Origin of the sequence: Desulfonatronum thiodismutans (assembly GCF_000717475.1) — a bacterium.
Classification (GTDB): Bacteria; Desulfobacterota; Desulfovibrionia; order Desulfovibrionales; family Desulfonatronaceae; genus Desulfonatronum; species Desulfonatronum thiodismutans.
This window is the reverse complement of record NZ_JPIK01000013.1, coordinates 229,577-287,247: the sequence shown is the minus strand read 5'-3', so window position 1 is coordinate 287,247 and position 57,671 is coordinate 229,577. Positions and strand designations below refer to the sequence as shown.

Annotated in this window: 42 protein-coding genes (2 of these 42 running past the window's edge); 36 read left to right on the top strand and 6 right to left on the bottom strand. The window is 57.7% G+C overall.

The window, feature by feature from the left end; translation table 11 throughout:
- The 24 genes from GY33_RS0111350 to GY33_RS0111225 form a co-directional block, all read left to right on the top strand.
- Positions 1 to 296: the 3' portion of an NADH-quinone oxidoreductase subunit J family protein gene (locus GY33_RS0111350; RefSeq protein WP_031387444.1), read on the top strand. Its footprint begins 214 nt before the window's first position; 296 of the gene's 510 nt are visible here — the last part of the coding sequence; its start codon lies beyond the left edge, outside the window; it ends in the stop codon at positions 294 to 296.
- Positions 293 to 601, top strand: coding sequence for an NADH-quinone oxidoreductase subunit NuoK (gene nuoK / locus GY33_RS0111345; protein ID WP_031387443.1), 309 nt, complete (start codon positions 293 to 295; stop codon positions 599 to 601). The genes GY33_RS0111350 and nuoK overlap by 4 nt, the downstream gene beginning before the upstream one ends.
- A 3-nt stretch (positions 602 to 604) precedes the next feature.
- The gene (locus GY33_RS0111340) at positions 605 to 2,089 is read left to right on the top strand and encodes a monovalent cation/H+ antiporter subunit D family protein (RefSeq protein WP_031387442.1); all 1,485 of its coding nucleotides are present in this window, start codon (positions 605 to 607) and stop codon (positions 2,087 to 2,089) included.
- Between the two features lie 9 nt (positions 2,090 to 2,098).
- Positions 2,099 to 2,365: a hypothetical protein gene (locus GY33_RS0111335; RefSeq protein WP_031387441.1), complete on the top strand. Its 267-nt coding sequence runs from the start codon at positions 2,099 to 2,101 to the stop codon at positions 2,363 to 2,365.
- Complete coding sequence (locus GY33_RS0111330; protein WP_031387440.1) at positions 2,358 to 4,145, top strand: Na(+)/H(+) antiporter subunit D; 1,788 nt, start codon at positions 2,358 to 2,360, stop codon at positions 4,143 to 4,145. Before GY33_RS0111335 ends, GY33_RS0111330 begins: the two co-directional genes overlap by 8 nt.
- Before the next feature lie 54 nt (positions 4,146 to 4,199).
- Positions 4,200 to 5,744, top strand: coding sequence for a complex I subunit 4 family protein (locus GY33_RS0111325; RefSeq protein WP_031387439.1), 1,545 nt, complete (start codon positions 4,200 to 4,202; stop codon positions 5,742 to 5,744).
- Positions 5,741 to 7,168, top strand: a complete 1,428-nt coding sequence (locus GY33_RS0111320; RefSeq protein ID WP_031387438.1) for an NADH-quinone oxidoreductase subunit N — start codon at positions 5,741 to 5,743, stop codon at positions 7,166 to 7,168. The genes GY33_RS0111325 and GY33_RS0111320 overlap by 4 nt, the downstream gene beginning before the upstream one ends.
- 77 nt (positions 7,169 to 7,245) lie before the next feature.
- Positions 7,246 to 7,761 (top strand): 4Fe-4S dicluster domain-containing protein, encoded by a 516-nt coding sequence (locus GY33_RS0111315; RefSeq protein WP_031387437.1) that lies wholly within the window; start codon positions 7,246 to 7,248, stop codon positions 7,759 to 7,761.
- A 69-nt stretch (positions 7,762 to 7,830) separates the two neighbouring features.
- The gene (locus GY33_RS0111310; RefSeq protein ID WP_031387436.1) at positions 7,831 to 9,000 is read left to right on the top strand and encodes a sulfite exporter TauE/SafE family protein; all 1,170 of its coding nucleotides are present in this window, start codon (positions 7,831 to 7,833) and stop codon (positions 8,998 to 9,000) included.
- An 82-nt stretch (positions 9,001 to 9,082) separates the two neighbouring features.
- Positions 9,083 to 9,703, top strand: a complete 621-nt coding sequence (locus GY33_RS19225) for a hypothetical protein (RefSeq protein ID WP_051822539.1) — start codon at positions 9,083 to 9,085, stop codon at positions 9,701 to 9,703.
- An 82-nt stretch (positions 9,704 to 9,785) separates the two neighbouring features.
- The gene (locus GY33_RS0111300; protein WP_031387434.1) at positions 9,786 to 10,709 is read left to right on the top strand and encodes a phosphate/phosphite/phosphonate ABC transporter substrate-binding protein; all 924 of its coding nucleotides are present in this window, start codon (positions 9,786 to 9,788) and stop codon (positions 10,707 to 10,709) included.
- Between the two features lie 21 nt (positions 10,710 to 10,730).
- Positions 10,731 to 12,824: an ATP-binding protein gene (locus GY33_RS0111295; RefSeq protein ID WP_031387433.1), complete on the top strand. Its 2,094-nt coding sequence runs from the start codon at positions 10,731 to 10,733 to the stop codon at positions 12,822 to 12,824.
- A complete protein-coding gene (locus tag GY33_RS0111290; protein ID WP_031387432.1) occupies positions 12,824 to 13,186 on the top strand; it encodes a response regulator in 363 nt (120 codons plus the stop codon). The genes GY33_RS0111295 and GY33_RS0111290 overlap by 1 nt, the downstream gene beginning before the upstream one ends.
- A gap of 16 nt (positions 13,187 to 13,202) precedes the next feature.
- The gene (locus GY33_RS0111285) at positions 13,203 to 15,794 is read left to right on the top strand and encodes a PEP/pyruvate-binding domain-containing protein (RefSeq protein WP_051822538.1); all 2,592 of its coding nucleotides are present in this window, start codon (positions 13,203 to 13,205) and stop codon (positions 15,792 to 15,794) included.
- Positions 15,791 to 16,909 (top strand): protein-tyrosine phosphatase family protein, encoded by a 1,119-nt coding sequence (locus GY33_RS0111280; protein WP_051822537.1) that lies wholly within the window; start codon positions 15,791 to 15,793, stop codon positions 16,907 to 16,909. Before GY33_RS0111285 ends, GY33_RS0111280 begins: the two co-directional genes overlap by 4 nt.
- A gap of 26 nt (positions 16,910 to 16,935) precedes the next feature.
- A complete protein-coding gene (locus GY33_RS0111275; protein ID WP_031387429.1) occupies positions 16,936 to 17,484 on the top strand; it encodes a type I restriction enzyme HsdR N-terminal domain-containing protein in 549 nt (182 codons plus the stop codon).
- 322 nt (positions 17,485 to 17,806) lie between these two features.
- Positions 17,807 to 19,912, top strand: a complete 2,106-nt coding sequence (locus GY33_RS0111270; protein ID WP_161788470.1) for a PAS domain-containing sensor histidine kinase — start codon at positions 17,807 to 17,809, stop codon at positions 19,910 to 19,912.
- A 118-nt stretch (positions 19,913 to 20,030) separates the two neighbouring features.
- On the top strand, positions 20,031 to 21,575 hold the full coding sequence (locus tag GY33_RS0111265; RefSeq protein ID WP_031387427.1) for a sigma-54-dependent transcriptional regulator: 1,545 nt from the start codon (positions 20,031 to 20,033) through the stop codon (positions 21,573 to 21,575).
- Between the two features lie 397 nt (positions 21,576 to 21,972).
- Complete coding sequence (locus GY33_RS0111260; protein WP_084185111.1) at positions 21,973 to 23,790, top strand: putative bifunctional diguanylate cyclase/phosphodiesterase; 1,818 nt, start codon at positions 21,973 to 21,975, stop codon at positions 23,788 to 23,790.
- Positions 23,791 to 23,830: 40 nt separating this feature from the next.
- Positions 23,831 to 24,868 carry an SDR family oxidoreductase gene (locus tag GY33_RS0111255; protein ID WP_031387425.1) on the top strand — a complete coding sequence of 346 codons (1,038 nt, stop codon included), beginning with the start codon at positions 23,831 to 23,833 and terminating at the stop codon, positions 24,866 to 24,868.
- A gap of 111 nt (positions 24,869 to 24,979) precedes the next feature.
- Positions 24,980 to 25,777, top strand: coding sequence for an outer membrane lipoprotein-sorting protein (locus GY33_RS0111250; RefSeq protein WP_051822536.1), 798 nt, complete (start codon positions 24,980 to 24,982; stop codon positions 25,775 to 25,777).
- 103 nt (positions 25,778 to 25,880) lie between these two features.
- On the top strand, positions 25,881 to 27,719 hold the full coding sequence (locus GY33_RS19875) for an AMIN domain-containing protein (protein ID WP_051822535.1): 1,839 nt from the start codon (positions 25,881 to 25,883) through the stop codon (positions 27,717 to 27,719).
- A gap of 215 nt (positions 27,720 to 27,934) precedes the next feature.
- The gene (locus tag GY33_RS0111230) at positions 27,935 to 28,801 is read left to right on the top strand and encodes an N-acyl amino acid synthase FeeM domain-containing protein (protein ID WP_051822534.1); all 867 of its coding nucleotides are present in this window, start codon (positions 27,935 to 27,937) and stop codon (positions 28,799 to 28,801) included.
- A gap of 166 nt (positions 28,802 to 28,967) precedes the next feature.
- Positions 28,968 to 29,843: an N-acyl amino acid synthase FeeM domain-containing protein gene (locus GY33_RS0111225; protein WP_031387420.1), complete on the top strand. Its 876-nt coding sequence runs from the start codon at positions 28,968 to 28,970 to the stop codon at positions 29,841 to 29,843.
- A 96-nt stretch (positions 29,844 to 29,939) separates the two neighbouring features.
- Here the strand turns inward: GY33_RS0111225 and GY33_RS0111220 are convergent, their stop codons facing one another.
- From GY33_RS0111220 to GY33_RS0111195, 5 genes are all read right to left on the bottom strand, one after another.
- Positions 29,940 to 32,237 (bottom strand): efflux RND transporter permease subunit, encoded by a 2,298-nt coding sequence (locus GY33_RS0111220; RefSeq protein ID WP_152555173.1) that lies wholly within the window; start codon positions 32,235 to 32,237, stop codon positions 29,940 to 29,942.
- 2 nt (positions 32,238 to 32,239) lie between these two features.
- Positions 32,240 to 33,880 carry an FAD-binding oxidoreductase gene (locus GY33_RS0111215; protein WP_051822533.1) on the bottom strand — a complete coding sequence of 547 codons (1,641 nt, stop codon included), beginning with the start codon at positions 33,878 to 33,880 and terminating at the stop codon, positions 32,240 to 32,242.
- Entirely contained in the window at positions 33,877 to 35,091 is a 1,215-nt protein-coding gene (locus GY33_RS0111210; RefSeq protein WP_031387417.1) for a glycosyltransferase, read from the bottom strand. Before GY33_RS0111210 ends, GY33_RS0111215 begins: the two co-directional genes overlap by 4 nt.
- Positions 35,092 to 35,125: 34 nt before the next feature.
- The gene (locus GY33_RS19215; RefSeq protein ID WP_161788469.1) at positions 35,126 to 35,617 is read right to left on the bottom strand and encodes an acyltransferase; all 492 of its coding nucleotides are present in this window, start codon (positions 35,615 to 35,617) and stop codon (positions 35,126 to 35,128) included.
- A 358-nt stretch (positions 35,618 to 35,975) separates the two neighbouring features.
- On the bottom strand, positions 35,976 to 36,806 hold the full coding sequence (locus tag GY33_RS0111195; RefSeq protein ID WP_031387415.1) for a PEP-CTERM sorting domain-containing protein: 831 nt from the start codon (positions 36,804 to 36,806) through the stop codon (positions 35,976 to 35,978).
- 584 nt (positions 36,807 to 37,390) lie between these two features.
- Between GY33_RS0111195 and GY33_RS0111190 the strand changes: the two genes are divergently transcribed.
- The 10 genes from GY33_RS0111190 to xrtA all read left to right on the top strand — a co-directional run bounded on the left by GY33_RS0111190 (position 37,391) and on the right by xrtA (position 52,425).
- Entirely contained in the window at positions 37,391 to 38,077 is a 687-nt protein-coding gene (locus tag GY33_RS0111190; protein ID WP_031387414.1) for a CAAX prenyl protease-related protein, read from the top strand.
- Between the two features lie 549 nt (positions 38,078 to 38,626).
- The gene (gene prsT, locus GY33_RS0111180; RefSeq protein WP_031387413.1) at positions 38,627 to 41,278 is read left to right on the top strand and encodes an XrtA/PEP-CTERM system TPR-repeat protein PrsT; all 2,652 of its coding nucleotides are present in this window, start codon (positions 38,627 to 38,629) and stop codon (positions 41,276 to 41,278) included.
- Positions 41,279 to 41,321: 43 nt separating this feature from the next.
- Entirely contained in the window at positions 41,322 to 42,674 is a 1,353-nt protein-coding gene (locus tag GY33_RS0111175; protein WP_031387412.1) for a TIGR03013 family XrtA/PEP-CTERM system glycosyltransferase, read from the top strand.
- A 235-nt stretch (positions 42,675 to 42,909) separates the two neighbouring features.
- Positions 42,910 to 43,713: an XrtA/PEP-CTERM system exopolysaccharide export protein gene (locus GY33_RS0111170; RefSeq protein WP_031387411.1), complete on the top strand. Its 804-nt coding sequence runs from the start codon at positions 42,910 to 42,912 to the stop codon at positions 43,711 to 43,713.
- 138 nt (positions 43,714 to 43,851) lie between these two features.
- A complete protein-coding gene (locus GY33_RS0111165; RefSeq protein WP_035271894.1) occupies positions 43,852 to 45,414 on the top strand; it encodes an XrtA system polysaccharide chain length determinant in 1,563 nt (520 codons plus the stop codon).
- Between the two features lie 57 nt (positions 45,415 to 45,471).
- A complete protein-coding gene (locus GY33_RS0111160) occupies positions 45,472 to 46,332 on the top strand; it encodes an XrtA-associated tyrosine autokinase (RefSeq protein WP_031387409.1) in 861 nt (286 codons plus the stop codon).
- A gap of 189 nt (positions 46,333 to 46,521) precedes the next feature.
- Entirely contained in the window at positions 46,522 to 47,754 is a 1,233-nt protein-coding gene (locus GY33_RS0111155) for an XrtA/PEP-CTERM system-associated ATPase (protein WP_051822530.1), read from the top strand.
- Positions 47,755 to 47,919: 165 nt separating this feature from the next.
- Positions 47,920 to 49,347 (top strand): outer membrane beta-barrel protein, encoded by a 1,428-nt coding sequence (locus GY33_RS0111150; RefSeq protein ID WP_031387407.1) that lies wholly within the window; start codon positions 47,920 to 47,922, stop codon positions 49,345 to 49,347.
- Positions 49,348 to 49,374: 27 nt separating this feature from the next.
- The gene (prsK, locus tag GY33_RS0111145; protein WP_031387406.1) at positions 49,375 to 51,435 is read left to right on the top strand and encodes an XrtA/PEP-CTERM system histidine kinase PrsK; all 2,061 of its coding nucleotides are present in this window, start codon (positions 49,375 to 49,377) and stop codon (positions 51,433 to 51,435) included.
- Positions 51,436 to 51,564: 129 nt separating this feature from the next.
- On the top strand, positions 51,565 to 52,425 hold the full coding sequence (xrtA, locus tag GY33_RS0111140; RefSeq protein WP_031387405.1) for an exosortase A: 861 nt from the start codon (positions 51,565 to 51,567) through the stop codon (positions 52,423 to 52,425).
- A gap of 60 nt (positions 52,426 to 52,485) precedes the next feature.
- Here the strand turns inward: xrtA and GY33_RS0111135 are convergent, their stop codons facing one another.
- Entirely contained in the window at positions 52,486 to 54,549 is a 2,064-nt protein-coding gene (locus tag GY33_RS0111135; protein ID WP_031387404.1) for a SpoIIE family protein phosphatase, read from the bottom strand.
- A gap of 111 nt (positions 54,550 to 54,660) precedes the next feature.
- Between GY33_RS0111135 and alr the strand changes: the two genes are divergently transcribed.
- Positions 54,661 to 55,800 (top strand): alanine racemase, encoded by a 1,140-nt coding sequence (gene alr, locus GY33_RS0111130; protein WP_031387403.1) that lies wholly within the window; start codon positions 54,661 to 54,663, stop codon positions 55,798 to 55,800.
- Between the two features lie 7 nt (positions 55,801 to 55,807).
- On the top strand, positions 55,808 to 57,671 hold the 5' portion of the coding sequence (locus tag GY33_RS0111125) for an MFS transporter (RefSeq protein WP_031387402.1). The gene runs 596 nt beyond the window's last position; only the first 1,864 of its 2,460 coding nucleotides appear in the window; the start codon lies at positions 55,808 to 55,810; its stop codon lies beyond the right edge, outside the window.

Genomic DNA, 57,671 nt, shown 5'->3' with positions numbered 1-57,671 from the left:
TTTTCGCGATCATGCTCACCAAGCCGCCGGTAGGCGGGGAGGAGCAGTCGGGTCGGCCCTGGTGGGTGGGCGCTGGATGCGTGGTCGCGGCCCTGGCTCCGACCATGCTCATCGCCCGGGTGCTACGCTGGCAGCCTCTGGCTTCCCATGAACATCCCACGGAGATCGTGCTCATAGACCTGGGCCGGACGTTCATCGAACCCTACTTCCTGGCCTTTGAATTGATTTCCGTGGTCCTGACCGTAGCCATGGCCGGAGCGGTGCTCCTGGCTTTTGAAAGGAGACAAGGCCAATGACGGCGCTTACCATGTTTCAACTGGTCAGTTTGCTTTTGCTGGCCTTGGGCCTGTTCGGCGTGATCTGGCGGCGCAGCCTGGTGGGCATGCTGATCAGCGTGGAGCTGATGCTCAACGGTGCGGGCCTAAGCATCGTGGCCTCGGGCCAGCTCACCGACGCCTCGGGCACCGTGGGCCATGCCGCGGCCCTGTTCGTGATGGGTCTGGCCGCGGCCGAAGCGGCCCTGGTTCTGGCGATCATCATTGTCGTGGCCAAGCGCTACGGCCACATTGAAAGCGCGCGCCTGCGCACCCTGCGAGGCTAAGCCATGCCCGAGATATTGGTCAGCGCCAAAATCCTCATTCCCCTGCTCATCACCCTGATCGCGCCCCTGGGCATCGTCCTGGCCCGACACAACCCCAACAACCGGGAGGCGGTGTCCTTTGCCGCGGGCATTCTGACCTTCGCCACGGTGCTGTCCTTTGTGCCGGACGTACTTGACGGCAAGATATGGACCTACACCCTGTTCACCCTGATCCCCGGGGTCACGGTCAAGTTCGGCGTGGACGGCCTGTCCCTGATCTTCGCCCTGGTGGCCTCGTTTCTCTGGATCTTGGCCACCAGCTACAACATCGGGTACATGCGTTCGCTGAACGAACACGCCCAGACCCGCTACTACTTCTGCTTCGCGGTAGCCATCTTCGGAGCCTTGGGCGTGGCCTTCAGCGCGAACATCTTTACGCTGTACCTGTTCTACGAAGTCATCACCCTGTTCACCTACCCGCTGGTGGCCCACCACCAGGACGACACCTCCTTTGCCGGAGCCCGCAAGTACCTGGTCTACCTGATGGGTACCTCCAAGCTGTTCCTGCTCCCGGCCATGATCATGACCTACGTGCTGGCCGGCAGCCTGGACTTCAACCTGACCGACGTGGTCCACGGCATCTTCCCCGCGGACGCCAACCCCGTCGCGGTGACCGTGACCTACGTGCTGTTCATCGCCGGTCTGGCCAAGGCCGCGATCATGCCGCTGCACAACTGGCTGCCCTCGGCCATGGTCGCGCCCACCCCGGTCTCGGCCCTGCTGCACGCCGTGGCCGTGGTCAAGGCCGGGGTGTTCTGCGTCTGTCGGATCATCCTTTCGGCCTTTGGCCTGGAAACCATGGACGTGCTCTACCTGGGCATTCCCACGGCCTACCTGGCCGCGTTCACCATTGTCGTGGCCTCGTGCATCGCCCTGACCAAGGACGACCTCAAGGCCCGGCTGGCCTATTCCACGGTCAGCCAGCTGTCCTACGTGATCCTGGGCGTGGCCCTGCTCACGCCCATGGCCGTGATGGGCGGCACCACGCACATCGCCCACCACGCCTTTGCCAAGATTACGCTATTTTTCGGCGCCGGCGCGATCTATGTGGCCACGCACGTCAAGAAGATCAGCCTGCTTTCCGGCATGGGCCGACGGATGCCCTGGACCTTCGGGGCCTTTTCCCTGGCTGCCCTGAGCATGATCGGCGCGCCTCCGGTCAGCGGCTTCGTGACCAAATGGTACCTGGCCAACGGGGCCCTGGACGCCGGGCAGATCGTGATCCTGATCGCCCTGATGGCCAGCACCGTGCTCAATGCCAGCTATTTCGGCCCGATCATCTACAAGGCCTTTTTCGAGGCCCCGGCCCCGGGCGTCCGGCTGGAAGACTACAAGGAAGCCCCCCTGACCATGGTCGTGCCCCTGTTCCTCACCGCCCTGATCTCCATCTTCCTGGGTTTGTACCCGGATACCTTCATGGGCTTCATCAAGGCCATGGCCCAGTTCTAGGAGTCGCTTATGCAAGACCAGACCACCCTTCACGAAAACAAACAGATCGCGACCCTGCGCTCCCTGTCCGGGCTGTTCAAATTAGCTTTCTTCGCGGTCCTCGCGGTTCTTGTCGGTTTGAACTTCTTCATCGGCCCCTATGACCCGCATGTGGCCTGGGAAGTGTACCCGGGCTTCTGGGCCGGGTTCGGGTTCGTTCTGGCCGTGGCCATGGCTTTTGTGATGAAACGCATCGTCGCTCCGCTGATCGGCGCTCCCGAGGACATCCATGACTAGTTTTTTTCATCCAACCATCGCCTTCTTCGGCCTGGGACTGGTCCTTTTGCTCCTGGCCCGGACCACCGTGACCTGGTGGCGCTGGCTGCTGCCTTTGGCCCCGATCCTGGCCATCATCGCCGTGTTCTCGGCCACTCCGGGCGATCATCTGCACCTGCGCTACCTGGGGCTGGAGCTCTCCCTGGGCCGCCTGGACGGGCTGTCCCTGATCTTTGCCAACGTCTTCGCCATCCAGGCCCTGATCGGCTTTATCTACGCCTTTCACCTCAAGGAGATTCGTCACCACGTGGCCGCCGCGGTGTACGTGGGCGGGGCCTTTGGCTGCGTCTTTGCCGGGGACTACGTGACGCTGTTCATCTTCTGGGAAATCATGAGCGTGGCCTCGACCCTGCTGATCTGGTTCAACTCCAAGGAGAACCCCAGAGCCGTGGGCGCGGGCATCCGCTACTTCGTGATCCACACCATCGGCGGATTGATGATGCTGGCCGGAATCCTTTTGCGCTACCAGGTCGTGGGCGACTTCACCTTTACCGGGATCATCCCGGTGGACGCCCAGTACTACGACTGGCTGATCATGCTCGGCTTCGGCGTCAACGCGGCCTTTGTCATCGCCCACGCCTGGCTGCCGGACGCCTACCCCGAGGCGACCATCCCCGGCGCGGTGTTCATGAGCGCCTTCACCACCAAGACCGCTGTCTACGTCCTGGCCCGGGGCTTCGCCGGGTGGGAATTCCTGGCCTGGATGGGCGTGGCCATGGCCCTGTGGGGCGTCTTCTACGCGACAATGGAAAACAACGCCCGCCGCATCCTCTCCTACCATATTATGTCCCAGGTGGGGTACATGGTCGCGGGCATCGGCATCGGTACGGCCATGACGCTCAACGGCACCTGCGCCCATGCCTACGCCCACATTCTCTATAAGGGACTGCTGTTCATGAGCGTGGGCGCGGTGCTCTACTCCGCCGGAACGGCCAAGCTCAACGAACTTGGCGGACTGGCCGGCCGACTGCCCCTGGTCATGCTGGCCTACGTGGTCGCGGGTCTGTCCATCTCTGGGATGCCCATCTTCAACGGCTTTGTCTCCAAGACCATGACCATCACCGGGGCTTTCAACGACCACCAAGTCCTCCTGGGCATGCTCATGGAAGTGGCCGCGGTGGGCACATTCCTGTCCGTGGGTCTGAAACTGCCCTACTTCGCCTTCTGGGGCGGCAAGCCGACGTACACCAAACCCCTCAAGCCCATTCCGGTGAACATGTACATCGCCATGGGCGCGGCGGCCGTGCTCTGCATCGCCCAGGGCCTGTACCCGGACCTGCTGTACCGCTTCCTGCCCTATCCCGGCGCGTACGACTTCCAGCCCTGGTCGGCCTGGAAGGTGCTGATGACCCTGATGCTGCTGGGCTTCACCGGCCTGGGCTTCCTGCTGATGCGCGGGGTGCTCAAGCCCCATGCCCAGCGCAACCTGGACTTCGAAACCCTGTACATCTACCTGGGCCGCGCCTTCCTGGCCCTGGTCAGTTGGCCCCTGGCCAAGATCGACGCCATCTGGAGCGAAGTCTATGAACGTATCGGCCTGGTGGGCCTGCTGTTCCTAGGCCGAATCACTTCCTGGTTCGACAAGATGGGCATCGATTTCGTCCTGGACAACAGCGCCCAAGGCACCCGGGACACCGGCGGCATCCTGACCGCGGTCCAAACCGGCCGCCTCCAGGACTACCTGGCTCTGGCCATCGCCCTGGCCTCGGGCATCGCCCTGCTGGTCTGGTATCTCTCCTAAAGGACACGTACTTCCCATGCTTCCCATGAATCCCATAAACCAAGGTGCCGCGACATGACCGAATCCGGGTTCCCCGTTCTCAGCGCCCTGATCTTCTTCCCCCTGCTGGCCGCTGTCGGACTGTTCTTTCTGCGCGACGAGCGCACAATCCGCCTGTACACCCTGGTCGTGGGTCTGATCGAGATGGGCTTGGCCGCGCCGCTGTTCCAGTTTGATCTTTCCACCGCGAACTTCCAGTTCGTGGAGATCATGCCCTGGGTACCGGCCTGGAACATGAACTACCATGTGGGCGTGGACGGGATCAGCATCCTGATGATCTTTTTGACCGTGCTGCTCCTGCCCCTGTGCGTGCTCTGCTCCTGGACCTACATCGGCAAGCGGATCAAGGAGTTTCACTTCTGCCTGCTGCTGATGATCGGGGCCTGCGTGGGCATCTTCTCGGCCCTGGACTTCGTCCTGTTCTACATCTTCTGGGAAGCCATGCTCATCCCCATGTTCCTGCTCATCGCGGTCTGGGGCGGGCCGAACAAGCGTTACGCATCCTTGAAGTTCTTCATCTACACCCTGGCCGGCAGCACGCTGTTTCTGGCGGCCATCGTTGCCTTTTTCGTGAACACCGGGACCTTTTCCATCCCGGAACTGATGACCCATGAGTACGCCTTCAACTTCCAGTTCTGGACCTTCCTGGCCATGGCCCTGGCCTTTGCCATCAAGGTGCCGATGTTTCCTTTCCACACCTGGCTTCCAGCGGCCCACGTGGAAGCGCCCACAGCCGGCTCGGTGCTCCTGGCTTCCATCCTGCTCAAAATGGGCACCTACGGATTCCTACGCTTCTGCCTGCCCCTGACCCCGGCGGCCAGCGAGTACTTCGCGCCGTTGATGATCACCATCTCCATCGTCTCCATCCTCTACGGAGGAGTCATTGCTTTGGGCCAGAAGGACATGAAGAAACTGATCGCCTATTCCTCCGTAGCCCACATGGGTTTCGTGACCCTGGGCATCTTTGTCTTCACCATGCGCGGGGTGGAAGGGGCGATCATGCAGATGATCAACCACGGGATCACCACCGGGGCGCTGTTCATGCTCGTGGGCGCGATCTACGAACGCAGCCACAGCCGGGAAATCGCGGACAACATGGGCCTGGGCAAATACCTGCCGGCCTACATGTTCTTCTTCGGCCTGTTCGCCATAGCGTCCTTCGGCTTCCCCGGCACCAACGGCTTCGTCTCCGAGGCCCTGGTGCTTATCGGCGTGTTCGAGGCCAATTACCTCCTGGGCGCGTTGACCATTCCCGGGGTGATGCTGGCCGCGGCCTACATGCTCCGCCTGGGCCTGAAACTGGCCTGGGGCCAGCCGTCCCAGGCGGCGAACTGGAAGGACTTGAACACTCGGGAGTGGGTCTACTTGGCCCCCCTGGCCGTGCTGGTCCTGTACCTGGGGCTGATGCCCACCCTGGCTCTCAAAACCATCAATCCCTCGGTGGTCCACCTCCTGAACCAATACGAAACCCGCAAGACCCTGCACCTGGAGTCGTCCCTCCAGCCCGAACCACCGGCCCAGGTTGTTCAACTCCCCGCAACACGAGGTACTGACCAGTGATCTTCCAAATAGAGCTGTTCATCCCGGAACTGTACCTGCTGACCCTGATCGGCGGCCTCTTTGTTCTGACCGTGGGGCCCCAGTCCTGGTGGCGATTTTTGCGCTACCTGCCCCTGGCCGCGGGCGTGGGCATCGGCGTGGCTGCGGTATCCTTCCAGTTTTCTGGACTGATGTTCTACGGCGCCTATCAGGTGGACGCCTTGTCCCAGTTCTTCAAGCTGGCCATCTTCCTGGGCTTGGCCGTGACCTGCCTGAACGCCATGAACCAGCCTACGTTGTCCGAGGAGAAGCGACCGGACTACTTCCTGTTTCTCTGTCTCAGCGCCCTGGGGCTGATGCTGCTCTCCAGCGCCGTGGAACTGGTGACCATCTTCCTGGCCCTGGAACTGGCCTCCTACAGCCTCTACGCCCTGATCCCCCTGCGCTCCAAGGAACCCGCCGCGGCCGAGGCCGGGATCAAGTACATCCTGTTCGGCGCGGTGGTCACGGCCCTGGCCATGTACGGACTGTCCTACATCCTGGGGGTTCACCACACCACGTACCTCTCCGAACTGGCGACCAAGACCTGGTCCTGGTCCGAAACCCCGGCGGCCCTGATCGGCATCGCCCTGTTCCTGGGGGCCCTGTTCTACAAGCTGGCCCTGTTCCCGCTGCACTTCTGGTGCCCGGACGTCTATGAAGGTGCGTCCAACGAGACCGCGGCCTTTGTGGCCACCCTGCCCAAGCTGGGCGCGGTGGTGGTTCTGGTGCGCCTGTCCTCGCTCTTGGACCCGAGCATGGAAGTGACCATGCTCCTGGCCGTGCTGGCCGCGGTGTCCATGACCTTCGGCAACCTCTGCGCCCTGGTTCAGACCGACCTGAAACGCCTTCTGGGCTACTCCTCGGTTTCCCACGCCGGATACGTGATGCTGGGCATCGTGGCCGGGACGCCGGCCGGGCTGTCCGCCGCCGCGTTCTACGCCGTGGTCTACCTGCTGATGAACCTGGCCTGCTTCTGGGTGATCTGTCGCCTGTCCACGGACGGTCGCAACCTTAAATTGGATGACCTAAACGGTCTGTACCAGCGCTCCCCGGGCCTAGCCCTGGTCCTGGCCGTGTCCGCCTTCGCCCTGGTGGGCCTGCCGCCCACCGCCGGATTCATGGGCAAGCTCTTTCTGCTCAACTCCGCCTGGATGGAAGGCTACCACTGGCTGGTGATCATCGCGGTGCTCAATTCGGCCATCGCCATCTACTACTACCTGAACCTGGTCCGCCACGCCTACACCCGTGACGCGCCCGTCAACGCATCGGGCGACGTTCAGGCCGTGCCCAACCCAGGCTTGCTCTGGGGCGGACTGCTCGCCGCCGCCGTGCTCTGGCTCGGCGTCGCGCCGGGGACAATCTTCACCATGGCCCAAGTGGCTGGGGCTGCTCTTCTGCCGTAGTTTTTTGGCGTAGTTTTTTGGCGTAGCTTTCCGGGCTGATCTTGTAATGACTCTTAACCCTTGAAGGAGGTGTCCTTGTGAGCAAATATTTTATCAAGACGAACCAAAATCGCTGTATTGGGTGCAAGGCCTGTGAGGTCCATTGCCAGGCCAAAAACCGACTTACGCCGGACATGAAATTCGGCCAGCTTATCTCCGTCGGGCCAATACGACGCAAAGGACTGCCGAAGATTCTGAGCATGTTCATGCCTTGTTTTCACTGTGAAAAACCCTGGTGCGTGGCCTCCTGCCCCACTGGGGCCATGACTCGCCGCGACGAGGACGGGATTATCTATGTGCAGGAAGAACTCTGCGTCGGTTGCAAGGCCTGTATCATCGCCTGCCCGTGGAAAGTTCCGCAGTGGGACGATGCCAGCGGACGGGCCTTCAAGTGCGACTTCTGCATGGACCGTGTGGACCAGGGTCTGAATCCCGCCTGTGTTACCGGATGCACGGCCCACGCCCTGGACTTCAAGCGCCCCAACGTGGCTTCCCGTGAGACCAGGGAAGAGTATGGTAAAGGGGTTTTGATGAACAGGCTGAAGGACCGATAGGCTTTTCAGGTCTTTAAGGCGATTCAATAATCAGCCATAACAATTTAACGCAAAAAGAGAGGAAGAGGTATGCACAAAAAACTGGTTCTCGTACTGGCGTTGCTCATTGCATTCGGCGCGATTTCCATCGTCGCCGAAACATCCTGGGCTCAGGTGTCCAACCTCCAGGAGGCCATTGACGCCGCACCAAAAGGCACGGAACGGGGCGAAATCGATCCCGCCGCGCCCCTCGGCTATCTTGGCATTCCCGGTGGCCCCCAGATCAATCTGATCCTGGCCTTCATCTGGGCCATTTGGGTCGGCTGGATTTTCTCCACAGTTGGCGCTTTTGGTGGGATCATGGCCGGCGTCGGACATATTACGGTCTACGGTCTGGGAAACTATGCCGGAACCTTCCGGCAGACCGCCCCGACCATCAACAGGGCCGTCACGGACTCCATCCGCGTTTCCAACCAGTTCATGGTCGGAACCAGCGCTCTGATCTCCTCCATCAACTACTACAAGATGGGTCGGCTCGTGTTGCCGGTGGCCGCGGCCCTGGCCATTGGTTCAATAGCAGGCAGCTACCTGATTCCCTTGCTGACAGCCGGTAAAGTATCCTTCCGCGATTACGTCGGGTACTTTGGAATTTTCGTCTTGTTCCTGGGCTGCTATATGCTCTACGAAACCACGCCGCGGGGCGCGGCCGGCAAGAAAAAGGCCAAGCAGGCCGCGGACGCTTTTGAATCAACGATGAAAAAGAAACGATCCGGCGAGAAAGTGGACACCAGCGAACTGGGCGTGAAGATGACCAAGTTTTCTCTCGGCAAAATCGCTTTCACTTTCTATGGCGTCGAGTTTTCCTTCAATCCGCTCTTCCCGATTTTCGGCGGCTTCATTATTGCGGCCATCGCAGCCTTCCTGGGCGTGGGCGGCGGATTCATGCTCGTGCCCTTCCTGACCAGCGTCACCGGCTTGCCCATGTATCTCTCCGCCGGCACCTCCGCCCTGGCCGTGCTCATCGGGATGATCACCAGTATCCTGAGCTACCTGCAGCAGGGCGTTCTGGTTCACTGGCCGCTCATCGGCACCCAGTTGGTGGGCATTGTCGTTGGCTCCATGGTCGGTCCGTACACTTCCCAGTACATCCCGGACAAATGGCTGAAACGGGTGTTCATCGTCCTGGCCTTCTACGTCGGTCTGGACTTCATGGCCCGCGGCTTTCTGGGCAAGAACATCATGACGATGTTCTTCGGCTAAACAAGCTCGTGTCTCACTAAAAAAAGGCTGACGGTCGCCGTCAGCCTTTTTTTTCCCTTCAATCTGGGATATGTATTCCTGTATGCAAGAATTTCACGAAATATTCGCTTCCATATACCAATGGCTGGATGTGATGCTCATCTCCACCTTCCGCCTCCTCTCCAATCCGGTCAGCGGTTTTTTCTTCGGAACGTTTATCCTGTCCCTTTGGTGTACCTTGATCGGTGAACTCACTTCCCTCGGGGTCGGGCGCATCAACCGCGCACATCTCAAGAAATTGGAGCAGGAATCCATCCGCCTGCACAACCTGTCCGTCAAGGCCATCATCCACAAGGATAAAGAAAGCTACCGGGCCTGCAACAAAATGGCCAATGAAGCCTGGGGCAAGTACTTTTTCGCCACCATTTCCCAGGGTGCGGCCTCGGTCTGGCCCGTGCCCTTTGCCCTGGCCTGGATGCACACACGATTCGAGGCCATTGAATTCGAACTGGCCTATCCCATCCCCCTGCTGCCCGAGGTGGTGGGCTATCCGGCCGTGTTCATCCCCATGTACATTCTGGTCCGGATCTGCTTCGCCAGGCTCAAACCCTGGCTGCCCCTGTTCCACGGCGACGATGCGCCCAAGGTGCGCCGCCCCGGCCAGGAAGAGGAGAAAATGATTACCTGGGCGGATGTGGACAAGCACAAGGGATTGCCGGGGTGATCGCTTCCCGGACGTACTCCCGCAACCGTCTTTCCGGTCTCAAGATCCACTGTCGCAGCGGTCACGTTCCACAGGAGGTCTCATGACGCCCAGACATCACCTGATGATCCTGCTCTCTTTGTTGTTTCTTTTTTCCCTGGCGGCGTGCGGCGACCAACCGGCCCCGGTCAAAGTGGACATGACCCTCCGAGAAGAACAGGCATCCGGAGAGCGCCAGCCGGTGATCACCTATGCCTACCTGCCCCAGTTCTCGCATACCGTCTCCTTTGAGCGCCACCACCGCTTGGTCCAGTATCTGTCTGAAACCACAGGACTGAATATCCAGCAGATTTTCCCGGAAACCTTCCATGAGCACATGCTCATGGTCGCCCAGGGCAAGATCGACATTTCCTACGCCAACCCCTTTGTCTACGCCTTGACCGCGGAGCGCTCCGGGGCCAAGGTCTTCGCCAAGATCGTGGAACCCAGCGGCGAAGCGGCCTTTGGAGGGCTGATCATCGCCCGGGCGGACAATCCGGATATCCGCACCCTGGCGGACTGTCGGGGCAAGCGCTGGATCGCCGTGGATCAGTTTTCCGCCGGAGGCTATCTGTTCGGTCTGGGCCATTTCATCGACAACGGCATTCGTCCCGACGATTTCGCGGAAATCGTCTTTGCCCCCGGCCCCGGCGGCAAACAGGAAAGCGTCATCCTGGGCGTCTACGCCGGACGCTACGACGTGGGCACGGTGCGCGAAGGCGCGTTGGAACTGTTGGAGGACAAGATCGATCTGGGTCAGATCATGATCCTGGCCCGCACCCCCCGCTACCCAGGATGGAACTTCGCGGCCCGGGCCGGTTTGGCCGAGGAAGTGGTCCGGGACATCAAGGAGGCCATGTTCGCCCTGGATATCGCCGACCCGGAGCACCGCCTGATTCTGGAAAGCGCGGCCATGCGCGGCATCCTTCCCGCCGACCCCGAGGATTTCGACGCCGTACGTGAGCTGGTCCGCCGGTCCGGTCTGTAATTGTCACCCACGGGGGCTCTCATGCACGCCGCCTTCCATTACCTTTCCCGCCTTTCTTTCCAGACCAAGATCAACATCGGCTTGGCCCTGATTATCGTCTGTTTCGGCCTTTTACTGGGGGCCATCAACTACGCGGTCAGCTCCCGAGCCGTGCTTCGGGAGGCCTTGCTCCGGGGCGAGGTGCTCTCCGTGAATCTCTCGGCTCGCTCCGTGGAGTCCATCCTTTCCATGAACTTCCTGCGGCTGACCAACCTGGTGACCGAAATGGTGGATCGGGACGACCGCAAGGACTTGGTCTACGCCTTCATCGTGGACCGCCATGGTCAGGTCATGGCCCACACCTTTCGGGACGGATTTCCCGTGGCCTTGCTCCAGGTCAACCAGGTCGGGGATCTTCAGCCCTTTGGGATGACGTTGCTGGATACAGGTCGGGAGCGGCTGTACGACTTTGCCGCTCCGGTGATGGTCGGAAGCACGCGACTGGGCACGGTGCGGATCGCCTTGTCACACTCCACCATCAAGGCGGCCATTGATCGCCTGATGTGGATCAACCTGGTCGCCACAGCCGGGGCGACCCTCTTGGCCCTGATTGGGAGTACTTTTTTCGCCCGCACCGTGACCAGACGGATCAACGCTTTGCGCCACTCCGCGGAACAGGTGGTCAAGGGCAACCTGGACGTGCAAATCAGCCTTGCCCCGGACCGGAGCTGTTGGGAGATCATGGACTGCAAGGAAAAGCGCTGCCCGGCCCACGAAGACCGCCTGCGCCGCTGCTGGTACATCGCCGGAACTTTCTGCCCGGGCTGTTCCAGCCACAACTTCCCCGAAAAACTCGATGATTGCCGAAATTGTCCAGTCTACCGCCGCAACGCCGGGGACGAGATCCAGAGCCTGGCCGAATCCTTCGAGTTCATGGCCCTGACCCTGAAGGACCACATCGAGGAACTGCGACGTTCCGAACGGAATCTGGCTCGCCAGAAGCAGCTTTTGAACACCATTCTGGACGTCACTCCGGACATGGTCACGCTCCAGGACGAAGAGCTGGTTTATCTGGCCGTGAACAAAGCCTTTTGTCGGCACGTGGGCCGGGAAGAAGGCGAAATCGTCGGTGGTACGGATTTCGACATTTTCAGCGACGAGCAGGCGGACCGAAATTTTCACGAGGACATGCAGATCCTGCTCACCAGCCACCCCCTGTCCAAGGAAATCATGACCCGGGGGGGCAAGGGCAAGAAGTGGCACCACGTGGTCAAGGTGCCGGTGGTGGAGAACGGCAAAATCATCGGACTTCTGACCACGGCTCGGGACATCACCGTGGTCAAGCAGTACCAGGAAAAACTGATCCATTCCCAGAAAATGGAAGACCTGGGGCGGCTGGCCGGGGGCGTGGCCCATGAGATCAACACCCCCCTGAGCATCATCCTCGGCTACTCCCAATTGCTGCTCAAGGATTTCCCGGCCGACGACCCCGTGGCCCAGGACATCGGGATCATCGAGAAACAGGCTCAGGTTTGCCGCAAGATCGTAGCCGATCTGCTCAGCTTCTCCCGGACCACGGAACAAGCCGCCCAGCCCATGGACATCAACGACTCGCTGCGGGAAGTGGCCGAGTTGGTGGAGCATATTTTTCGGCAAAACCGGATTGTCATCAATCTTCGCCTGGATGAGCGAATTCCGCCCATTTCCGGGGACAAGGAGCGCCTGAAACAGGTCTGGATCAACTTGTACAACAACGCCGCGGATGCCATCGGCGATGACGGTTGCATATCCGTCACCTCCAAGCTCTGCGCCCATCGCCGCCGACTGGTGGTGGCCGTGGCCGATACCGGAAGCGGGGTGGCCGAGGACGACCTGGACAAGATATTCGAGCCGTTTTTCACCACCAAGCCCGTGGACAAGGGCACGGGGCTGGGGCTATCCGTGACCTTCGGCATCATCAAGGACCATGGCGGGCGGATCAGCGCCATCAGCCCGGTGCCCAGCGAGTATGTGGACGACTCCCCGGCCTGCTCCGGCGATTCCGGACCGGGAACGGTCTTTTTCGTGGAACTGCCCCTGGAAGGCAATGAGCTTCCCCCGGACGAGTGCATTGAGATTCCAAAAAAGGAGACATGATGGCCGATATTCTGGTTTTGGACGATGTCCTGGACGTGGGCGTGATGCTGCGCCGCATTCTGACCCGCAAAGGCCATCAGGTTCACGTGTTCAGCGACGAGGAGCCGGCATTCGAACATGCCCGGAAGAATCCTGTGGACATGGCCATCCTGGACATCAAGCTGAAAAAGATGAGCGGCGTGGAAGTTTTGGAAGAGCTGAAAAAGATCAACCCGAAAATCCGGGTAATGATGCTCACCGGCTATCCCACCTTGGAAACGGCCAAGGAGGCCTTGCAACTGGGAGCTGACGAATACTGCGTCAAGCCCATCGATATCGACGAGTTGGAAGAGAAGACCGCCGAAATTCTGGCCAAGGGATGACGAAAGGGAAACCACCATGGCACTTGCATCCATCAAGCGCTGGGCCGAACGGGTCTTCACCCCGGATGAGGCGGTTCGCCGCCAATTCAGTCTGTTCCGGGAGCTGCTGCACGAAGACAAGCTCTGCCTGAAAGCCATCACCCGGCTGGAAGAAATCGGCCGGGAACCGATCCTGGTGGACTGGTCCCGGGTGGAACTGCTGACGCGTCACCTCCTGGACGGCATGGACCGCCTGGCGGATCGGCTCCAGCGTATGGCTCCGGACGGCTACCCGGCCCTTGCCCCGGCTTGCGGGCGCGTCCGCGAAGAAGTCGAAGCTTTGCTGGGCCAGGAACACTGGCGACCGAAAGTGCCTTACGTGTTGCATCTTGATAAAGGTCCCGCCATGGAGAGTGCCCGCCAAATCATGGGGGGCAAGGCCCAAGGGTTGGCTCAAGTCGTTACTCGGACCGAAATTCCGGTACCCCCGGCCCTGGTCGTCACCACCAACGCCTATCAGCGCTTTCTGGAGGCCAACGGGCTACGGGAGATGATTCGCAAGAAGCTCCTGACCCTGGACTTTCGCCGATCCGATCGCCTGGAGCGCATCACGGCCCGGATCCAGGAAGCCATTCTCCAGGGCGAAGTTCCCGAGGACATGGCAGAGGAGGTCGACGCGGCCCTGGACCGGCTCAGCGCCCAGGCCGAAGCTCTCTCCGCAAGCACCGACCAGACGCCCGCGGAACCGCTGTTGGCCGTACGCAGCAGCGCCCTGGCCGAGGACGGCGACGCCTCCTTCGCCGGGCAGTACGCCACGCGGCTCAACGTCTCCCGCCAGGATTTCTGGTCCGCCTACAAGGACGTCCTGGCCGGAAAGTTCACTTCCAAGGCCCTGACCTACCGCCTGCACTACGGACTGAGCGACGCCCAGACGGCCATGGCCGCGCTGGTTCTGCCTATGGTCGAGGCCAAAGCCAGCGGCGTGGTCTACAGCCGCGACCCTCTGGACCTGTGCAAGGGCGCCTGTCTGGTGATCTCGGCCGTGGCCGGGGCGGGAAGCAGATTGGTGGACGGCAGCGCGGTTCCGGACACCTTTCTGGTCTCCCGCCAGGATCCGGCCCGTTTTTTGGCCAAGCAGGCCGCTCCGGAACAGGACGACCGCCCCTTGCCCACCTTGCGGCGCGACGAACTCTGTCTGGACGACGCCTCCGCCACGACCCTGGCCCGGTGGGGCTTGGAACTGGAACAGGTCTTCGGTTGCCCCCAGGACATCGAATGGGCCCAGGATCACTCCGGCAACCTGATGATTCTTCAATCCCGCCCGATCCACGTTTCCAGCTCGGAGGAAGGCGAAGGAAGCGACGTGCCCGCTACCGTGGACAACGCGGACCGGGCCACGCCCCAGCCCTCTGACCACGCGGCCTCGATCCTGGACGTGGGCACTCCGGCCAGCACCGGGGTCGCTTCGGGCCGGATACACCGCATCTCTTCGGAAGCGGACCTGGACGCCGTGCCCCAAGGGGCCGTGGTCCTTGCTCCGGGCATCCCGCCCTCCCTGGTCCAGGTCGTTCATAAGGCGGCCGGCGTGATCGCCGAGCAGGGCGGCAAGGCCAGCCATTTCGCCTCCGTGGCCCGGGAATTCGGCCTGCCGGTGATCGTGGGCATCGGGAGCGGGGCCGCGGTTCTGGAACAGGACCGCCTGGTGACCATGGACGCCCACCGCGGCGTGGTCTACGATGGAGAAGTCCAGGAACTGCTCCAATGGCAACAAAAGCAGCGGGCCAAACCGCCCACGCCCTTCCAGCGGCGCATGGCCCCCCTGCTCAAGCTGATCGCGTCCCTAAACCTGACCGATCCGGAGGCCGCTACCTTCACCCCGGAGCATTGTCGAAGCGTGCACGACATGGTCCGCTTCGTCCACGAGCACGGCACCCGGGAAATGTTCTCCCTGATGGACGTCAAGGGCCGAGGCATGCGCCGGGCCAAGCCACTGGAGAGCGAGATACCCATCGTGATGCACGTCCTGGACCTGGGCGACGGACTTCGCGCCGGGGCTGAGAACGAGCGCACCCTGACCCTGGAGCATGTTCGCAGCGGGCCGATGTTGGCCGTTTGGGCCGGCCTGACGGACAAGGACGTAGCCTGGTCCGAAGGGCTGCTGCATCTGGACTGGGAACGCTTCGACCAGGTCAGCGGGGGCATCTTCAGCCTCAAGTCGTCGCTGCTCAGCAGCTATGCCCTGCTGGCCCGCCACTACGCCCACCTGCTGCTGCGCTTTGGCTACCATTTCGCCGTACTGGACGCCCTGGCCGGAGAACGGGCCGAGGAGAACTACATCCAATTCCGGTTCAAGGGCGGAGGCGGGGCTGACGAGAAAAAGATCTGGCGTCTGGAAATGATCCAGGCCGTGCTCCAGGCCTTTGACTTCCAGGTCCGCATCCGGGAAGACCTGCTGGAAGCCAAATGCGCCCGCCAGGACCAGCGCCGCACCGAACTGCGGCTGAACATCCTGGGGTATATCCTGGGCCGCACCCCCCTGCTGGACATGGCCCTGGAAAGTCGCGAACATGCCCTGCGTCTGGCTGAGGAAATGCAAGGCAAATGGCGTCCGGCAGAGGAGCGATCATGAGCGACACTGGAGCATATCCCGTCTACTGGGTCACCCCGAATCTGGCCACCGGACCGGCACCCATGTCCTACGACCACCTGGACCATCTCCGGGCCGAAGGCGTGGACGCTATTCTGAACCTGTGCGCTGAATACTGCGACCTGCACGACATCGAATTCAAGCAGGGCTTCGAGGTCCACTACCTGCCCATCGAGGACGAGGAAACCCCGCAACTCCAGGCATTGGAAGAAGCCCTGGCCTGGCTGGACGAGGCCATCTACCTGGGCAAGAAGGTCTACGTCCATTGCCGCCACGGCATCGGACGGACCGGAACAGTCATCTCCGCCTATCTCCTGCGGCGGGGCTTGGGCAGCAAGCTGGTCAAGCAGAAGATCAAGAAGCTGCGCTCCCAGCCGGCCAATTTCGATCAATGGTGGCTGGTGCGTAAGATCGGCAAGAAGGAAGGCCGACTGACCATCCGGGAGCCCTCTCTGGAATGGAAGTCCCTGGTGGACCTGAGCCCCTTCTTCGCGGACCATGAAGCCCTGCTTTCCGAGATTGACATTCGCCTGCGGGAACAAGGCGCCGTCGCCCTCTGCGGGGCCGACCATTCCGCCTGCTGTTCCCGCTGCGACGTGGAGGTATCCCTGGTCGAAGCGGCCCATTTGACGCACCATTTGAACCGGAAAATGCACAGCGCTCAACGGTTGGAGGTCATTGAGCAGTGCGGAGAGATGTCCCGGGCCTGTCGCGCTCTTCGCAACCGCTCCAGAGAGCCAAGCGAAAGCGACTCCCGGCCCATGACTACGCAAAGTCACATCTGTCCGCTCTCCAGGGAGGGACGCTGCCTGATTTTTTCCTCTCGCCCTCTGTCATGCAGGTTTTCCGACCTGCCGGAGACTTCCGCCGAAACCGCATTCATCAACCATTGCCAGGACCGTACCGAGGAATTATCCCAGGGACTGTTTCTGGCCCTGGCAGGAAAATTTTCCCACAGCAAGCGCGTCTCCTTTCCCTTGATCGACGTGGTTTCCGGAAGGTTCATTCAGTCTTTTTTCCATCTTTTGTCCGGCCAGGATGCCGTTCCAGAAGCCAAAACAAAGGTTCCACCTAGCGAATACGGAACCATCCTTTGATTCCAACCAACAAGAAGGAGCACTCCGTGCATGAAGTAAGCCTTGGTCAAAGTATTGAAGACTATCTCACGGGAGAAGAACTGGAATTGACCACCTACGAAGACCTGCGCCAGGGCTTGGCCCGGCTGCTGGTGGAGGAAAAAGGCTATCCCAAGGCCAATCTCTCTCCGCGGGTGGCCATCCGGTTCCAAGTGGACGACAAGCCCTTTTCCCGCAACGTGGACATCCTGGTCCGCGACGAGCAAGGTCGACCGGCTCTGGCCCTGCTCTTCTGCTCCGGCACGCCGGAGACATACACACGGGAAGCGGTATATGCCGCCAGACTGCTGCCCGACGGCCCGGCCCCCCTGGCCATCGTCACGGACAGCAAGGACGCAAAGCTCCTCAGCACCGCCAACGGCAAGCCCCTGGCCGACGGCTTTGCCGCCATCCCCTCCTGGGAGCAACTGCAAAACCTCCTCACCGAACATCCGGCCCCGGACCTGGATCCGAATCGCCTGGCCCGCGAACAGCGTGTCTTTTACATGTACAGTGGTTTTCTGGAAGGCTGTTGCGGTCAGGAATGCTCCGTCTGAAACACGTTCCGGGTCGCAGAGAGTACTCTGCCGATCCGACGTCCACCGCCGAAGAACTCGATATTTTTGATCAAACTTCTAAAAAGACGACAAAAAGTTTACAGGAAATTTTCCCTGACAGCCTGACCTAGCGGCAATCAAGGCGGATTTGATGCCGACAACCCGCTATTTTTTCCCAATATCGACTATATTAAAGTCAAAGAGGATATTGAACGAAAAAGACGACAAAAGATGGCTTGACACAATTCTCCTGTAGAGTGTTAATGAAAGTAACTTTATGGTTAGCACATTACCCCGAAGACCGAAGAGGAGGAACCTATTCTTGCAAACCTCACACGGTCGTCTCGTGCTCCAGCATACATCACCTCTGCTCCCAATGCTCAAAACCAAAGATCCCTCGAAATCGACGACTGCTGACCACAACGGTCTAGTCGCGTTTCCTGATGGAAAGACGTTATCTTCGACTCCGTCCTTGGTCAGAGAGTATGGAGAACTGCCTAAACTTCTGGAAATTTTGCATGAGCCCGTCCTCATCCTCGATGGAGTGTTTAATATTGCCTATGTAAACCGTGCCTTTTCCAAGCTTTCGGGCTTTGAGCCAATGGATGTTCTTGGCAAGCCCCTCGGCTTACTTTTTAGCACAAAAGATTTTCAGAACATTCATCGCAGGATGCAAGAATATCTGCATAATGGAAAAAATATCCACATACAAAGTGTGTTCCTGCTCAAGAAAGAATCAAAAATACATGTATCAATGTCTTGCTCGCCGATTTCTAAAGAAGGAAAGAGTTGCAACGGAGTATTTATTTCGATTTCAGACAGTACTGAAAGACAACTTTTAAATAATATTTTTTATAATGGAAAAAGAGAATGGGAAAAAACTGCTGATGTTGTCCAGGACTACATAATCGTAGCTGACGAAAATAATTTGATCAAGCGTGTAAACGTATCACTTGCCAAAAAACTCAATCTACATCCACGAGAGCTTGTTGGAAATCATTGCGATGCATTCTTTGATTTTTGCCTTCCTCATCTTTCAAATATTCCCATATCAAGAATATTTGATAGAAATAACATAATAAGTCGATATATCTACTCTAACATCCTAAATGCACATCTTCATGTAAGCCTGCACACAATTATAGATGATGAATTAAATAACAAATATATAATTTATATCGCAAAAAACAAAAACAAAGAGAAAACAGTCAAAAATTCATTCTTTATCGCCAAAAGAGAGTTGGAAAGCATTATAGCAAAGAAAACCAAAGACCTTGTACAGGCAAATAAAGACTTAATGCTGCATATCCAAGAGAAGAACGCCATACAAAAAGACAAGTTTAAATTAGCATCTATTATTGAACAGTCAGATGTTGGAATTATACTCACTGACATACAATGGACAATTAAATATACAAACCATGCATTTACCCAAATCACCGGGATAGAAAAAGACGGAATTACGCAAGATAATCGCTATAGATTACTTGATTTTCTTGGAGAACCATTTTCGGAGCGGAAAAAAATGGATTCTCTCCTGCGCAGCAAAGGTGCCTTGAATGGGCGCCTGACCAAGCATCGTCACAATGGTTCCCGTTATGAAATCGATGTGAGAATCCTCCCCTTGAAAGACCAAGAAGGGCTCATCACGAACTACTACGCGATCATTAGAGACATCACGCAAGAAGTGCTCCTGGAAAAGCGCATCAGAAATGCCGAGAAAATGGAAGTGATCGGCACTTTCGCGGCTGGGATTGCCCACGATTTCAACAACATTCTTGGAGGGATCACAGGTTCGATTGAGTTGGCCATGGATGAAATTGACAACGACAGCATCGCGTATAAAGATCTTGTGGATGCCCTCCAGCATTCCGAAAATGCAAAAAAAATTATCAAGGAAATCCTGTCCTTCAGACACCATGACTCCGCACCTGTCTATCCCATTGACTTAAGAGCCACTTTACAGGAAGTCATGGTGATGATTCAAAAAATAATGCCCAAGGATATTCGCCTTGTCCAAGAGTATGACTCTAGCGACTGGATGACCTTGGGAAACAGCAATCAAATCCAGCAAGTCATGATGAATTTATGCACAAACGCAGCTCACGCAATGAATAATCAAGGCGATATTCATATAAAACTATTTGAGGAAAAGGTTCATTCTTTAATTCATGCCAATCAAAACTCTCTTCGTGCTGGAGATTATATTCACATTTCCGTAGAAGATTCAGGCTGCGGGATCCAAAAAGATATTTTAGAAAGAATATTTGAACCGTTCTTTACAACAAAGAAAATGTCCGGAGGTACGGGCATAGGGCTTGCGGTGGTTGCCACCATTATCAACAGGTTAGGCGGAGCTGTACTTGTTGACAGCATTCCAAACAAGGGCAGTACTTTTCATGTCTATATACCTCGCTATATTCCATAAAGACAACCTCAACATCATATATCGATTATATTTTGAGACATTATTTCAATTGAAGCGCCCCACCCTGACACAATAAGATGTTGATGCAGCGCATCTCAAATATATAACTGGAGGTCTAATGGCTCGGGTATTGATCATTGATGATGATCCAGCAATTTGTATTGCTCTCTCCAAAAAAATTACCCGTATGGGCCATGATGCACAAACCGCACAGACGTTGCGAGAAGGTCTCGAGAAGGCAGCATCACACGAACATGATGTCATATATCTTGATGTTCGCCTTCCCGACGGCAATGGACTGGAAGCTCTGCCCAAAATCAACCAGGGCATCCTCGCCCCGGAAGTTATCATCATTACTGGCGAGTCCGACCCCGACGGAGCGGAACTTGCCATCCGCAGTGGCGCGTGGGATTATATTCAAAAGCCCTCCACTCTGAAATCGATGGTCTTTCCGCTTATGCGCGCCTTGCAATACCGGGAAAAGAAAAAGGCCTCCGGTTCCCTGAAAGCACTCAATACCAACGGTATTATCGGGTCGAGCCCGAACATGAAAGCCTGCCTGAACCATTTGGCTCAAGCCGCTTCGTGCGAAATGTCGGTGCTTATAACAGGAGAGACTGGTACGGGCAAAGAGCTTTTCGCCAGGGCCATCCACAATAACAGCTCCAGGGCGAATGCGCCCTTTGTTATCGTGGATTGTGCCGCCCTTTCAGAGCATATTGTTGAAGCTGAACTTTTTGGCGCGGTCAAAGGAGCCTATACAGGAGCCACCGCCTCTCGCGAGGGGATGATTATCCAGGCCGATGGAGGCACCCTGTTCCTCGACGAAGTGGGGGAACTGCCCTTGCATGTCCAGAAGATATTCTTGCGGGTCCTTCAAGAACATCGGTTCAGACAAGTTGGAGGAACCAAGGAAATATCAAGCAATTTCAGGTTACTCTGTGCCACTAACAGAAATTTGGATAATATGGTTACGGAAGGAGGCTTCCGCCAGGACTTGCTGTACCGGCTCCAGTCCATGCAGATCGAACTCCCCTCTTTGCGCGACAGGCCGGAAGACATCGTTGGACTTGCCATGCATCGAATGACAAGCACTTGTGATCACTACAAAATACCCACAAAAGGGATGTCCCCGGAATTCATTGAAGCGCTACGGATTTATAAATGGCCAGGCAATGTCAGGGAGCTTTTCAACACCATGGACAGCGCCCTGCTCACCAATCACGGCGAGGCAGTCCTCTACCCTGAACACCTGCCCATAAACCTGCGAGTAAAAATCAAGCGGGCCACTCTGAAAAAGAACACGCACGGCGGGGGGATAATCGAACAGGAAGCCACCGGGGAAATTCAAGACTCTGTTGAGCCTGGAGTACCCGACAATGTCCTGGTCCCTTCGGAGAGCCCTTTGCCTCAGGAGCAGCAGGCCTCTCCACCTCAGCATGGGCAAGACTATCTGTCCCAGGACCCGACAGCGTCGGACGAAAGCGAATTCCCGCATCTTCGGGAGCTGAGGGAAAAAACCGTCAGCGTCATGGAAAAGAAATACCTTGAAGAGCTTTACAAACGATCAAATGCCGATATCCCCCTGGCCTTGCGCCTTTCAGGTCTTTCTCGAACCAGGTTGTACGAACTGCTCAAGAAGCACTCCATGTCCTTTCAATAGCCCCCTGCTGAGCCGGTTCAAACCGTCCTGCTTTTCCGACATCCGGGCCGCTGCATATACGCCTTTCCCGACGACCTGTCGGCGATCGCAAAGGCCGCCTGCTTTTTCCGTTCATATTCTCGGATACTTGCGACACAACACATTACCCGCGCAACACTACTGAGAACAGGCGCCAATCCTACTTTCCCGAACAACTTCGGTAAGTCCGACTGTTGTCCCGCTCAAGGCCAATAGTTGGCATACATCTTGTAAACTCTTGAACAATCCGTAAAAAGCGTATCCGCCCCAAACCTGCTCTTTTTTGGCAAAACGTATACTGGGGACCAATCATGTATTGTACAAGTGGTCGCCTGAGGACCCCGCTGGATTTCATTCGCAATCTCTCAAGTCACGGCATATGATGTACGACACCGTTGCCTCCCCAAAAACAACCGCGACGTGCGTTGAAAACGCCACCCGTGAACCAGCCGAGCGGCACTTTTGCAACCTGGGCTGGGCGCATCGCGGTCTGGCAATGATCGCCGCGGACGGACATGTCCTGGATGCCAACAAGGCTTTCTATGAAATCCTGAACAGCGGCATAGCTCAACCCGCAAGAAGCGATAAAGACTTGGACGTGGACGAGCATCAACTTTCCAGGTCGGAATCGCTTCGTGCCCTATTGCGAATTCTCAGCGAGAAGGGATCGGCATCACGGCTTCAGGTTGAAGTGCCCTGCACCCAGAATGGCCGCCGACACTTGCTTCTGGACGCCCATCGAGTAGACAACGGCTCACCCCGTGACCATGCCTTTTTGGTCATGATCGAAGATGTCGAAAGGCACGAAGCGACCGGGTGCGAATTTTACAAACAAGCGTTTTACGACCACCTCACCGGACTGCCGAACAGAACGTTGCTTATGGACAGGGTCGAGGCGGCGTTGCAGCGTTCAAACGGCAAGGATTCCCTTTTTGCGCTTGCTTTTCTCGATATTGACGACTTCAAAAAAATCAACGACTCCTTCGGCCATGTTCTCGGCGACCAGGTCCTTGTCCATTGTTCCCGCAAAATCACCCACTCGGTGCGCACCGAGGACACGGTAGCACGGTTTGGGGGCGACGAGTTCGTCATCCTCCTGGACGGCGTGGCGAGTGAGCGCGAAGCCATGCACATTCTGGAACGGGTCAGAAGCAACGCATCCGCGCCGCTGGGAGCACGCGGGAATGACCAGGCGTTGGCCTGTTCCGTAAGCATCGGCATGGTCATGTCGCCAGGCTACACCTCGGCCCTTCAAATGCTCCACGATGCCGACATGGGCATGTTCCGGGCAAAATCAGAGCATAAAGGCATCGTTCTGGTTCATACCCATCCGGATGCGGATGCCCGGTCGATGAAGTCTCCGGTGAAGGCCTCTCGTGAACATGCGGAAATCATGGCCCAGGGTCAGCCTTGTCTCCTCTATCAGCCGTTTTTCCGGGTCAATGACCATGTTCTGATGGGCTTTGAGGCCAAGTTTTACTGGCGGCACCCCGCTTTGGGCCTGCTCGAATCAGCGAATTTTATGCCGTTTGCCGCGCAGTCCGGCAACGTCGAGGAGCTGACCCGCAAAGCGCTCGACATGGCCTGCACCCGCATACGGACCTGGAACCTGGATCATGCGCGCACGCCGCCGTTGACCCTCTGCATGAACCTGACCGCCGAACAGTTCGGGCGCAAAGGATTCGAAAAGACGATAGAATTCGTACTCGCTCAAACCGGTCTTGACGAACACCTTCTCAGACTGGAATTCTCACGCTCGGCCTTGAGCCATGGAGACCCTACCGGGGCATTGCTCATGCGCATGAAGGAGTTGGGCGTTCAGTTGGCGATTAATGACGACGGCACGGGGTTATCCACTCTTCTCTATCTCCAACGATATCCTTTCGTGCCCATCGACACCCTCAAAATGAACCGGCGCGTCGTCGCCAGGCTGCTGAACAACTCCTATCATCAGGAAATGGTCTGGGCTACGATCATGCTGGCGCACAGCCTGGGAGTGGAAATCGTTACCGAAGGCCTACAAAACAATGAACAGCTGTCACTCTTGAAAGAGATGAACTGTGACTATGCCCAGGGGGATTTGTTCTCCAGGCCGTTGGAGGACAAAGGCGTCGACGTCCTCTTGAAAAGCACCCAAAAAACCAAATCCGCGACGAGTCTTAGGGTAACCTCTTCTGAACCGCGAATACTTCACTGACCCTCACTTCCCACAAAAAAAGTGCCTGGAGCATTGCGATATGACGACCAATTCCTATCAAAATATTCAAAATGAACTGCGACGTACGCCGAAAACCTGGCTGGTCACCGGCGTCGCCGGATTCATCGGCTCAAACCTTTTAGAATCTTTGCTCAACATGAACCAGCAGGTTGTCGGCCTGGACAACTTTTCCACCGGGTATCAAAAAAACCTGGACCAGGTACACGCCCTTGTCGGCGACGCGTCTTGGAGCGGATTCCGTTTCATCGAGGGGGATATCCGCGATATGGACATCTGCCGGAATGCCGTTCACAAGGTAGACTACGTTCTGCATCAAGCCGCTCTGGGCAGCGTCCCCCGCTCCCTCGAGGATCCCATCGAGGCCAACGCCAACAACGTCACCGGGTTCTTGAACATGCTCACGGCCGCACGAGACGCCCAGGTGAGCCGCTTCGTCTACGCGGCCTCCAGCTCCACCTACGGCGACCACCCCGGCCTGCCCAAGGTCGAGGACGCCATCGGCAAGCCCTTGTCTCCCTACGCCGTGACCAAATACGTCAACGAATTATACGCCGAAGTCTTCGCCTCTTGCTATTCCTTCAAATCCATCGGGCTGCGTTATTTCAACATTTTCGGCCCTCGCCAGGACCCGGACGGGGCCTACGCCGCGGTGATCCCCAAATGGTTCGCGGCCCTGCTTCAGGGAGAGATCCCGTTCATCAACGGTGACGGCAAAACCAGCCGGGATTTCTGCTATGTGGACAACGCGGTACAGGCCAATATTCTGGCGGCCTGCGCCAAAGATGATCAAGCCCCGGACCAAATTTACAACGTGGCCTTTGGGCAACGCACCACCCTGAACGAACTTTTCGGATACATCCGTGACTTGGTCGCACCCCGAAATCCGGCGATCTCAGCCATTCACCCGGAGTACCGCGACTTTCGCCCCGGAGACGTACGCCACTCCCTGGCGGACGTCTCCAAAGCCGCACGCCTGCTGGGCTATGCTCCTGAATACTCGGTGAACGAAGGGCTGAAATTAGCCGCTAGCTGGTATATCGACAACATGATGAAATAACTGCATTTTCAGCACAACCCTTCCATATTGACACTCTTCACGATATCCCTGACAAAACATATGCGTCATGGAGGTGCCCCCCGGAAACAGTAACACACTGCGAGCGTCGATATGCGATCATCCCTTCTCCCTCGTCCCTTCTTCTTTACCCTGTTTGCCTTCATTTCCTGCCTTTCCTGCTTTTTTTCGACTCCCACGCAGGCCCAGCCTTCGGGTCGGGACCTCGCCCAGTTGGTCCATGACCGCTATGTGGGCGACGACGCCGTCTCCCGTCAGATCATGGAACTCATCCCAACCAGAGGCCAAAAGCGGATCCGTGAATTGACCATTAGCGGCGTGGACCGAGGTACGGTGCGCAAAACCTTGATCCGGTTCATCTCGCCCGCGGACATCAACGGAACGGGCTTCTTGTCCATCGAAAACGAGCAAGGCGGCACGGACCAGTTCCTGTACCTACCGGCCCTGAACCGCACCAGACGCGTTGTCGCCGGCCAGAAAGGCCGCAGCTTCGTGAACACCGATTTCACTTACGAGGACATGGAACGTCGACCAGTTGATGACTCGGAACACGTCGTCATCGGCGAGGAGCCATTGGGAGGCGTGGACTGCTGGATACTGGAAAGCCGACCGAAACCCGGCACGGATTCACAATATTCCATGGTCCGCGCCTGGGTGGCCCAGGATATGCATTTGCCTCTGCGGGTGGATTTTTTTGCCGAAGGCGAAGAGCCGGTTAAACGCTACTCCGTGCTTCAACTTGAAAACATCCAGGACATCTGGACCGAGACAAAAGTAACCATGGAAGACCTGCACTCCGGCCATCAGACCGTCCTGGAAACCACGGAAATCCGCTACAACACGGGCCTCCCAGACAACGCCTTCACCCAGCAGGCTTTGGAGACATGGTAGGCCACACGCCTTCCGCGTTTGAAGCAGGCTCAGGAGGTCGCGAGTCGTCGCAGCAGTAGGACAAAGCAAGGGAAATGAGATGCGGTACAGGGAGCGACACACAATGACGAACCAGCCGAGCCTGCGATCTTTTTGCGCTCTGGCGGTCCTTGCCCTACTCCTCCTTCCGACTCCGGCCCTGCCCAGCTCACCGGCCCAGGTCTTTACCCTCGAACTCACCCCAGGGCACGGACAGCAAGTTCTGGCCGTGGCCTTATCCCAAAAGCCGCACTCGATCCACACATTTGAACTCGGCAACCCCGCCCGGCTGGTCATGGACATCTCTCCAGCACGGCTTCCTGGGGGGAAACACCATATTCCCACGGACCACGACCTGTTTCACGGCATCCGCGCGGCTCAGTTCACCAGACAAACCGTGCGGGTGGTCCTGGACCTGAACCAGGACGCGCTGCACCTGGTAACCTCCCGCCCCGTAGCGGGCGACCAAGCCCAGCACCTGATTCTGGTCAGCCTGCTTGCGCCCGAGGACGCCGCCGTCTTTGCCGATGCACAGCCCAAGGCACCACTCAGCCCCCCGGCTTCCAAGGCTACAGAGCAACAGGACCCGAGCCTCGCGCCGATCCTCCATGATGCCCGTTCCCAAACAGAGTCCAAGACCCCTCCGACCCAGAAGATCATTTTGTTCGGCGACCCTCAGACCCAAGTGAGTTCGCCCGACACGGCCCAAGCCTCGCCGTGGGGGCGCATGGAGGCCTCGGGCTTCATCATGGCCAAGGGGGCTCAGGAATTGCGGGAATCCAGCGATAGCCAGCCGCGGACATTTCGCAACACCATCAGGGTTGAGGGGAAGTGGACCCCGCCGACATCCGCCGCAGGCCTCGCGGCAACCGGTTCCTCGACCACATTTCTCCTGGCCTCGATCCAGTCCGACTATCTCAGGTTCGGCCCCGATCCCACATGGGACGAACACGACCTGGAACTCTACGAAGGCTACCTGTTCCGGGGCGCGCCGGGCTGGGACATGCGCCTGGGCAGACAGATCGTGCGCTGGGGCAAGGCGGACCAGCTCAGCCCGGTGGACAATCTCAACCCTCAGGACTTGCGTGAATTCATCATCCCGGACCTGGAGGACCGCAAAATCCCGAATTGGATGGCCAGGGTCCGTCTGTTTCCAGGGGCTTTCACCCTGGAGGGCATTGTTGTGCCTTTTTTTGAAGCGGACAGGTTCGATTATTCCGGCACGAAATGGGCACTGCTGGGTATCGACCAGCCCGGTGTTCCCATCCAAGAGACCAAGCCCGCACGGAACCTGGGCAACGCGGATTGGGGCGCACGCTCGGCCGTAACCATGGCCGGCTGGGATGTGGCCCTGAGCTACCTGTATGCCTGGGAAAAATCCCCGCGCTTGGAATTCAGTCCGGAAGATCCTCAAGGCCCAGCCCTCCGAGCCGACCACCATCGACAGCACATTGTCGGCCTGGAATTCGAAACAGCCCTGGATAAATTCGGATTCCGAGGTGAAGGCGCGTATTTCCACGAACAATCCCTGCAGACCCGAAACTTGCAGGCCCGGCCCAAGCCCGTGGCCCAATACGTCCTCGGCCTGGACTACCTGGGCGAACAGGACTGGTACGCCAACATTCAGTTCTCGCACCAGCATGTGTTCAACCATGAGCCGGGGCTGCTGGCCAAACGCGACAGCTACTTTCTCAACGGGGAAGTCAATCGGGAGTTCTGGCGGGGCAATATCACGCTCAAGCTGGGCTACGCCCTGGATCTCCAGGACGGCGGCTCCTTCCTGACCCCGGAAGCCATCCTGACCTACTTCAAAAACCTTGAACTTTCCCTTGGGGTCAACCTGTTCTCTGGATCAGGCGAGTCCCTCTTCGGTCCATACAAGGACAACGATCAGGCCTTTTTCAAGGCCAAATATTACTTTTAGATCCGCCCCAATCGACCCCATGCTTCACTCTTTTGCACTTCCGTCACTCTTTTTGCCAAACAATCAGCACATCCGCGCAGTGGCTCTTTTCCAGCAATCCTCTCTTTGCCGAACATCTCAAAATCGGCTACCTTCCTTGCAATTGCATTATGGCCGAGATAACATTACAAGGCTTTTCATGTTTACAACAATCTTGCTTCCAGGTTTGTAGCGACATGTACCCGGCCAAGCAAAGATGGCTGCCCTTTCCCAATGAAACGTTTCCGGCGACCGTGCTCCAGCACGCCCCGGATGATGTTGACTACGTCTTCAAGCTCGCGGACGATCCTGACGAACTTTGCCAAGCGTATCACCTACTCTACAGGGAGTACCTGAACGTCGGCTACATTCAAGAAAGTCCGGGGAAGCTCTTGTTTACCCCACACCATCTGCTCCCCACGACCACGGTCTTCCTGGCCAAGTCTCAGGAAGCCGTCCTTTCCACCGCCACCCTTGTCCACGATTCCAAGCCATCCGGCCTGCCCATGGACGCCTTGTTCCACGCTGAACTGGATACCTTGCGCGCGCAAAACCGAAGAATTTTGGAAGTCTGCTCCCTGGCCTCCGACAGATGCGCTTTTTCGCGACGCGGCATCCAGAACTTCACCAAGCTGATTTTCCTGTATTGCGTATTCCTGGACATTGACGACGTCTGCATCATGGTCAATCCGAGACACGTTCATCTGTACAAAAACCGATGCGAGTTCGAGATCTTCGCGGAAGAGAAATATTACCCCAAGGTCAATGCCATGGCCGTGGCTTTGCGTGCCAATGTGCATAAGGCAAGGGAAAAGCTCGACCGAGTGTACTTGAAGTTTTCCTACCAGCACAAACTCTTCTCCCACTACCTTTCCTTGAGCATCGCCCTTGACGCCAGCATCTTCAGGGTATTCGGCGATGTTCAATCCTCGAAAACGTGCCGCAATCCCCTGGACGCAAACGTGATCAACCGGTTTTTGGGTCACAAGGCAGACGCCCTGTCGGATGTTCCCTTGGATTTTAAAAAACTGCTCCATGAATCCTACCCCGGAATCCGAATCTGAAAACCAGCCGCAGGGTTGATGGTGTGTTCCAGAGATTCAGGAACATATTCGACAAATCGGTTGAACATGCTGCCGTCCAATGTTTGTAGACGACTTTCGCACGAGAGGCCCGGCCTGTATCCGACCCTTCATGCATCACCTCAATCATATTTGATGAGGACCTCCCATGACCGTACACCCCGAGCAACTCCTCCAGGAACGTCGCAGATCCGTCAGGCTTCGTCGCTCGGCCATGCTCAGAGCCAAGCTGGACGAAATTGACCGCCCGAACATCAAGATCGCGGAAACCCAGGACGAATTGGCCCAGTCCTTTGCCCTGGTCTACCAAGAGTACTTGGCCTCCGGATACATCAAGACCCCGCATTCCTCGGAAATGCATCTCAGCGTCTACAATTTTCTGCCCAAAACCTGCGTCTACATCTTCCGAAGCTACACCAAAGTCATATCCACGTTGTCCCAGATCTTCGACAGCGAACTGTTCGGGCTACCCATGGACGCGCTGTACCAGCCGGAACTGGACGCCTTGCGGGCAAAAGGCCGCAAAGTCACGGAACTTTCCGCCCTGGCCACGCCCAAGGAGACCCGCTGGTGCAACCTGATGGTCTTTCTTTCCAAGACCATGTTCGAGTATTCCAGACTCGTGGACGTTGACGACATCTGCATCATGGTCAACCCCAAGCACGTCAATTTCTATAAGACCATGTTCCTGTTTGACGACTTCGGACCGGAACGGTTCTACGAAGGCGTGGGGGCGCCGGCCGTTGCCCTGCGCATTGACATGGACACCATTGAGGAAAAACTGAGCGAAAAGTACCAGGATTTCGACGTGGATGGGAATCTACATGCCTTTTTCTGCAAGATGAACACGACCATGCAGGAACTGCAAAGCGGCTGGACCTTTCATGAAAAAAGGCACCCCATGGATGCCGACGTTGCGAAGGTCTTTTTCGAAGTCAGGCCAGACGTCTACACAAACCTATCTCTCATCCAGAAGCAATACTTGCAGAAATTCTATCCATTCTTGAGCAACGGCAAGAAATAGTTCGCCTATTTTTTAGAATCAGACGCCACGAACTGAAAAACTGCTCCTCGTAGCATCCTCCTCAGCAGCTCTCATCCCCTGCTGCTTCCGACTTTTTCATTTACCAGATTCTATTGCCTTCCGCTCGTGTTTGCCTTTCAGCGACATGATTGCCGGAAGAAGAACGATGTCGCCGACCAAGGCTGTCAGCATGACCATTGCGCTGAGCAGGCCAAAATGGATCGTGGGCACGAAATTGCTGCACACCAGCACCCCGAAACCAATGGCCAGAATGACGGATGTAGTCACGATGGCCAGCCCTTTGTTCACGATGGCCTTTTCCAACGAAACGGAGATGGACCGATTCTGTTTTCGATGGGCACTGTATTCGGTCAAAAAGTGAATGGTATCGTCCACGGCAATGCCCAGGGCCACCACGGTAATCAAGGCGGTGGAGGTGTCCAAGGGAATGCCCAGCAGGCCCATGACCCCCAGATTCAGCAGCAATGGAAACAGATTGGGGACCAGACTCAGCAAGCCCATTTTCACCGAGCGCAACACCAGAAGCATGATCAGGCCAATGACGCCCACCGCCAATGCCAAGCTTGAAACCAGGCTCTCAATCAACGCCTGGATGACATTGACCTGTTGGACGACGTTCCCGGTGATTCTGACCGCAATACCTTCGGCCTCAAGTCTATCCAGAAAAGCCTGCAGAGCCTGAATCAACTCCGCCTGCCTGGCGGAGCTTGTTTCCGAGAGTCGAACCAGGATCCGGGCATGATCCAGAGCATTGTTGATGAAGTCGTCAATATCCCGTGAATCGTAGAGCAAGAGGTACTGCGCGATCAGCTCTTTCTCACGGGGGATGACATAAAAGGCTGGGTCCTCGTCATGGAAGGCCTTGTTCATGTCTTTGATGTAGTCGCCAAAGGAGATCGCCGTGTCCACCCCGGGCAACGTCAGCACAATGGACTGGATCGCATCCAACAACAGGAGATTATCCGGTTCACTGAACGCGTCAAAGGTTTCGGCGCGCAAGGAGATGTCCATCGTCGCGACCCCGCTGAGATGGTCCTGCACGAAGTCCAGATCCTGGCGGATGGGACTGTCCTTCTTGAAATACTCGACCAGATTGGTCTCTACGGAAATTTTCCCGGTAAACCAGACAGAGCCAATCACCACGGTCAGGAAGACAAAACAAACCCGGACATGTCTTTTTTGTACATACCCGCTCAGTGCATACAGGAAGCCAGGCAGCCCCCGATCTTTGGGTCTGTCACGGAATATTTTCGAGGGGTTGCAGAACAGCAACAAGGGGGGAAGGAGGAAAAAAGAGAAAATAAACTCGAAAACCATGCCCATGGAAGCCGCGTAGGCAAATTCACGGATCGGTGCAATACTGCTGACGGAGAGGGACAAAAAACCGATTGCCGTGGTCAATGTGGTCAAGAAACAGGGCAGGATCAGCTTTCCCAGAATACTGACCAGAGCCGACCTATTATCCGGAAAGGCCTGAAGAACCTTTCTATCCAGGCGGGAAAAGATGTGTACAGTATCCGCCAAGGCCAGGGCCATGACCAGGGACGGCACCACCGAAGTCACGTTGTGCATGGCAATGCCGGTCATGGCCATGAAACCCATGGTGGACCCAACGCAGAACGTGATGTTGATCAGGGCCAGGACCATCAACCGAAAACTCGCGAAGACAATCAGCACCACCAGGGCCACGAGCAAATAGGTCAGCGGAATGAATATGGAAAGGTCCTGCTGGACATAGCGGCTCAGGGCAACATTGGTCACGGAGTTGCCGGCCAGGTGAAACCCAAGCCCCTCGGCTTCCTGTTGCGCCAGCATCTCATGAACATGTTTCAGCAGGCGCTGACGAAATGCCTGGTCCCCCGGGTGGTCATGCGGATAGACAACAATAGCTGCGGCTTGTCCGTCCCTGGAAATCAGGTTGTCCAGGTAAAGCGGCGTTGTCAGGGCCTGCTGCCTGAGCAGCTCAAGCCCTTCACTGGATGAAGGGACGGTCTCAAGGAACTTCCTGACGTCAAAATACTCCTGGGCGCCGTCCACATAGTCGACATTGGCCAGGCTTTTCACATCACGGATGCCGGGCAGATCTTCAAGCGCAAGGGTCAAATCCTTGAGCAGCAGCAGGTTCTGTTCGGTGAAGATGTCGGGCTGTCTGAAGGCGATGACAAAGAACTCGTCGTTGCCAAAGACCGACTTGATTTCCTGGTAATAGGCGTAATCGGGATCATCATCGACAATAAAGTAGTCCACGTTGTCGATGGTTTTGATATTCGGAATCTGGGCCAGAAAAAACAGCCCCATCACCCCGCTTACAGCCAGGGAGAAGAGGGGGCACCCCACGGCAAAGGCACAGACCCATTTCAGGATCCCCTGCACCCTCAGCCTCCTGTCTCTGCCTTGTCCGGCCGCCTTGCCTCGTGCGGGTCGTAGCGCCCCCTGGCAATGATCCTGCCCGGATCCAATACCTGCTTCAACTCATGAACCACGTCCCAGAAAACGTCTGAGCCCTCGGCCAAGTGGGCCATGGAAGCGATGGAGGCCCGGTAGGGGGCATATCCGGCACGCATGATCTTTTGAAACAGTTCCGCGTAGCACTGACGGGCTCTGTCTGTTTCTTCCGGACTGTCTCGGTCGTAGGCAATGGTACATACGGCCACCATGGCCCGTTCCGTGATCAAGGAGACGGTAATCAGCGGCTCGAACCCGTACTCAAGGAATATGGGAGATACCTGCTGCACCAGGTCCTGGGCTGCCTCCCCTGTCATGGGCATGATCGGGGAGACCCACATCAACCCGGCATTGTTGTCCAGGGGATCCATGGAATCCGGCTCCGTCCGCCCCTTTATCCGCCAAAGCGTTCCGTAAAGGAAAGCATCCGTGGGCTGCCCCTGGAGCAATCCGCCCACCTTGATCAGGATACCCAGCTTGGCCTGGATCGGCTTGGCCCAGCCACGAGACTTCAGGAAGCCCAAAACTGTCTGCGCCAGGGACAAAGAGGCCGGACCGACGAAACGCACTCGGCCAAGATGCCGCAGGGCCTTACGGATTTCTCTCCGCGCAACCCGCACTTCAGCCTTTGTCCCGTAGATCGCCCCGCTGATGTTCCAGGCCCCGAACCCGCCTTTTGCGCGCAGCCCTTTGCGCAGCATTTCCGGCAAGGGGGTCTTACCGTGCGACTCCTCCCACGGGTAGCGCTGGAACGATGAAATAATCCGCAAGTCATTGCCGATGTGCACCAGGCTTTTGACCTGTCCCCGGAGCTTCAACGGGCGCAGGGCATCGACCATCCGGGGCAAATCGCCGTCATCCGGCATGGACAGGAAAAACATGTTGAAGCAATCCGGTTTGGGCATCAGCCAGATGCCCAAACCCGTGACAATACCCAGGCTGGACTGGGTGAACAGGCCGTCCAGGTAAGGGCCGATGCCCCACTTGAACACGTGCGTTGCCTTGGCTTCCTGGTAGTGCCCATAGCCCGTGCGCAGCACCCTTCCGTCACCCAGCACAATCTCCATCCCGCAGCTATGATAGAAATGATCCCCGTACGGGGTGTGCCCGAACCCCCGCTCCAGGGTGTTGCCCAGGATGCTGGCCTCGGGGCCGGAGCCCGTGCAGTCGAACCACAGGGGGATGTCCTGGTCCCGCAGATGATCAAAAAGCTGTTTCTGGGTCACGCCCGGCTCGATGACCGCGTAGGCCAATTCCCGGTTCACTTCCAGGATGTGGTTCATCCCGGACATATCCAGGATTACCTGCCCGTGGGTCACGGCGCAGGCATCGCCGTAGCCCCAATTTTTGCCCCGGCTGATGGGGTACAGGCTGATGCCCGCCTGGCGGGCAATGGTCACGACGGCCTGTACTTCCTCGGTGGTAGAAGGGTAGAGCACCCCGGCAGGCATGGTGCCCTTGGGCAGGGTGCTGCGTGCATACCGGTCTATTGTCTCCCGGTCGCGACGAGCCCGCGCCGGGCCCAGCAGCCTTGCCCATTCCTTGAATGCGGTGTCAAAGTCCGGTTTCATGGCTGTTCCTGGATGACAATGGTTTCCGTGGGAGATCGCATTTCATAGGTCACCCCCCGCCAGGTAATCCGGTTGGTGAACAGGGAATAGATGGTATTCATCAGAGCCAGAATGGAAGCCGGCGGGGCCAGCAGACAATAGGCCGGAAAAAGCCGTACCAGCTGCCGACGGTGTTCGGGGAGCATCTCCAGAACCGCGGGGAGCAGGACCAGGCCGTTGAGCATTTCCATGGGGATGATCGCAAGCATCAGCAGAGCAGCAACCAGGATCAACGGATCAGCTGCCCAGCCAAGGGCATAGCCCACGAGCAATGCCACGCCGAGCACCAGGATGGCGTTGCCCACGCAGTGAGCCAGGGCGATCTTCCACCACAGGGCCGGATGGTAGACCCTGGCAATGATGGTCTGGCGGTTGGTCCATTCCAGCATCTGGGCAAAGGTGCAGTCCTCATGGGTGGATACCAGGCATTGGGGCACGAAGCGGATGCCCAGCCCCTGGCTCCGCACCGCCGAGGTGATGGTCATGTCGTCGGACAGGGCGGTCTGCCAGCGGTCCGCAACCTTGCAGGTTTCGAATGTTTTCTTGCGGATGGCCATGGCCCCACCCCAGGCATAATTGGCTTGGGGGTCCGTGAGAAAGACCACCCCACCGCCGTTCCAGGCCGACCGCAGAACGGACCACAAGCCGCCCTGGACCGGCATGTACCAGCGAAAGCCCGTGGCCAAACCGGTCTGGTGATTTTCCAAGGGCTGGACAAGGTGGCGCACGAACCCCGGCCCAGGCCGGGCGTCCGAATCCATGAACACAAGGACATCCGTATCCTCGCCCACCTCGGCCACGGCCTTAAGCTGATTGTTGATCTTTTGGCCACGGCCCGGTGCAATGCCAGCGACCAGGAGCCGGGCCCGGACCTGGGGGTGGGCGTGAAGCCTTTTCTGGAGAGCTTCATGAGCTGGATCATCACGGCTTGCCGTAACCAGGATCAGTTCCAGATCCGGATAGTCCTGATCAAAAAAAGCCCCAATGTTCACATCGAAGTCAGGATCCAACCCCTTGCAGGGTACAATCAGGCAAACCTTGGGCCGATACCCGCGATCCGGATCCCGCCCCAAAGCTTCCCTGATATCCCGCAAAAACCGCCTTGCCAACAAAACCGGCAGGCTCGAAGCAACCACGGCAACAACCCCAATCAAAAAAAACACCCAACTCATACCCCCCTCCTCCTTTTTCCTACCTCTCCCCCTCTCACATCTCTTCATCCCTCCCTCTCTCCCTCACTCCTTCCCCCCTTCCAACCTCCCCAATCCTCCTCGCCGGCACCCCCCCCCAGATTTCCCCCGCCCCAATCCTCGAACCTTTCTTGACCACCGCCCCGGCCGCAACAATGGCGTTGTCCCCGATGTGCACATCCGGCAACACCACCGCCTTCACGCCCACAGTGACATTCCTGCCGACCACGATCATCCCCAAATCCACCCGATCGCCTTCCACGGCATGGGACGTGAGCAGGCAATCCTCGCCGAGCATGCTGTAGTCGCCGATCTCCACCAGGGAGGGATCCAGGATCTTGCCACCGACCATCACGCTTTTGCCGATCTTCGCGCCCAGGAGACTGAAAGCTGGGCCGCGCAGGTTTACCGGGACAAGGTTGGCATTGATCAGGGGCCAGAGATGGGTCACGTAGACATAGCCCATCAGTTTCCAGACAAGAGACTGGCGGTCCGTGTTCAGGAGCAACCCTCCCTCGAGCAAAGGACACAGCAAGCGCAACAGCCAAAGTAAAATTAACGTGCCTAGCACAAAGCCACTCAGGAAGACCGCAAACAAGAAAAAAGCCTGAAACCCGTGAGGCAGAAGGATTAACTGATGGACTACCAAGGCTAAGCCTGCCCCTGCGGCCAAACATGCTCCGGTGGCGCTTGTACCGAGGATAATGTCAGGGAGTATAATTTTCATATGCGGAGGGTATTCGTATCCGGGATCAAGATGCGAGACAAGCTGATCCTGCTTTCGTTCCTGGTGTTGATCATGAAAAAAGGCCGCCTTGCAAGCAAGGCGGCCTTAAAATCATGAGTTTGAAATGCGTGCCTTGATTTTAGGCCTTGTTTTTTCGTCGCACCCTGGCGTACCCTGCCAGACCCAGGAGTCCAGCACCAAGCAGAAGCATAGTTCCGGGCTCGGGCACAATACCTGCTTGCACATCAAAACTGGTATTTTCAAAAGTATCCCAACCATTTTCAGTTCCTGTATATTTTGCATTACCCTGCAACAATACATCTGCTGTTGCATTACTAGCAGAAACATAAATATCTTTATCAAAAATACCTTCCCAAGCTGCACCTACAGAATTTATAGTAAGGTAACCAAGATTAGCAATTTTCAATCCAGTTAAGTCTGAGTCTGAAACAGCTTTTTCTGCGACTTGTGATTGATATGTTCCAGGAAAACCCGAAAACTCAGGGAAAAAACCAGGAGCGAATGACAAGTCTAACATGAGAGTACCATTTGCTATAATATTATTAGCAAAAGTTGCTGCAGATGGCCCAGCAGCGATATCATTATCAAAATGTGTGTTTAAAGGTCCAGTATTGTTTTCATAAATTTTAACGCTACCACCAGTAAAGTAGCCAATACTACCGGCTAATTCAGGATCAAAGCCTTCTATTGGAGTGAGAGCTTCAAAAACAACATTATAATAAACACCACCTTGACCATAGACATATTTAAATTGGTTTACTGGTTGAATTATAGAATTTGCTTGCAATAACCCCTTCAACTCACCATTTGCTGTTTCTGTAAAATAGGACTCTCCATCGAGAACAAATTTCACAGGCCCTAGTGAAAGTGAAAGCGCATGAGCATTCCCCACCATCAGCATCCCGCTGAGAAACATTGCCGCCAGAAACAGGGTCAATAACCTTTTCATAATACTCTCTCCTTGTTAAACTCAAAAAAATTTAGGACGAACGGTTCATCGTCACCAGATTTCATTACAACACCTTAAGCAATCAACGTGCCACAGCGCAACATATTGAAATTAAGCGATGTCTACTTTTTTCTTGCCACTTAAGTGTAAAAACAATCGACAAACTGCTTTTCATTCGAAGCATACCTTAAGGTTTTGAATAACCCAAACCAAGCCGACAATGTCCTCGAATACCCTGAAACACTTAACTTCATGAACAATCCATTAGCTCGCCCTCTTGATTTAAACTCCCTCGTGCCCGTGCAAAATTTTCCGACACTCTTTCAGCAAGGCGAAACATCATCCCCCAACAACATAATTTCATACACAAAAAAGAAAACCCAGCCTTTTTCCGCCTCAGCGCAATTGCCCCAAAAACCTGCCTTACGCAGGAGTCGAGGTTGGTTGTATTTTTTTCCGACAAACCCACTTCACTTTCCGCCAACCGAATTTGGTGCACCACACCTTCAAACCTTATCCAGGTTGTCGTCCCATTGCCCACTCAACCCCAACAAAGAAGCATGCTTTTTGCAAAGATGTCTCCCATGGACGACAAAGCCTGGCCGCGTATTCTGCCTTTTGCCCTGTTCATGGCCGTGATCGGCCTTGAAGAAGGGCTGCGTTTTTTGGATTCCAGACAGTGGATCAGCCTCCAGGAATCCACGCTGCTCCTGCTCTACCCACTCAAGCCCCTGGCCGCGCTGGTCGCCTTGTTCCTCCTGCGCAGGGCCTACACGGAACTGCGTTGGGCAGACCTGGCCCGGCCCGGCCCGACCCTGGCCGCCATCTCCCTGGGCCTGGGCGTCTTCGTGCTCTGGATCAACATGGACTGGTCCTTTGGTGCCCTGAGCGAACCGCCCGGATTTGATCCCGGCGTCTTTGCCGATGAGCGCCTCCGGCTGGCCATGATCCTGGTCCGGATTTTCAGTGCCGTGGTGATCGTCGCGATCATGGAAGAAATCTTCTGGCGCTCCTTTCTGCTCCGCTACATCATCAACCCGGCGTTTGCCAAAGTCCCCCTGGGCGCATTCACCTGGCCCTCCTTTCTGATCTGCGCCGTGCTCTTCGGCCTGGCCCACCATTTCATCCTGGCCGGGATCATGGCCGGCATGGCCTACTCCCTCCTCCTTTACCGAACCAAAAGCCTGGCCCAATGCATCCTGGCTCATGCCGTGACCAACCTGGCTCTGGCCGTTTATGTCCTGCGGACCGGGCACTGGCATTTCTGGTGATCAGCCGAAAACCATTCTGACTCCCCTCGAAGCCACAAGCTTGGGCAGACTTGCGTCCCTTTGTTCGCCTTTTACGGACACCCACATACCTTGCCCGTTCCTTGTGCATCCCTCACTCCCCCCTGAGCCTGAACCACCCTGTTCGCTTTTTGCGGATTATTTCCCGTGGCAACCGTGAAAACCGGATTGCGCCTCACAATAAAAAGCATGTCATTTCAGATGGTAAAGCGGAGCAGCCCAGTCTGATAATTAGGCACGCATCTTGATATGTGATCACAAGAGAAATCCATTTTTGAAGAATCTTTTGCAACTATTCCGTCCAACCTGAGGGAGCGTCACTTTCCGGCGCTGGATTCCCTCCTTCGCGGGAATGACGTGTTTTTCAACGCCGTGTCCGAGTCAGCCCAACCCGCGAAATCTGTCCTCGTGCAGACGGGGAGCGGGTATCCAGGCCGCTCTTCCTCGGACAAGCTCAACAGTTACAAGCGCTTTAACATTGAATCACATTTGAAATCGAATAACTTCTAGTTGCTTGAGGAGGGTATGTCCTTGCTGAGATCATGCGTGTTTATCTTTTCGGTATTGTTGTTTTTCGTTTCCGCCTGCGGTGCCAATACCAAGGAGGAGCTGTACGCCGAAGGCGTTGCGCAACTGGAGCAGGGCAACCCTCAAGGCTCCATCGTGGCCTTTCGCAATGCCCTGGAAAAAGACCAGAACTTTTTCGAGGCCCGCTTTCAATTGGCCAAGGCCTATCTAGAGCTGAACAGGTTCGAACTGGCCGAGCAGGAACTGCGCAAGGTCCGGTTGCAGAACCCCTCCCATCCTGAAATCGCCCTGGAAATGGGCCGTGCCCTGCTCCTCGCCGACAAGCTCCCGGAGGCCCGTGAAGAAATTCTGGCCTATCTGCAAAACAGTCTCGATTCGCCGGAAGCCCTGCTTGTCCTCGGCGAGATATATGGGCGTGAGGCCAACTACGAGCAAGCCGGAAAAACCTTTCAACAGGTGCTGGTCCATGTTCCGGACGATCCAGAGGCCAATATCGGACTGGCCAAAATCGCCCTGATCCAGGGACAACTTGAGCAGTCCCGGGCCTTTCTGGACACCGCTCTGGCCATGGTTCCGGAGCATCTGGAAGCCCTGCACCTGCTTGCCGACATCCAGCAACGCCAAGCTGAAGTGGACGGCCTTTTGGAGACCTTCAGGACCATCACCCGGATCAACCCCCAGGATGTGAACAGCCTTTACCGCATGGCCATGATCCACCTGGACAAAGGCGACCTGGAGAAAGTGGACGAAATCGGTCGGGGCCTCAGAGAACAGCACCCGCGCCGGGCAGAAGGCTTCAGCCTGCAGGGGCTGAGCTATTTCCGGGAGCAGAACTTTTCCGAGGCCATTGTTGCCTTGCAACGGGCCAACAGCATCCAGCCCTCCCTGGAAAACCACTTCTACCTGGGCTTGAGCCTCTACCAGACCGGCGAGTTGGAAAGCGCACTGAGCGCATTCCGTACCGTCCTGGACCGCGCGCCCGAGTTTGTCCAAGCCCGGCTGATGACCGCTCTCATCCTTCTTCAGCAGCAGCGCCTGGACCCGGCCATTGACGAGGCCCAGCGCGTCATCCGTCAGGTCCCGGGCAATGCCCTGGCCTACAACGTCCTCGGGAGCGCGTACATGGCTCGGGGCGATCACGGGCAGGGCCTGGAAGCCTTGCGCACGGCGACGCAGTTGAACCCGGGCCTGGTGGACTCCTATCTCAAGCAGGGCATTTTCCACCTCAGCCAGGGGCATGCCGAGGATGCCGAAGCCAGCCTGGACGCCGCTATCCAGGTGGCGCCGGACCAGCTGCAGATCCGCATGCTGCAGTTCGCCAACCTGATGCGCCAGGGCGAGGTGGAGAAGGCCTACGACCTGATGCAAGAAGGGCTCAGCGGGGATCCGAGCGATGCGGCCCTGTACAACAACATGGCCGCGATCCGATTCTCCCGGAACAACCCATCCGAGGCGATGGAGCTTCTGGACAAAGCCAAGCAGGTCAATGCCGCCTACCTGCCAGCCTACTTCAACTCCGCGGCCTATTACACATCCAGCGGACAGCCGGATAAGGCCCTGGAGGAATATCAGGCGGCCCTGGCCCAGGAGCCCGCCAACCCCAGGGCGCTGATGAGCGCGGCCCTGCTGTCCGGGATGCTCGGCCAGGAAGAACAGGCCCTGGAATTCTTCGGCAGGGCCCGGGCCACCGGGACGCCCCAGGCTTTCCTGGCCTCGGCGGAGCACCACCTGCGGCGGGGAGAGCCGGAACAGGCGATGACCGTGTTGGATGAAGGCATCGCCGCCACCACGGACAACCTTCCCCTCAAGGAGGCCAAGGGCCGCATTCTCCTGGGTCTGCGCGAACACGACAAAGCCATTGCCCTGTTTCAGGAAATCCGGGAGCAGCAGGAAGAGAGCGGTCTCCTGCTTCTGGCCGACGCCTTCATGCGCAAGAACGACCCTTCCACGGCCATGGAACAGGCCGGGGAGTTGATTGCCCTGCGCCCGGACGCCGCCGGGGGCTATCTGCTCCTGGCCTCAATCCACGAGGTGGCGGGGAATCTGGATCAGGCAGAGGCCCAAATCCAGGCCGGCCTCAAGGCCGAACCGGCCAATGCCCAGGCTGCCTTGCGCCTGGGCAATCTGCACGCCCGCAGAGGCGAGCTGGACAAGGCCATGCAGGCGTTCCAGCAGGCCGAGCAGATCAACCCCGACTTTGCGCCGGCCATCTTTGCCCAGGGCTCCGTGCTGGAAGTTCAGGGCAAGATACCCGAAGCCATAGAGGCCCATCGGCGCGCCCTGGGAAAAAACCAGAACTACGCCCCGTCCCTGAACAATCTGGCCTACCTGTACCTCAAGGGCCACGGCGACAAAGCCGAAGCTTTGAACCTGGCAGGCCGGGCCTTCCGGGCGGAGTCCAACAATCCCGGGATCATGGACACCCTGGGCTTGGCCCTGATCATGAACGATCGGGCCTCTGATGCGCTGCCCCTGCTGGAGCGAGCCGCGGCCATGATCCCGGACAACCCCACGGTGCGCTATCACCTGGGCCTGGCCTACAAGAATGCCGGGGAACCGGACAAGGCCCTGGAAGAAGTGAACAAGGCCCTGGAGTACGAAACCTTTCCCGAGAGCCAGGAAGCAAGGGACTTAAAACGTGATTTGGAGCAATAGTATCCAAGAGATTCTCAGCTGATGATCAACCTGGAGTAATCGCATGAACAAGTTCCAACTCACACTTATTGCCGGCGATCTGGCTTTGGCTTTCTTGGCTCTGTACGCGGCCTTCGCTCTGCGCTTTGGCCCGGCCCTGGAAAGTGGCGCGCAACATCAGCCGGAACAAGTGTTGGCTTTTGCCCTGGTCATGCTTTTTTCCTCCTTTTTCGTGGAAATGTACAACCGCCTGGACTTGGCTTTGAGAACCCTGATCATGCGATCCATCATGGGCTTGGCCTTGTCCTTTTTCCTGCTGTCGGCCCTGTATTACACTTTGCCGTCCATCATGTACGGACGGGGCGTGGTATTCCTGGCCATGGCCGTCTTCGGGACCCTCCAGGTCCTTTGGCACGTGCTCCTGCGTCGTGTCGACGTATTCCCCGGCATTGCCAAAAGGGTGCTTATCGTTGGCACCGGCCCCCTGGCCCTGCAAATGGGCACGCTCGTGGATGCTCGGAGCCAACAATACGTTCTCTCCGGCTACTACAACCTTGAATGCGAACCCGTGGACGTGCCCAGGCAGGAAATCGTGCCCAACGGCCACGGCCTTTTCGAGGCCGTCAAGCAACACCGGGCTCAGAAGGTCGTGGTTTCCTTGTCCCAGCGACGGGGGGTTTTTCCCTTACAGGAGATGCTCAGCTGCAAAATCAGCGGCGTGGAGGTGGTGGACGCTCCCACTTTTTACGAGCAGGCCACGGGCAAGCTGCTTCTTGAAAACATCACCCCCAGTTGGTTCATCTTCTCCAGCGGGTTTCGCATCAACGATTTGATCCGCTTTGCCAAACGCATGGTGGACGTGACCACGGCCGGCCTCGGGTTGCTGCTGGTCTCGCCGTTTTTGCCCATCGTGGCCCTGCTCATCAAACTGGACTCTCCGGGCCCGGTTTTCTTCCGCCAGACCCGCGTCGGCCAGGGCGACAAGGAATTTACCTTGATCAAGTTCCGATCCATGCGGCAGGATGCGGAAAACATTACCGGAGCTGTCTGGGCTGAAAAGGACGATCCACGCATCACTCGGCTAGGCAGATTCCTGCGCAAAAGCCGCATTGATGAAATCCCCCAGCTCTTCAACGTCCTGCAGGGCGACATGAGCCTTGTGGGCCCGCGGCCTGAGCGACCCGAATTCGTGGCCAAGCTCAAGGAGCTGATCCCCTACTATTCCGAACGGCACTATGTTAAACCCGGCGTCACCGGCTGGGCCCAGGTCTGCTACCCCTACGGTGCCTCGGTGGAGGACGCTGTTGAAAAATTGCGCTACGATCTCTATTATGTAAAAAATTTATCCATCCTGCTCGATATCCGGATCATGCTCCGAACCATCGGCGTAATCCTGTTTCGAGAGGGAAGCAGATAGGACTTGACGCCCTGCTTGCAACGCCAGAACCTCTGTTGTTGAGGTCTGGACAAACGAGTGCTGAGTGCGCATTTGCAGTACAGCGGACGCGGTGACTCAGGGAAGACGAAATCCAGATGCCTTTCCCTGGCCCTGAAATTCCCGCACACTTCCGTTGCACCGGGACTTGCGCTCCGGCACTTTTTTTTGAGCGTCCCTGAAGCCGATACGCTATCAAATACCATAAGGAGTTCCCATGAAACGCCTGATCCTGCCCCTGCTGATTATTCTCCTCCTGCCCACCACATCCCTGGCCGAAGAGTACGTAGTCGCCGAGAATGACGTCCTCTCCATTTCCGTCTGGGGCGAAGAATCCCTAAGCGTCACGGCCAAAGTCCGCCCGGATGGAAAAATCACCATTCCGGGCCTGCGGGACGTACAGGCCGCCGGATTGACGCCCATGGCCCTGACCGACGTGCTTGAAAAACGACTCGCGACCATGGTCCAGAACCCCATCGTCACGGTCACGGTCCAAGAAATCTCACCGCGCAGGCTCTATGTCTTTGGTGAAGGCGTCGAAACCACCGGACCATTGAGCCTGCCGCCCCAGTCTTCCCTGCTTCAGGGTCTGGCCTCATTGAGCAATACGAAAAGCGCGGACTTTTCCCGAGCCTACCTGATGCGGGCCGGCACGATCATCAAGGAGAACTTGCACGGGCTGTACGTGGACGGAGACGTCACCCAGGACATCCTGCTCCAAGGTAACGACTTCCTGTTCATCCCCCGGCTCAAGGATCCCAATGTCTATGTTCTTGGAGCCGTCAACGACCCCCGTTTCCTGCCTTACAGAGAAGGGTTGACCCTGCTGGAAGCGGTCCTGGAGGCCGGCGGCTTCTCCCCCATGGCCAGGGAAAACCGGACCAGCGTCGTCCGCAAGCAGCAAGACGACGAGGACCTGGTCATCCCGGTGCGCGGCAAGGATTTGCTTCAGGGGGACACCACCCAGAATATCGAGCTCATGCCCGGAGACTATGTCATCGTGCGAGAGGGGCTGTTCTAGGCTCACATCCGCTTCGCAGTGCACGACGGGATGGCAGGAGGACATGCGGGTTGCGAGTTGATCCGCCTCGTGCCGACAAGAAACCCTCAAAATCTTTTATCCGGAACTCAGAACTGAATCCTCCCGATCGGAGCTCTCATGGCCGCACTTCAGACAGACTTTGACTACAAGAAGTATCTTTATCTCGCCTACAACAGGCGTTTCCTGATCATTTTCGTGACCCTGATCATATCCTTCGCGGGGATTTTCTATAGTCAGGCGTTGACCGACAAGTATGAAGCCAGAAGCACGGTGTTCATCGAAGAGAACGTCATGGCCAGTCTGATGCAGGGCATTGCCGTGACGACCTCCATGGACGCCAAGATCCGCGTGCTGACCACGGCCATGCAGACCAGGACCCTGCTTTTGCAAGTCATCCGGGAATTGAACCTGGATTTGCACATCACCAGCGATGCCCAGCGAGAGGAGCTGGTACAGCAGTTACGCTCGGCAACCAACATCTCCCTGCGCCCCAGAGACGGTCTGTTCGTCATCTCTTTCAGGCACGAAAACCCGCAAGTGGCCAGGGATTATGTCAACACTCTGGTGCGGCGTTATATCGAACAAAACATCACCACCAGTCGCCAGGACACTTACGACGCCTTCCTGTTTCTGGCGGAGCAGATCGAGATTTTCAAGGAGCGCCTGGATGAAGCGGACGCGGCTGTCCTGGCCCTGCGCACGGAAAAAGGCAACCTTCTCAACAGAGACCCCGGACTGGTTCTCCAGGAGATCGCCCAGGCCGAAGACAGACTTCAGGAGCTGTCCGTACGCCGATTTGAACTGCTCTCCCAGGCTTCCCAGGCCCAGGCCATGAGCTTTGACGAACAAGGCAACCCCATGCAGGGCCATTTGGCCAGACTGGACGCCCTGGAACAGCGCCTGGACGGACTCCTGCTCCGTTACGGTCCCAGCCATCCAGATGTTGTCAGGACCAGATCGGCAATCCAGGCGTTGGAACAGCAACGCAAGGACAACCCGGAAGAACCCGCTGCACCGCGCCCCAAAAGCCGTGGGACCGATGTCTTCAGCATCCAGGCCCAGGAACTGAGGGCACAGGAGGAAAGGCTCCGCAGGCAGATTGCTTCCAACCGCGAAATGCTTCAACTGATCCCGGCGGCCCAGGCCGAGTTTGCGGAACTGGAGCACAAACGGGCCGAACAGCAACGGGTTCTCGAACAATTGATGAACCGCTTCGGCCAAGCCGAAGTATCCCGACAGATGGAGCTTCAGGATAAGACCACCACGTTCCGCGTCGTGGACCCCGCCATCCTGCCCTCCAAGCCGGTCAGCCCGAACCGGCTGATGCTGATGCTCATGGGCATTGTTCTTGGCCTGGGAGCAGGCCTGGGACTGACTATCGCCCTGGACTTCCTGGACCATTCCGTTCGCCATGTGGACACCCTGAAAAACCTCGGTTTGCCCATCCTGGCCGTGGTTCCCAGGATGCTCGATCCTGGGTTGGTCATGCGCCAGAAGCGCAAAAACCTGCTTTTCTATTTTTTGGCCGGCTTGATGCTGCTGATGATCATGGGAATTCTGGCCCTTGAATTCTTGCAGATCAACATCCTGCACAAGGCTGTCACCAACCTGCTGGATCAACCTTATGTGGATCGTGGCCTCTCCGTATTGAAACGAATCTATTGGAGAATCTTTTCATAAGGTCCACGCTGTGTGCACATCACCACATCTCACCAAGGAAACCAAACTAGAAGCATCATGAGTAGAATCGAACAAGCCCTGGAAAAGGCCGCCAAGCTGCGCGACGTCAACCTGGAAAGGACGGGTCGCCCGGATGACAACCCTGAATCGCGGACTCCATCACCCGAGGCTCCTCCGCACGCCTTCATCCCCACCCAAAGGCCTCTTGAGATCACCAACCCCACCCTTGTCGCGGCCACCAACCCCCAGTCCCCCATGGCCGAGGAATACCGCAAGCTCAAGGAAATGATCATCAAACTGACCAGGGCCGATCAGGTGAGAAACACCCTGATGATCACCAGCGCGATGTCCGGCGAGGGCAAAACCACCACCGCGATAAACCTGGCCATCAGTCTGGCCCAGGAATACGACCATACCGTCCTGCTCATTGACGCGGATCTGCGCAGGCCCTCCGTCGAAAAGTACCTGGGCCTGGGTCCCAGGCCAGGCTTGGCCGAATGCCTGCTGGACGGGGCCGCCGTCCCTGACCTGCTTATTAAAACCGGCATCGGCAAGCTGGTGGTCCTGCCTTCGGGCAGGGCCACGCCGAATCCGGGTGAGCTTTTTTCTTCCAGCAAGATGCGCGACTTGATCAAGGAAATGAAACACCGCTATGCGGACAGATATATCATCATTGATACCCCGCCGGTGTTGCCCTTTGCCGAAACCAGAACTCTGAGCACCATCGTGGACGAGGTAATTCTGGTGGTCAAATCAGGTCTATCCACCGTGGAAAACATCAAGGATGCCATGGAGGCCATGCGCGGCGCGAGCATGCTGGGCCTTGTCTACAACAATGCGCCTCCAGACTCTCTGGGCAGCAGCTACTCCCACTATCACTATGGCTATGGTTATGGTTATGGTTATGGTACCGGATAAAGGAAATAAACACGTTTTTTCTACTGTGGCATGGCCTTGAAGATAGAAACTATGAACAGTTGCGCATTTAACAAAATCTAGCCCATGAAGCCGTGAAAAACATCGGCAAACCGCGAGCATCTCTCAACCGCTGATTCTTGTCACTCGCAACTCAGCACCCATTGCTCAGCACGTAATTCGGGAGCGTTCGTGTACGAATCCTTTTTCAATCTGCGCACAAAGCCTTTTGACCTGCTGCCCAACCCCTCTTTTCTTTACCAGAGCAAATCTCACAAACGGGCCATGACCTACCTGGACTACGGCATCAAGTCCCGTTCCGGGTTCATCCTCATTACCGGTGAGATCGGTTCAGGCAAGACCACCATCATTCGCGACTTGATAAAAAAGAAGATCCCCAAAGTCGTCCTTTCCAAGGTCTTCAACACCAAGGTAAGTTCAGAGCAACTGATCTCCATGATCAACGACGATTTCGGGCTGCCCGTGCAGGGCAAGGACAAGATTCAGTTGTTGCGCGAACTCAACGAATTTCTGATCGACCAGTTCGCCAAGGACATGCAGCCCGTGCTGATCATCGACGAAGCCCAGAATCTGTCCGCGGAACTCCTGGAAGAGGTCCGCATGCTCTCCAACCTGGAGACGGAACAAGCCAAGCTTTTACAAATCATCCTGGTGGGTCAGCCGGAACTCAAGCGCATCCTGGCCTCCCCGGACATGCTCCAGCTACGCCAACGCATCAACATCAACTGCCACATCCAACCCCTGACCGCGGAGGAAACCGGGGAGTACGTGCTGCACCGCCTGGAAAAAGCCGGAAACCGCGAGGCCGTGGACTTCGCTCCCGAGGTTCTCGCCCTGATTCATACTCACAGCCGAGGGGTGCCCAGGCTGATCAACATTATCTGCGACTTCTTCATGCTGTCCATGTTTTCGGAAGAAACCAGGGCCATGGACGGCTCCACGGCCCTGGAAATCGTCAAGGAGCTGGATTTCGAGCAGCAATTCTGGCAAACCGAAGTCGAAAATACTTCGAGCAACCATTCCGGGAGCAACGGCGACTTATCCGGGAAATACCCCGACCTGGAGAAAACAAAGATTAAGCTCAGTGCACTGTTGAAGGACATTACCCAGCGCATCGAGTACCTGGAACAGAGTGCGGACCAGTGGAACAGGAAGGTTTTCCTGGATGGTAGTGAGGAGCGGATGTCCCGCCTGGAGGAGAGCATTGCCCAGCAGGCCTTGCAGTTGGAAATTCTGGGCGAAGAGATCCACAAGCTCCAAGCACAATCCCGCAACACGCCTCAAGATGAGGGAATGATAGGCCACCGGGACGCAAATTCACGACTTTCGGATGCGGAGACAGGTCCGCCACCCCAAGGCAAAGGCTTTTTGCGTCGGCTCTTCGGCAATGGGAACGAAGGCTGATGCCGAGCCCTGAGAATCGAAGCCTGTGCCGAAGGCGGGGATATTTCCCCTGGCACCGAGAACTCCGGCTCTGAGCAAAGGAAAAATCGCTCTCTTCCATGGCTCATCGTTAAACGACGCAGTTGCTGAGGACGAGAGACACATTACTCCCTGGAGGATCATTATATGCAATATCATACGCTATCACATGCCGGGACCACCCTGATGCCGATCCTCCTGCTGCTCTTTCTGGCCCTCCTCATGTTCCCATCGCCCACCACGGCCTCGGAGTTCACGATTCGTCCCTCCATCGCCATCAGCGAGGAGTACTCGGACAACGTGAACCAGGATCGGGAAAAGCTTTCCGAGTTCACCACCCGGGTCAAGCCCGGGTTGTTCGTCGGCCAGGAAGCCCGGTATTGGGACCTCAGCTTGTCTTATGATTTCGAGTATTTGTATTATGCGCAAGGCAACAAGAAAAAAGGCGATGGCACGTTCATGCAGGACGACACCAAACACACGGTCAATGCCCGTGGCTTGGCGCGTCTCGTGCCCAACCTGCTCTTCCTGGAAATCCGAAACGACTATCGCCGGGTGGACCTGAACCTCCTCCGATCCTCCCAGATTTCCCTCGCGCCTGATACCGATCCGGACGGCCTTCCAATCCAGGAATACCGTGTGGGTACCCCTGAAACCGAGTTCGTCGAGTCAACGGAGCGGGATCGAGACAGCTCGGACCGCAACGTTTTCTCCATTTCCCCTTTCATAGAATTCCAACCCACGCCCTTGAGCACGCTCCGGGCGGGGTATAAATACACAAACACGTGGTACAAGGAAGAGGACATCGAAAAGAAACATCTCCACGAGGCCTTTCTCGACGCGGGCTACGAACTGACAGGCAAACTCGGACTTGATGCCGGTTACTTCAGTGCCTGGGAGCGGGTCAGTGATCCTTCCGACTCGCCCGACCAAGACGAGGAGCAGCTCTCCGGCCGCGAGGATCGCCACACCGTGTACGCTGGGCCACGCTATGCGTACGCCGAAAATTCCAGTATCTATACCCGGATCGGCAACACTTGGCGACGCTCCCCGGACTGGCCATCCGATCATGAACCGTATTGGAGCGCGGGGTTGACCCATGCTTTTGCGGCCATGACCGCTGCCTTGATGTCGCAGGTCAGATACACTTACGATCCGCTGAAAGAGGAATCCCGGCGCGAGATACTCAACACCGCATCCTTGACTCGGCCCTATGCCCGGGGATCGATGGCGGTCACTGGCGCATATACCCTGCTCAACGAGCCCAAAGGGACCAAGGTCGCCACGGGCGTCCACGTCACCCATGAACTCACCCAGCGGCTCACGGCCAATGCCCGGCTGAACTACAGCCGCCGCAAGGAGGACAAGAACGCGCGGCAAGAGGACGGTACCCAGGAAACGTTCTCAGAGCGGATCAACGACTGGAGGCTGCGTCTCGGGCTGACCCACCTCCTTGCCCGTGACTTCACCCTTGACCTGAATTACCTTTTCATCGACTCAGCCTCCAACGATCCTCTTTCCGACGATACCTTCCGGGAAAACAGGATAACCCTGGAGGTGAAAAAAGTGTTCTAGCCCGGTTCCCCGGCACTCCATACGCACATGCTCCAGACCTCCCTCTCCATCGCCGCCATCGTGACGGCCCTGGCCGTACCTCTGTTCCTGCTGTCGCGCGGACGAAGGTCCGTGGACATGTTCCTGCTTCTGGCCGCGCTTGGAGTCTGCGCGGCCCTGGAACTATTCGATCTGTTGGCCCTGCTCAACCCAGACGCCTTGCCCCGCTGGAAGCGCTTGGCCATGCATGCCGAAGGCCTGCTGCCCCTGGCTTGGCTTTTGTTCAGCCTGACCTTCGCCCGGAAGCTGGACAGCCAGAGCTTCTCCAAGGTGCAGGCCACCTGTCTTGTTCTGGCTTTGGCCTTTCCCGTCACCGTACTGGTCTTCCCCTTCGAGGCCTTCTACTTTTCCCCGGACTTTGCCCTTGAGCGTATTCTCTTTCTGGGCCCTCCGGCCTTTATCTTCTATGTCTGCCTGATCCTCTTTCTGGTACTGCCCCTGGTCAACCTGGAAAGCACTCTCGCCTCCACCAGCCACGGTCTTCGCTGGAAGGTCAAGCTGACTCTCATCGGCGCCGGGATCGTCCTGGCCGGCCTGCTTTTCTACTTCAGCCAGGGGCTGCTCTATCGGACCCTGAACATGCAATTGGTGCCCGTGCGTTCCACCGCACTGTTTCTGGGCTCGCTGCTCATCGGATACTCCCTGATCCGCCGCGGCAGCAAGGACGTACGCATCAGCCTGTCCAGGCAGATGGCCTTCAAATCCTTGGTATTGTTGGTTGTGGGGACATATCTCCTCGGCCTGGGCCTCCTTGGTGAAGGCCTGAAGCACTTCGGACCCGACTTTCCCCGTGTACTCCTGGCCATCATCGCCCTGCTTTCCGGCACCGCGCTGGTGGTAATCCTTTTGTCCGAGAGCGTGAAGCGCAAAATCCGGGCTTTTCTGGTCAAACATTTCTACAAGAACAAGTACGACTATCGCCAGGAATGGCATAAGTTCACCGAACACTTGTCACGGGCCAGGTCCAGGGAGGGACTCCAGGACGCCGTGCTCAAGGGTTTCTGTGAAACCTTCGGCATGGGCTGCGCGGCCCTGTTCCTGCATGACTTCGACAACAACACCTTCACCTGCCGCTCCTTCATGGAAATGGACGAACCGCGAATCACCTTCCCCCAGGACGATCCCCTCTTTGTCCCCATGCGCGAAAAGGGCTGGGTCCTGAACCTCGGTCAGGACCATCCGGCAACCATCAACGCTGAACAAACGCGTTTCATCGACGAGTATAAGATCGTACTGATGGCTCCATTGATCATAGGCGACCGCCTGGACGGATTCCTCATGCTGGGCAACCCCATGGACAAGCAGGAGTCTTACAGCTTTGAAGACTACGACCTGATCAAGGCCATGGCCCGACAAGTGGCCCTGGCCCTGCTCAACTTCCGTCTGGCCGACCAACTGGCCCAGGCGCGAGAAATGGAGGCCCTGGGCAAGGTCTCGACCTTCGTGGCCCATGACCTGAAGAATCTCGTGTATACGCTCTCCCTGATGCTGGGCAACGCCCAACACTATATGCACGAACCTGAATTCCAGGAGGACATGCTCCAGTCCCTGGGCAACACCGTGGACCGGATGAAAATCCTCATCTCCCGGCTCAAGTCCCTGCCAGGAACCATCAGTCTGAACAGGCAGAAGGTGGACCTGCGGGATCTAGCCGAGGAAGCCGCGCGCTTCGTGGACGCCGCCTCTGTCTCGGTGGTCGGCGAAGCTGTATCCGTAGAGGGGGACCGGGAGGAACTCTTCAAAGTTCTGCTCAATCTGCTGCTCAATGCCCTGGAAGCCACCCAGAACAAGGGGCCGGTCACCCTGTCCGTGGGTGGCGACGATCACGAAGCCAGCATCGTCGTCATGGACGAGGGTTGCGGCATGGATCAGGAATTTGTGCGGGATGACCTGTTCACGGCGTTTCGGACCACCAAGCCGGACGGTCTGGGTATCGGGCTGTACCAATCCCGACAGATCGTCGTTGCCCACGGCGGTCACATCGAGGTCCAAAGCCAAAAGGGTCGGGGCACGGAATTTACGATTCGCCTGCCTCTGAGACAGACCTGAAGGATCAATGACAGCAATGGAACGGGACTTGCTATTTATTCAGAAGTCCTTGTTTCCCGGACAAGATCCGGGCCGGCGAAGAAATTCTTTTGAACCTGATAACCTTCTACCCCTGGAAGCACCCATCCCATGACATTCCTCGATGCACTGAAACAATATCGTTTCCACCTGCTGGCAAGCCTGCTCATGCTTGCCGGTCTCTACTACGGCGTTGTCCCGGACATGGTTCGACAATGGGCCAGCGACGACAACTATTCCCACGGATTTCTGGTGCCTTTGATCTCCGCCTTCTTCATTTACCAGCGCTGGGACCAACTCAAATCCGCGCCGGTCAAACCGTCGGGCATCGGGTTGATCGTGGTCATCTTCGGGCTGTGCCAGTTGCTCCTGGGCTGGCTGGCTACGGAATACTTCAACATGCGCCTGTCCCTGGTCGTGCTGCTATGCGGCATGACACTGTACTGGTTTGGAACCCGGGTATTCACGATCATGGCCCTGCCCCTGCTCTACCTGGCCCTGATGATCCCCATCCCGTACATTATCTACGATGCCGCGGCCTTCCCCCTGAAGCTCTTCGTGACGCACGCTTCCGTGGCCGCCCTGAAAATCATGGGCGTGGTGGTCTGGAACGAGGGCAACATCATCATGTTCACGAACACCGTGCTGGAAGTGGCCGACGCGTGCAGCGGGTTGCGCTCCATCATGTCCCTCCTGGCTTTAGCCGTGGCTTTCGCCTTTCTGACACAGAAGAGCCATATTAAAAAGGCGATCATTATCGCCTCGGCCGTGCCTATTGCCGTGCTGACCAACGCCATGCGGGTCATTGTCACCGGTGTGTTGGCCCAGCATTGGGGTGCCCAGGTGGCCGAAGGTTTTTTCCACGACTTCGCGGGCTTTGCCGTGTTCGCCGTGGCTATGGTTCTCCTCGTGGTCCTGGGAGGGCTGCTGAGCCTTGTTGGAAAGGAGCGCTCTCAGGAGACTGACAGCTGATGCGTGCGAAGATGAGAGATAAAAGAAAGCAAGAAGAATGCTCCACCTCAGCAATCCAACTTACCCCTGCCCGCCTACCGGCCCGGCGTAACGCAGGCAGAGCGCGGTGATGTCGTCGGATTGCTGGGCCGCGCCCACATGCCGGGCCACGTCCTCCAAGACGATCTGGATGATCTGTTCCGCGGAGACGATGGGCGCGGCCTCCATCGTGGCCAGCAGGCGCTCGTCCGAATACACGGCCAGCCCCTCGTCCATGGCCTCGGTAATCCCGTCCGTGTACAGAAGAATCATCTCACCCGGGGCCAGGTCAATTTCCACGGCATTGTAGGGGATATCCTCCATGGCTCCGACCATGGGACCGCTCCGGCCTTCCAGAAAGTGCACCCCGTCCTGGTTTTTGATCACCGGCTTGTTGTGCCCGCCATTGGCGAAACGCAACCGGCCGGTGCGGGTATTCAGGACGCCGACGAACAGGGTCACGAACATGGAATTGGGATTGTCCGGGGCCAGGTCGTTGTTCATGGCTTCCATGATTGGGCCGGGATCACGATCCCTGGCGCCAGCGGTGCGCAGCAGGGTCCGGGTGATGGCCATGAACAGGGCCGCGGGAACGCCCTTGCCCGAGACGTCGCCCACGGCAAAACAAAAGTGCTCCTCGTCCATGAAGAAAAAATCGTAGAGATCCCCGCCGACTTCCTTGGCGGACTTGAGCGTGGCGAACAGATCGAACTCCCGGCGCTCGGGAAAGGGAGGAAAGGTCTTGGGCAACAGCCCGAGCTGGATTTCACGGGCCACGTTCAGCTCGCCCTCGATCCGCTCGTTGGTCGCCGTGGTTTCGATGAGCGACCGAATGTTCTCGCGCAGCGCCCCTTCCATGAACATCAAGGCCGTAGCCAGGCGCCCCACTTCGTCCTTGTGCCGCTGGGGCAAATGGCGAATGGCCGCGGATTGGTCCTGAACCTCCTGGGCCGTGAAATCGGTTTCCGGCAGGGCCTTGGCGTAAACCGCCAGGGCGTTCAACGGCTTGGCGATCCGCCCGGCCAGCACCAACCCCAACACCAGCCCGGCCAAGAGCACGGCCAGGATGATCCCGGACAACCTGGTCACCAGGTTCCTGGCTGGCGCTCCCACCTCGTCCACGTAGGCCAGGGCCGCGACATACCAGCCCAGGGCACGGAAATAGCCGCAAAAGGCTTCCTGCTCGCGGATCTTGCCCGCGGCATCCGCGAATTGCGGGACAAAACGCATGGATTCGCGATCCTTGGCCGCGGCCAGGTTTTTCAACTCTTCCAGCAGAGGCTTGCCGGTCAGGGCGTTGATGGCCGTGCCCAGGTCCAGAATGGGGGCCAGGCTGTTTTCCTCCGGCCCGATGAGCACTTCGCCCTGGGCGTTAAACAGGATCACGGACCCGGACTGGGCAATGCGGATTTTGCCGAAATTGGCCCGCAGATTGTTGAGCAGTTCCTCCAGCTTACGCTCGCCTTCCTGCTCCAGCTCGTCGATGTCCACGGTCGCCCCAATGACCCAATCCGTGGGGGGGTAATGGACAAACCACCCGAATTTCTTTATCGGCTGGCCGTGTTCGGTCCAGGTCCAAAAAAACATACTGGAGACCTCGCCCAGCCGCCGTGCTTCCGAATGTACGGCTTCGGCCATCGAGCTGCCCTTGATGTCCCGGATCAGGTTCAGGTCTCCGCCTCGGGCGTCCGGATTCTGGTGGGCCAGAAGCGTGCCGTGGGCATCGAAAACCAGGAACTCCCCCTCCTCGGCCGGACGAGGGCGGCTCAACCAGTCCAGGGCTCGGGATTCGGCCCTGGCGCGGGCTTCCCCCGACAGGTCGGACATGGTAAATATCTCGTCCAGCGTGGTCCGTGCCATCATGGTCAAGCCGCGCAAAGCGCGGCGGTGGGCGTTGACCGCGTCCACCCGGCTACGCACTAGGTCCCGGTATCCGCTTTGGATGTTCAGCTCCACCAACTCCAGCACGTTGCGGGCGCTGCGCTGCTCCGCCTCGAACATGGCCTGCTCCACGTCCCGGTCGGTGAAATAGAGGACGAACACAGCCACCAGGGCCAGAATGACGCTGACCAGCAAGAAAATTTTCGTTTTCAAGGAATGTAACACTGTTGTCTCCGTAGGCTCGGCACGCGAGGTTGGTTGACTGCCGATACAGCATGAACGACCACCAACACAAGCGGCCCCGCCGCCGCATACCCACCTCTTACCCAGTCCTCCATGCCCCAGCCTGCTTCCTGCCCGGACCTCACCGCCATCATTCACCTGGACCGCCTTCGGTCCAACGTGGCCATGGTTCGCGCCCGGGTTCCGGCCCATGTCCAGCTCTTGGGCGTAGTCAAATGCGACGCTTATGGCCACGGCGCGATCCCCATCGCCCGGGCGCTCAAGCAGTGCATGGTCGATCATCTGGTGGTCGGCTCAATCACGGAAGGCATTGCCCTGCGCCAGGCCGGCCTGACCGGCCCGATCCTTGTTCTCAGCGACCCCTTGCACCCGGACTTGCGCGACGCATTGACCCATGACCTGACCCTGACCGTGGCGGATGAAGAGTTCGCGGCCCGGCTGGCCCGGTTGCGGGTCCGCCCCGGCCAGGTCTTCACGGTGCATCTCAAGGTGGATACCGGCCTGTTCCGATTCGGGGTGGACCCGGGCCGAGCCGAGCCGGTGATGGCCGACCTCGCCAAAATGGCCCATGTTCGAGTAGAGGGCCTTTACAGCCACCTGTCCTCCACCTTTCACGACGACGACGCGAGCAACGCCTTCACCCGGTGCCAGATCAACGCCTTCGGGTTGGTCTGTGAACAGTTGGAAGAACAGGGCCTGTTGCCGCCGATGGTCCATCTTGGCAGCTCCACCGGCCTGCTGGGCTTTCCCGATGAACTCTGTTCCGGCCGGTTCAACGCCCTGCGGGTGGGCACGCTGTTCTACGGCTTCCTGGAGCGGCCCAACACCTGGACGGACCGCCCCCGGCCCATTGCCGAGCTGACCACGCGGATAATGCAGGTCCGCGCGGTCCGGACCGGCGACCACGTCGGATATCATCGCGCCCACCGGATGGTCCATGACGGACGGATAGCCGTGATCCACGGCGGTTACACCCAGGGACTGCACGGCGATCTGGCCTGGAACTTCCAGCCTTTGGTCCAGGGTCGGCCCGCCATGCTGATCGGCAAACCGGCCCTGGCCCAGTCCCTGCTTGACGTCAGCCATGCACAACGGGTTAAACCCGGTGACGAAGTGCTCCTGGCCGGGGAAGCGGTGAACATGCGCACCGTCGGCCAGGTCCTGGGCCGGTCTACCTGGGAACTGCTCGCCCCGATGCTCCAGGCCGCCAGCAAAATCTATCCGCGGCTCTGAACAGGCCATGCGCGACACCCAAAAAATCACCCTCATCGCGATCTTGATCCTGCTCCTTTCCCAGGCCTTCATGATCGTGCTGGTGGCCAATTCCTTCGAAAAAATCCACGTGGCTTCGGAGCTGGCCCGATACACCGTTCCTCAGAAGGATTTCAAGCGCCAACTGGAAGGCGCGTTGCGCTTTGGCAAAACCCTGGACAACCTGCTGGGCATGGACAAGCTGATTGCCCGATCCGCGGACAGTTACGATGACCTGACGAATATCGTGGTCTTTTCCGCGTACGGCGATGTCCTGTACAGCCTGCACCCCGTTGATCAATTCCCGGCGTTTCTGGATTTCCCCCCTGGTGAACTCGGCAAGACCATAACCCTGGCCGACCCCCTGCTGGATGCCCGGGAAACCCCGCAAACCTATCAAATCGCCATGCCGCTGTTTGGTCCGGGACAATCCTGGATGGGTGGCGAAAGCCCTTCTGTTTTGGCCGGTACCGTGGTTTTCGCCTTTTCCAAGCAGAACATCCGCGACGGCGTGCGCTTGTTTTGGCAACAGCGCCTGCTCTACGGACTGGCCATCTCCGCCGTCGCGGCCCTGGCTTTGTTCCTGCTCCTGCGCCAGGTCCGGGAGAAGGACATGACCGCCCTGCGCCGCAAGATTTTCTTCCGCGTGCTGCTGGTCACGATTCTGGCCCAGATCGCCTTTTCCGGCCTGAGCGCCCATCAATTCCACCATGACCATGTCCGTGTGCTCACGGAACGGGTTGAGGCCCAACTGGATCTGTTACGCCAGGAAGTGGAGCGGGTTCTGGCTCGGGGGATCAGCCTGGAACGGGTCAGCCGGATGGACGAATACCTGTTGGATATTCTGGAGAACAATCCAGAGGTGGCGAGACTGGACCTCCAAGACGCTCAAGGGGCTTACCTGGCCCAGGGCCAGATCCAGGGACAGCCCCAGGGACAGACCCAGGCACGGCCCCAGGGACAGACCCAGGCACGGCCCCCCGGGGAAACGGGGCGGCCATCGCTGTTTTTGTCCGCCGCGGACCTGACCATAGTCCTGCCCGTGACGGGACCGGATCCGGACATCCAGGTCGGCAGCCTTCGGGCCACGTTGAACGCGAAGACCCTGCACGCGGTGCTTTGGAAGATACTGCTGGACTCGTTGACCGTGGCTCTGATCGCCTCGCTGTTCATCGTGGAACAAATCTATTTTCTGGTCAGCCGGATCAGGGAGCGCCCGGAGAAAAACCGCCCGCCCAACACGGAACGAGAGAACCTGGACACCCTGTTGCTGGCCCGATTCGCGGCCTTCGCGTTCCTGTTCGCCTTTGCTCTGCCCGTCTCCTTCGTGCCGCTGCAAATGCGCGAGTTGTACGCTCCGATGTGGGGATTGCCCAAGGATCTGGTTCTGGGGCTGCCCATTTCCCTGGAAATGCTCTGCGCCCTGCTGGCCTCCCTGGTTGCCGGGGCCACGGCGGACAGACGGGGCTGGCGACCGCCGTTTCTGGCCGGGGTGCTGGTCACGGCAGCGGGACTCTTCTTCTGCTCCCAGGCCGATAACGGCCTGCAATACATTCTGGCCCGCGGGGTCTGCGGCCTGGGCTACGGCCTGTCCTGGATGTCCCTGCAAACCTTTCTCTTCACCCAATCCACCCCCTCCACCCGGGCACAGGGCAGCTCGCATTTCGTGGCCGGGATTTTTTCCGGACATATCTGCGGTACGGCTCTGGGCGGAATGCTGGCTGAACGCTTGGGCTTCAGTGCGGTGTTTCTGGTCGGAGCGATACTGATGACCTGTTCGCTGGCCCTCTTTTTCCTGTTCATGCGCCGGATTCCGGATCAAGCCGTTCAAAGCTCCCCGGCTCTGGTCGAAC

What these genes read in the sequence shown, in the direction of transcription:
- nuoK (WP_031387443.1), top strand. Translation starts at nt 293, where the DNA reads ATGACGGCGCTTACCATGTTTCAACTGGTCAGTTTGCTTTTGCTGGCC.
- GY33_RS0111340 (WP_031387442.1), top strand. Translation starts at nt 605, where the DNA reads ATGCCCGAGATATTGGTCAGCGCCAAAATCCTCATTCCCCTGCTCATC.
- GY33_RS0111335 (WP_031387441.1), top strand. Translation starts at nt 2,099, where the DNA reads ATGCAAGACCAGACCACCCTTCACGAAAACAAACAGATCGCGACCCTG.
- GY33_RS0111330 (WP_031387440.1), top strand. Translation starts at nt 2,358, where the DNA reads ATGACTAGTTTTTTTCATCCAACCATCGCCTTCTTCGGCCTGGGACTG.
- GY33_RS0111325 (WP_031387439.1), top strand. Translation starts at nt 4,200, where the DNA reads ATGACCGAATCCGGGTTCCCCGTTCTCAGCGCCCTGATCTTCTTCCCC.
- GY33_RS0111310 (WP_031387436.1), top strand. Translation starts at nt 7,831, where the DNA reads ATGCACAAAAAACTGGTTCTCGTACTGGCGTTGCTCATTGCATTCGGC.
- GY33_RS19225 (WP_051822539.1), top strand. Translation starts at nt 9,083, where the DNA reads ATGCAAGAATTTCACGAAATATTCGCTTCCATATACCAATGGCTGGAT.
- GY33_RS0111300 (WP_031387434.1), top strand. Translation starts at nt 9,786, where the DNA reads ATGACGCCCAGACATCACCTGATGATCCTGCTCTCTTTGTTGTTTCTT.
- GY33_RS0111295 (WP_031387433.1), top strand. Translation starts at nt 10,731, where the DNA reads ATGCACGCCGCCTTCCATTACCTTTCCCGCCTTTCTTTCCAGACCAAG.
- GY33_RS0111290 (WP_031387432.1), top strand. Translation starts at nt 12,824, where the DNA reads ATGGCCGATATTCTGGTTTTGGACGATGTCCTGGACGTGGGCGTGATG.
- GY33_RS0111285 (WP_051822538.1), top strand. Translation starts at nt 13,203, where the DNA reads ATGGCACTTGCATCCATCAAGCGCTGGGCCGAACGGGTCTTCACCCCG.
- GY33_RS0111280 (WP_051822537.1), top strand. Translation starts at nt 15,791, where the DNA reads ATGAGCGACACTGGAGCATATCCCGTCTACTGGGTCACCCCGAATCTG.
- GY33_RS0111265 (WP_031387427.1), top strand. Translation starts at nt 20,031, where the DNA reads ATGGCTCGGGTATTGATCATTGATGATGATCCAGCAATTTGTATTGCT.
- GY33_RS0111260 (WP_084185111.1), top strand. Translation starts at nt 21,973, where the DNA reads ATGATGTACGACACCGTTGCCTCCCCAAAAACAACCGCGACGTGCGTT.
- GY33_RS0111255 (WP_031387425.1), top strand. Translation starts at nt 23,831, where the DNA reads ATGACGACCAATTCCTATCAAAATATTCAAAATGAACTGCGACGTACG.
- GY33_RS0111250 (WP_051822536.1), top strand. Translation starts at nt 24,980, where the DNA reads ATGCGATCATCCCTTCTCCCTCGTCCCTTCTTCTTTACCCTGTTTGCC.
- GY33_RS19875 (WP_051822535.1), top strand. Translation starts at nt 25,881, where the DNA reads ATGACGAACCAGCCGAGCCTGCGATCTTTTTGCGCTCTGGCGGTCCTT.
- GY33_RS0111230 (WP_051822534.1), top strand. Translation starts at nt 27,935, where the DNA reads ATGTACCCGGCCAAGCAAAGATGGCTGCCCTTTCCCAATGAAACGTTT.
- GY33_RS0111225 (WP_031387420.1), top strand. Translation starts at nt 28,968, where the DNA reads ATGACCGTACACCCCGAGCAACTCCTCCAGGAACGTCGCAGATCCGTC.
- GY33_RS0111215 (WP_051822533.1), bottom strand. Translation starts at nt 33,880, where the DNA reads ATGAAACCGGACTTTGACACCGCATTCAAGGAATGGGCAAGGCTGCTG.
- GY33_RS0111210 (WP_031387417.1), bottom strand. Translation starts at nt 35,091, where the DNA reads ATGAGTTGGGTGTTTTTTTTGATTGGGGTTGTTGCCGTGGTTGCTTCG.
- GY33_RS0111195 (WP_031387415.1), bottom strand. Translation starts at nt 36,806, where the DNA reads ATGAAAAGGTTATTGACCCTGTTTCTGGCGGCAATGTTTCTCAGCGGG.
- GY33_RS0111190 (WP_031387414.1), top strand. Translation starts at nt 37,391, where the DNA reads ATGGACGACAAAGCCTGGCCGCGTATTCTGCCTTTTGCCCTGTTCATG.
- GY33_RS0111175 (WP_031387412.1), top strand. Translation starts at nt 41,322, where the DNA reads ATGAACAAGTTCCAACTCACACTTATTGCCGGCGATCTGGCTTTGGCT.
- GY33_RS0111170 (WP_031387411.1), top strand. Translation starts at nt 42,910, where the DNA reads ATGAAACGCCTGATCCTGCCCCTGCTGATTATTCTCCTCCTGCCCACC.
- GY33_RS0111165 (WP_035271894.1), top strand. Translation starts at nt 43,852, where the DNA reads ATGGCCGCACTTCAGACAGACTTTGACTACAAGAAGTATCTTTATCTC.
- GY33_RS0111160 (WP_031387409.1), top strand. Translation starts at nt 45,472, where the DNA reads ATGAGTAGAATCGAACAAGCCCTGGAAAAGGCCGCCAAGCTGCGCGAC.
- GY33_RS0111150 (WP_031387407.1), top strand. Translation starts at nt 47,920, where the DNA reads ATGCAATATCATACGCTATCACATGCCGGGACCACCCTGATGCCGATC.
- prsK (WP_031387406.1), top strand. Translation starts at nt 49,375, where the DNA reads ATGCTCCAGACCTCCCTCTCCATCGCCGCCATCGTGACGGCCCTGGCC.
- xrtA (WP_031387405.1), top strand. Translation starts at nt 51,565, where the DNA reads ATGACATTCCTCGATGCACTGAAACAATATCGTTTCCACCTGCTGGCA.
- alr (WP_031387403.1), top strand. Translation starts at nt 54,661, where the DNA reads ATGCCCCAGCCTGCTTCCTGCCCGGACCTCACCGCCATCATTCACCTG.